Source organism: Collinsella aerofaciens (assembly GCF_001405375.1).
GTDB classification, from domain to species: Bacteria; Actinomycetota; Coriobacteriia; order Coriobacteriales; family Coriobacteriaceae; genus Collinsella; species Collinsella aerofaciens_F.
In genome coordinates, this window is the sequence record NZ_CYYP01000002.1 from 141,224 (window position 1) to 198,894 (window position 57,671).

Below are 57,671 nucleotides of genomic sequence, written 5' to 3' on the forward strand. Positions count from 1 at the left end.
ACAGCTCGGCCGCGATCTCGCGACGGCTTTTGCCCTCGCAGGCAAGGCGCAAAATCGATAGCTCGACATCGTCGAGCGCCGCCGTACCCGAAAAAATGCTCTCGGGCGGCTTGGGAAACGTGCAATAGCCCGCCAACGTGGAGCGCATCACGGCGAACAGCTCGTCGATACCGACATTCTTGTACACAAAGCTATCGACGCCCGCCTCGCGAGCCTGATCGACAAAGGTGATCTCGGGCATGCCGGTCATGATAATGATGCGACACTCGGGCAGCTGCTCCTTGATGCGCGCCGCCGCCACGATGCCGTTAGAATCATGCTCGGTGCATACGTCCATCAGTATCATGTCCGGACGCTCCTTGAGCGCGACACCCAAGGCCTCGGAGGCATCGGCGATCGCGGCGACAACGGTCATATCGGGCTGGTCACCAACGGAGCGTGCCAGGCTCTCGCGCAGAATGGCCTGGTCTTCGACTATAAGAACGCGGATCATGAGCTTCTCCTTTGGGACGTGTCGTTGGCGTTAAGCGGAATGGACACCGCAAGCGTAAAGGGCGGGGCGGCGTGGACCTCTAGGCTGCCACCCAGATCTTGTGCGACATGCCTCATACCTGGGATACCCGTTCCCTCGCGATACGATACGGGGGCCGGGGACCCATCGTTAGAAATCGTCATGCGCGCGACGGCTCCAGCATCCGCCCCCTCCTGCCACAGACGCACGTGGACCCGATGTGCCTGCGCATGCTTGGTGGCATTGGTCGAGGCCTCGCGGATAATCTGCAAAAATGCGGCGGCGACACGCGCGTCCTCGGGCAGCACACCCTCAACATCGATCTGCACACTCACCAGGCCAAAAGCATGGACGATATCACCCAGCTGCTCTGCAGGCTCGCTGGCACCGCCACTGCGCAAATCGGCGGCGATTGAGCGCAGCAACGGGTCAATCTGCTCGAGCGACTCATCGTCCAGACGTCCCTCCTCCAAATAGCGATGAAGAATGGACAGGCGCTGCCCGATCACGTCGTGCACGCGGGCACGCATACGTAGGTAGGCCGCATTGTCGGCAACCTTTTTAACTTCTTCGATCTGGGCCTGGAGCTCTTGGCCCGCAAGCTCAAGCAGGTGGTTGGCTTGCGCCAGGCGGTCGTAGGCGTGTGCGTATTCCGTCACGTCCAGGCCGACGACGCGCTCGAACGGACGGCCCGAGACCGTAACGGAGTCACGCACGAACAGACGAATCTCGGAAGGAGAGATCTCGACCACGGCGCGATCCCTACCGAAGCGATCAAGGTCGATATGGGCGCGATTAGTGCTGCTTTCGGGCATTTGCATGCTAAGTTTGCGCAGGTCGTTCCACGTGCTGCTCATGTCGCCCAGATCGGTGGGCATATGGAGCTCTACGAGGTTTTTGCGCATGCAGCGGTTCATGAGCAGCGGACGGCCCCTCGGGTCTAGATACAGGATGCCCACGGGAATCACGTTGATGGTCTCGATCGTCGAGAACATGGTGATATCCTCCTGGCGGTTACGGACGTCCATCAAGAGCGCCGCGATGGAGCGGAACAGGAAGAACGCCCCCTCCGTGATAAGGACAACGGTCCACGCCGAGCCCATGGCAAAACCACCGGTGGTGTAACGGCGACAACAAGCAACAGTTCGGCCAGCATGACGAGGCGACGATAGTGCACCATAAGTACCACGCCATAGGCAAAGATTGCGGCATTGAGCCACAACGCTCCGCCCATTGCCCTGGCGCAAACGTCAAGCGGCGCCACCAGATACGAGCCAGACGACGCGAATAAGATGAGCGCCGAAACCACCAGGTGAAGCACAAGGCTCGCCTCGTAGGCGCAAATCACCTTACGGTTATAGGGCGAGCGGCGCGATGCGATGAGCGGGACGTGGATCGTCTGCAGGCACGCAGCCAGGGCAAAGACAACATCGAGCGCAACGATTTGGGGAAGAACGAGCGAAATCTGCATCGTCACTCACCCGCCCTCGGCATCAAGACAATCATGTGCAGCTGGCCGGGCTCGCCCTCAAGGCGGTATGCCACGTTGCGCCCTTGCAGAGCGCTTTCGAGCTCTTGCGCAGCGAGCGTCTGCGAAAGATCTTCATCATCGTTGGAAAAAAGCGTGGCGCGCAGCTCGACACTGCATCGGTCATGGTCGCCCAAGTGATACATAAGCGCCGGATGGTCGGTGGTGTAGGCAAAAAACGCAAAGTCATACACGCAGTCGTACAGGGCGCTTACCGTACTGGCGTGCAACGGGCGCCGTATGGCGATAATCGAGGCGCAATCGACATCGATCGTGCGCAGGTCACTTGCGAGCTCGTTGGCGATGAGCTGAATGCGGTCGCGATCAAAACCGCTCTCCCCGTGCTGTGCCAACGTGAGCGACCCCTTGCGCTTGCAATAGGCGACGAGCATCTTGGCGCGCTGCAGCATGCGGTAACGCTCGTGCGAAAACGCTTCGTCGGTCAACGGTGGCAACGAGCCCAGCAGGTCGTACATCTCTTCGAGCGCGCGGGCAAGCGCCTGGTCCACGTCTTGGACCAGCAAGGTCTCGGCCTCTTGATCTGCCAAATGCGCCTTAAGGTCGTAGTCGGCGGCGAGCAGCTCGTTTTGACGCTGCAGCTCCATTCGACGATGTGCCAGTTCACGGTTAAGCTCGTTGAGCTCCGACACGTCTTGGGCAAGCAGCGCCGATCCACCCAGCAGCGGAAAGGCACGGTACATCACATTGGGATCGGACGCCACGGCAAAGGCATGGGCGCGGCCGTGCTCCTGGGTCCGCAACTCCTCGCGCACGCCTACCGGCATTGGCTTTGACACCGGCGTGGCATAGACCTCCTGCAGGTCGCGCGTTAGGACTTTGAGGTCGAGCGGCAAGGTGTCGAAGATGCCGGCGATGTCGTGATACGACGGAATGACACCGCAATCGAGACAGATTTCCATCGCCACCACGCACAGGACGCAATAGACGAGCGAAAAGTTGAGCCTCCATGCCCAGGGCACGCGCAACGCATACGAGACGGCAAAGAATGCGCCACCCAGCAGTACGAGCGCCGCCGTGCCCGAGAAACGCTGGATGCGAAAGGACGAGGACCGACCAACCAGGATAAAAAAGGCCACGAAGTCGAAGACCGTCCACACGAGAACGACAAAATAACCCCAGCCGTACGTGTAATCGTTACTCCAGGTGTCGCTTGTACGGTCAAAGCGGAAGACCTGCTGATGAAAATCGTTGGTGAGCACAAATCCGATAAGCAGGATGGCCGCAATCCACAGCGCAGCGCAGTAGCGGCGCCCCAGGCGGTGTTGCTCCAGGCCCGCAAGGCGCAGGCCGCAGAGCTGGTAGAGCAGCGGAATGAGCGTCATGGGCACGTAGTACAGGTACCACAGCACGGTGGCATAGAACGGCGTGAACGACTTGTACTTGAGAATGACTTCGATCATCCACAGGGCGCAGATGGTGGCGATGGCCACAAGGCGGCGACGCAACACATAGTCCAAACAGCGCAGATAGACCGATACGCCCCAGATCGAAAATACAATTGCGGCGACAAGCAGCGGGAGAGAGCTCGAATGGGCGAGCGCATCCACGACCTCTTCGGATACCTTGCTATAGGCGGGCACGGCGTTAGAAAGTTTGGGGTCGAAGGCGAACAGCGCCGGCAAGACCGCCAAAAGCATGAGGAACAGCGCGGTGATGGCGCCGGCGATAGCAAAGACGCGGTGACGGTACACCTGATGTGTTATGCCAACAAGGAATCGCGGCATGGCGAAGAGCCTGCCACCCCTGGGATCCGCAACCGGCGCGGTCCGGGCGGCCGCGTGGCCGATATGTCGCTCGCGGGTACCCATAGTGCTTTTAGTGTACCGACAGGCAGGCCGAAAAAGCGGGCCGCATGTCCCAAAATCCGCAGACGGCAAGGCGCCCGGCGAACATTACCTGCTCGCTGGGCGCCTTGGTTAGGAGGCTATGAAGTCGAGTGTCTCAGCTTCCTTAGGAAAGGTCCTCACCATTAGAAGCAATAACTTTCTTGTACCAGTCAAAGCTCTTCTTCTTGGAACGCTTGAGGGTGCCGTTGCCGGCGTCGTCGCGGTCCACATAGATAAAGCCATAGCGCTTGGACATCTCGCCCGTGCCGGCAGACACCAGGTCGATCGGGCCCCAGGTGGTGTAGCCCAGCAGGTCAACGCCGTCCTCGGTCACCGCATCGCGCATCGCGGCAATATGCTGGCGCAGGTAGTCGATACGGTAGTCGTCGTTGATGGAGCCGTCCTCCTCGACAACGTCCTTGGCGCCCAGGCCGTTCTCGACCACAAACAGCGGCTTCTGATAGCGGTCGTACAGGTCATTAAGGGTGATGCGGAAGCCCAACGGATCGATGGCCCAGCCCCACTGGCTCTCCTGCAGGTAGGGATTCTTGGCGCCGGCGAAGGCGTTGCCCTGGGTGCGCTCGACATCGGGGTTATCGGCACCGGCGGAGCAACGGGTGCTGTAATAGCTAAAGCTGATGAAATCGACGGTGTTGGCGGCCAGGATCTCGCGGTCCTCGTCCGTCATGCCCACATCGATGCCCAGACGCTCGAGCTTCTTGACGGCATAGGCCGGGTAGTAGCCGCGGCTCTGGACGTCGACGAAGAAATAGTTGCTCTGGTTGTCAAGCTGCGCCTGGCGCACATCGCCCGGACGGCAGCTGTAGGGGTAGTAGCTACCTGCGGCGAGCATGCAGCCGATCTTGACCTCGGGGTCGATCTCGTGGGCAATCTTGGTTGCCCAAGCGCTGGCGACGAGCTCGTTGTGGGCGGCCAGGTACTCGACGGCCTCCTTGTTCTCGCCCTCCTCAAAGACCAGTCCGGCACCCATAAACGGCAGGTGCAAGATCATATTGATCTCGTTGAAGGTAAGCCAGTACTTCACCAGACCCTTGTAGCGGGTGAAGATCGTGGTCGCGAGGTTCTTGTAGAAGTCGATGAGCTTGCGGTTGCGCCAGCCGCCGTACTCCTTGATGAGGTGAATCGGGCAGTCGAAGTGCGTGATGGTCACGAGCGGCTCGATGCCGTGCGCCTGACACTCGCGGAATACATCCTCGTAGAAGGCCAGGCCAGCCTCGTTGGGCTCGGTCTCATCACCGTTGGGGAAGATGCGGGTCCATGCCAGGCTCATGCGGAAGGTCTTAAAGCCCATCTCGGCAAAGAGAGCGATGTCCTCTTTGTAGTGGTGATAGAAATCGATGCCGGTCTGCGCGGGATAGTAATAGCCGTCCTCGAAGTCGAGCATCTTGCGCTGGCCGGAGACCACCGCGTAGCGCTCGGGGCCGTGCGGAGCCACGTCCACGTTGGCAAGGCCGCGGCCGTCCACGTTGTAGGCGCCCTCGCACTGGTTGGCAGCCGTCGCGCCGCCCCACAGGAAGTCTTTACGGAAAGCCATGTCGATCCTTTCATACGCTGCTTGTCGTGGTTTCAGTATCCCCGCAAACGGGGTGCCACCCAACGGCAACGGCGCAGGTCGATACTTCTTTTCGCACACGGTGGCCCGGCGACCGCCCACAGCTGACACTTTTTGATACCCGCCTGCCCAAACCACCACAAGGGGGACAGGCACCTTTGTGGTGGTTGGGGGCGGTTTGTCTTGATCTGTAACAGGTAGAAACGATTTAGCCCGCTAGATGTTACAGATCGAGACAGAAGATTCTAGTCGCAGGCGATGTCGAGGTTCTTGCCGATGAGGCCTACGTAGCCGCCTTCGCCGGCGGGATATTTGACTGAATAGGAAAAAAAGGAAAAAATAGGAAAAAAAGGAAAGGAGACTCATGACTGAAACCATCTTCTCCCCCTCATTTGGAAATCGCCCGTCCTATCTGGTGGGGCGCGGGAGCGTGATTTCGACATTCATCTCCGGCCTTGAGCAGGAGCCGGGCAATCGAGACCGAGCCATGCTCATGCTCGGCCAGCGAGGCAGCGGCAAAACGGTTCTGCTGTGGGAACTTGCCGATCGCGCACGCAAGCTCGGCTTTGTTGTCGCCACGCCCACCGTAGCCTCCGAGGATATGCTCGAGCGTATTGTTGAGAAGATCCAGGAAGCGGGCGAGCCCTACGCCAACAAGCATCGTCTCCCCAAACTTGCGGGCGGCAGCCTGAGCGTCTTCGGCTTCTCAGCCGGCCTTGAGTTCACGCGCGATGTGCAGGAAACCAAAAGCTTCCAGTTCAAGCTCACGCAGCTGGCGCGCAAGCTGACCGAGCAGGGACACGGCATCCTCATCCTCATCGATGAGCTCCAGGCCAATTCGCCCGAAATCAGACAGCTCGTCACCGCCTATCAAGAGCTGGTCGGCGAGGGGCTCAACGTCGCGCTCGTCATGGCGGGCCTCCCGGGAGCAGTCTCCGCGACACTCAACGACCGCGTACTGACATTTCTCAACCGCGCACGCAAGGTCACGCTCGAACCGCTTTCAGTTGGAGATGTGGATGCCTACTATCAGCGAGCTTTCGAAGAGCTCGACCTTGATATTCCAGGCAATCTTCGGCTGGACGCTGCTCGCGCAACTCAGGGCTCGCCCTACATGCTGCAGCTCATCGGCTACAACATCGCCAATCGTTGCCAGGCAGGAGAACACGTAACGCCAGAGCAAGTCGACGGAGCAATCGAAGCGTCAAAGGCCGATTTCGAAAACGATGTGTGCGAAACGACGCTCGCTGCGCTATCGGACCAAGATGTTGCGTTTCTCGCTGCAATGACCGATGACGAAGACGGCGTGTCGCGCATTTCCGATGTGGCCGAGCGCATGTCAGTCACACCCGACTATGCGCAAAAGTATCGCCGGCGCCTCATCGACGCCGGCGTAATCGAACAGGCGCGCCGCGGTTACGTGCGCTTCGCCGTACCATATATGGCTGACTACCTGCGCAGCCAACTCTAGGCAGCCACCACAATGGGGACAGGCACCTTTGTGGTGGATTGGGGGCGGTTTGTCTCGGTCTGTAACAGTTAGGCCGCCAAAACCGGGTCTGGTGTTACAGATCGAGATTTTTCGGGCGGCCCCTGCAGTTTGTTTAAATCTGTAACAGGTAGAGACGATTTGGCACGCTAGATGTTACAGATCGAGACAGAAGATTCTAGTCCACGGTGATGTCGAGGTTTTTACCGATGAGACCTACGTAGCCGCCCTCGGCAGCCTTGGGGCTGTCAGCGTGGCAGAGGACCCACTTGTCGGCCTTCCAGTAGCAGTAGCTGTCACCGGCGGCAGGCATGTCGGCTGCAGCCTCGGGGCGCGGGCCGTTGGTGCCGGCGGGCAGCGCCACCATCACCTGGAAGCCACCGTCGTCGACCATGCAGGGCGTGTAGTGGAGCGTGGTGTTGAAAACCTCAACAAGCGTGCCGGCCGGCACGCGGAACGCCTTGACGCACGCGGTGTCGAGCTTGCCGTCCTCGATCTCCCAGCGATGCGCCACAAGCAGGATAAAGTCGCGGGCGCCCAGGTTGAACTCGCTCGCGCGGTGGTACTCCAGGCAGTTGAGACGCGTGTTGTGGCCGTTGCACCAGCCCAGCTGGAAGGGACGACCGCCAAACATGAGAAAGCCCAGCTTATCGGCATCCATGACACCTTCGAGTTCGGGTGCGGAGGCCACATACTTGCTGCCCTCGGGGATGGGCGTGGAGGCAAGTGCCTCGAGCACGGGCGACGTGAGCTCGGACGGAACGTTGTCCCAAACGTTGCCATAGGACTTGAACTCGGGATCAGAGACAGAGTAGATATGCATGTTCGCTCCTGTTCGTTTGTGTGCAGTATGAACATTCTAGAACAATCTTGTTCTGTTTTGAGCACTCGGTATAAAAAAGCGCTCCGCAAAGAGCGGGAGCGCTTCTGGCACAAACGTTATTCCTGCAAGCAGCCTTACGCCTGCTGATAGTGCAGGTGATTCTCGTCGATATCGGCCAAGTCGCGGTCGAGGTAGCGGCGCGCGAGCCAGTTTGCCATGGGAAGGTTCTGGTCCAGGTAGTTACCGCACTCCTCGGGAGCGGCACCGGGGATATCGCCCTCAAAGCCAGCGACAAACTCGAACAGCTCACGCACGAGCGGCAGAATCTCCTCGCTCGTCACCTCGCCAAACACGACGAGGTAAAAGCCCGTACGGCAGCCCATGGGACCAAAGTAGACAATGCGGCTCGACCACTCGGCATGATTGCGAAGGAACGTCGCGCCCAAGTGCTCGATGGTGTGGCATTCGGCCGTGTTCATAACCGGCTCCTTATTGGGCGTGGTCAGGCGCAGGTCAAAAGTGGTGACGGCGGCGCCGGTCGCCGGATCGCGGTCGATGCGGCTCACATACACGCCGGGCTCAAGCAGCAGATGGTCAACGGAAAAACTCGCGATGCGCTCCATGGCAGATCCTCTCGGTAGTCAATTTGGGACGGGGTTCTTTTAGCTGGTTCGAATGGTCGCACCAATCATACCAGTCAAAAAAGCCCCGTCCCAAAAAGACAACTTAGCCCAGGACGCGGGCCATGCGCGTCTTGAACTCGGACAGGAAGCGTGGGGCATCCACAGTCAGCGCCACAAGCGCGCTCTTGTCCGGATCGGATAGGCGGCGCTCGTCGCAAATGGTGCGGCCGCGATACTCGCCCAGCAGATCAACACGCAGATTGCAGCCGAGCGCACCCACGAGCGTAGGGTCGATCGCCACGGCAACGGCCAGAGGATCGTGCAGCGCACAGCCACCCAGGTAGGGTGCGTTCATCTCGTACGAGCCAATGTAGTGCTCCACCATGCTCGCAAATGCGCAGCCCGCCATGGTGCCCGAGCCCGTCCAGCCGGCAATGTCGCGGCGTGTGAGCACCACGCGATGCGTCACGTCCAGACCCACCATGGTGAGCTTGCGGCCCGAACGCAGCACGGCATCGGCCGCCTCGGGATCACTTGCCATGTTGGCCTCGGCGCCCGCACTCACGTTTCCGGGCACGGTCAGGGCGCCGCCCATCACGACCACGCGACCGATAGACATCATCGCCGCCGCATCGCGCTCCAAGGCAAGTGCCAGGTTGGAGAGCGGACCGGTCGCCACGTAGATCAGATCGGGACCATAGGTGCGCGCGGCATCGATCAGATAATCGACCGCCGCGTTACCGTCGGCCGACGTCGCCCCCACCGGTTCGTACGGCGACGCGGGCACGCTCGCCCCGCCAATGCCGTTCTTGCCGTGGATGAGCGTGGTGGACGCCGGCGGTGTATAGGGCTCAGTCGCCTTAATGGGACGATCGGCGCCCAGGTACACCGGAATCTCGGGGCGACCCAGCAGATCGAGCACTGCCAGGCAGTTGTGCGCCGATTGCTCGACGCGCACGTTGCCAAAGCACGTGGTGATGCCCACGAGCTCCACCTCGGGGCTCGCGATGGCATAGGCAAGCGCCATCGCATCGTCCACGCCCATATCCAGATCAAGGATCAGCTTCTTGATTGCCATTGTTCTACTCCGCTTCTCCGTCTTGTACTAAATCGTCTAAATCAAACACGCGCTCAACTTCGGCACGCGTGGGAATCGACTGCTGAGCGCCCAGACGCGACACCGTCACCGCCGAGGCGCGTGCACCCGCCGTCATGCACTCAAAGAGCGGCAAGCCCTCCAGACGAGCCGCGGCAAGCGCACCGATAAACGTATCGCCGGCGGCCGTGGTATCGACTACCGTGCTCGAAAGCGCCGGCATGCGCAGCAGCTCACCGCCATCACCGAGCGTAACCGAGCCGGCGCCGCCCAGCGTGATGGCCGCGGCGCCGGCACCCTTGGCGAGCAAGGCATTGAGCGCCGCGAGGCAGCTCGCATCATCCGCGGGCAAGATGCCCGTCAGCACCTGGCACTCGGTCTCGTTGGGGCAGACCAGGTCGACCGCAGGCCAGGCCTCCGCAGGCAACTCGCAGGCAGGCGCTGGATTAAAGACCGTATAGAACCCCAGCTCGTGAGCGCAAAAAAGCGCCTCGGCAGTCGCTGCAAGGTCACATTCGCCCTGGGCGATAAAGACGCTTCCGGCAGCCGGGGCAATCTCGCTGGTGTCGCCGTCGAGCTCATCGGCCACCAAACGTCTCAGCGCGCAGGCAACGTCCTCGCCCGCAAGCGCATGGTTGGCGCCCGGTGACAGCACGATGCGGTTGTCGCCCTCGCAGCGAATGATAGTCGCCGTTCCCGTCTCCACGTCATCGCGACGCGCCACAAAGTCACAGTCCACGCCAGCATCTTGGAGCCCCGCCACGAGCGATGCACCGAACGCGTCGCGGCCGACCGCGCCAATCATGCACGTGCGCGCACCCATGCGCGCGGCGGCGACGGCCTGGTTAGCGCCCTTGCCACCGGCGTTGGTGATAAAACCGCTGCCGCCGACGGTCTCGCCCGCGCGCGGCATGCGCTCGCACGCCACCGAAAGGTCCATGTTCATGCTGCCGAACACCGCAACGATGCCGCGATCTGCCATGGAAACCTCCTCATCTGCGGGCCTTACGCCCACCGTCGGCCGTCGATCGTGCGCCCTCGCACCTCTATAACTTTAGTTCACTTTGATGTGAACGCGCCCTTGAGGTTGCGCCAGCAGCAAGCATTCACAGGAGCAGGCAGCTACAATGAATATGTGCTGATTATTCTCGTCATTGGATGATGTTTTATGGAACAATTCCCACCATCGAGCCCACGCGGTCCGCGCCGCGCGCCCGATAACCAGGCGCCGCACGAACGCCCACGCGCCGACCGCCGCGCCGGCGAGTCGCGACGCGGCCCGGTCCCGCATCGAACGCCCACCAACAAGGACGCCCACACTAACAGCGCCGCAAAAGAACAGGCGCCCGCTCGTCCCAAGTCCCGCTACATTCCTGCGCTCGACGGCCTGCGCACGCTTGCCGTCGTCGCGGTGGTGCTCTATCACCTCAACCTCACGTGGGCTCAGGGCGGCCTGCTCGGCGTTACGATCTTCTTTGTGCTTTCGGGCTATCTGATCACGCGCTTGCTGCTCAACGAAGTCGCTAAGACCGGCCGCATCGACCTTAAGAGCTTCTGGATTCGCCGCATCCGTCGCCTGGTCCCCGCCGTGGTAACGGTAGTGTTCGTGACCTGCGCGCTGTGCGCCATCTTTAACCACGTGATGCTCACCAAGATGCGCCCCGACATCTTGCCGTCGCTGCTGTTCTTCAACAACTGGTGGCAGATTGCCCAAAACGTCTCGTACTTCAATGCCCTGGGCGACCCCTCGCCGCTCACGCACTTTTGGTCGCTTGCCATCGAGGAACAGTTCTACCTGATTTGGCCGCCGCTGCTGTTTGCCATGGTATCCATGCATGTGAGCAAGCCCAACACGCGCCGCGTGGTTCTGGGCCTTGCCGCGGTTTCTGCCCTTGCCATAATGGTGCTTTACAACCCTGCCGCCGACCGCAGCCGCGTGTACTACGGCACCGACACCCGCGTGTTCTCGCTGCTGCTGGGTGCCTGGATGGCCTTTATCCCCGATCGCGACCTGGCGCCGGTGCGTCTCGCACATCGTTTGGGGCTCAATCGCCTGGCTGGCGCCGCCAAGCACGGCAAGAACGCCGAGGGCAAGCCTGGCGAGAAGGCCGACGAATCAGCCGAGACCGCCCCGGCACAGCCGAGCGCCCTCGTGCGCTTTTGGTCCTCGCCCGCATCCATCGATGTCTTGGGCGTCGTGGGTCTGGTTGGCCTTGCCGCCATGGTCGCGCTCACCAACGGCTACACCGCGTTCCAGTATCGCGGCGGCACGCTGTTATGCTCCATCCTCACGCTCATGGTCATCGCGGCCTGCGTGCAGCCCCAGGGAATGGTTGCCCGCGCGCTGTCCGCCAAGCCGCTCGTGTGGGTTGGCAAGCGCTCGTACAGCATCTACCTGTGGCACTATCCGCTGCTGCTGCTCATGAACCCGGTCGCCAACATCAACGATACGCCCTGGTGGCAGTACATCTTGCAGGTGCTGCTGGTGGTCGCCGTAGCCGAGTGCTCCTATCGCTTTATCGAAACGCCGTTTAGGAAGGGTGCCTTCGGCCGCACCGTCGCCGAATTCCGCGATGGCACCACCACGCCCGCCAACTGGGCACGCGCGCACGTCCCTGTCTGCGCAGCCTGCGCTGTCGTGTTGGTCGTTGCACTGGGCGGTCTGATCTTTGTGCCCGAGACGTCTGCGCTGAGCGGCAAGGGCGCCGAGGTTCTGAACAAGGAAGCCGAAAACACCGCGCCCACCGACCAGCAGGCGGCCGACGACACCGACAAGGACAACGACGGCTTCCCCGATGGCTCCTACGACCTGTTGATGATCGGCGACTCCGTGTCGCTGCGCGCCGTTGATTCCTTTGACGGCGTGTTTCCGCACAGCCATATCGATGCCGAAAAGGGCCGCCAGTTTGATGCGGGCCGCGCGACATTTGAGGGCTATATCCAGCAGAACCTTGCCGGCAAGATCGTGGTCTTTGCCCTGGGCACCAATGGTTTGGTAACGGACGCCCAGGTCGACGCGATCATGGCCGACGCCGGCGAGCAGCGTATTGTCGTGTTTGTAAACACACGTAGCCCGCAGCCGTGGGTCGGGTCCACGAACCAGGCCATCGCCAACGCCGCCACGCGCTACAAGAATGTACGCGTTATCGACTGGTACGGGCATAGCGCCAACCGCAACGACCTGTTCGATGGCGACGGCACGCACCTGTCGACTACCGGCGTGACCGAGTACCTCAACCTGATCCACGATGCAGTCAAGAAAGACCTGCCCGTGCACCCCGAGGACCACGTCAACGATCCGCAGCCGGCAGCCGTCAAGTCCGCCGGCGACGCACTTGTCAATGCCCTCGCCTACAAGCCGCACAAGCTCGGCGACGACAAGTAACGCGCAGCAAAATCTGCTTACACCCGCAGGGGGCGTCGGCCACGGCCGACGCCCCCTGCGGCAGTTAGGGACACTCCTTTTGCACCGGCACCCGGAAGCACTCCTGGCGCAGCCAATGAAGACCTCTACGGATGAATTCCAAGCCGCTCCGCCCCTCCAGACATCGTTTCCGCGCCTCGCGCCTGCCCCAAACAATCAAAACAAGCCCTTTTCGCCGCAACCTCAAAGGTCTGTGGGCAAAAAAGGCCAAATATGAGTACTGTTACAATTTTAGTAGCAGGCAAAACCACCCAAAATGACGTCCGAGCGACCCCTACAACCCCCTAAAGCAGCCAACCTGACTGGTTTAAGGCATATTGGAGCCAATTTTAATGAACATACTATAGGTTATGTTCATTATCTTTTTGGATGTAAATGCTATTCACTTAGCAACAGTACTCATATTTGGCATTTTTTGCCCGCTGCCATATAACTAACACCCTATAGCAGACAAAAACAGACCGCAGCCCATCGCTGCGGCCTGTTCGGAAGCAAAAGTGGGCGCTACGCGCTGTAGCCCATCGCTTGCAGCACAAACATGACGACCGTCAGCACCGTAATCACGCCAATGGTCGCCCAGGTGAGCACGTTCCATACGCGGCCGTTGCGGTTGGCGCCCATAATGTGGCGATCTGCCGCGATAACCACCTGGAATACCAAGACTACGGGCAGCAGCACGCCGTTGATGACCTGCGAGGTCATCATAATCTGGAACAAATCGACGCCAGGCATGAGCACCAACACGGCAGAAATGCCGATGATGGCCGTAATGATGCCGCGGTAAACCGGGGCCTCGTCCCAGCTGCGATCGGCACCGCGCTCCCAGCCAAATGCCTCGCAGATGGCACTCGACGTAACACCCGGCAGCACGCAGGCAGCCAAAAAGCTCGCTGCGACCAGGCCCGAGGCGAACAACACCGTGGACCACTGGCCCGCGATGGGCTCCAGCGCGCGGGCGGCATCGGCGGCATCGCTAATCTGAATACCCGCCGGGAACAGCACCGTACCGGTCGTGATGATAATGAAGCCCGCAATGATATCAGCGGCGATCGAGCCGCTCACGGTATCAATACGCTGCAGCACGATGTCGTCCTCGCCCGCATTCTTATCGACCACGTTGTTCTGAGCCAAGAAGATCATCCACGGTGCGATGGTGGTACCGATCGTTGCGACCACAAGCGACACGTAGCTGGGGTCGTTTTGAATATTGGGGACGACCAAGTCGACCGCGACCTCGCCCCAGTTGGGGCCGGCCATAAACGCGGCGACGATGTAGGTCACGAACACGCAGCTTACCAGCAGCAAAATCTTCTCGATGCGCTGGAAACTGCCCGACATGGTAAGCATCCACACCAGCAGCGCCACGAGCGGCACCGAGATGCTCGCCGGAACGCCAAACAGAGCAAGGCCACTCGCGATACCCGCGAACTCCGAGATGGTCACCGCCGTGTTGGCGATCAACAGCGCCGCCATGGCCAGCACGCTCTTGCGCACACCAAAGCGCTCGCGAATGAGCGACGCCAGGCCCTTACCCGTGACGCATCCGCAGCGCGCCGCGGTCTCCTGCGTCACGATAAGCAGCACGGTCATGACGGGAAGCATCCAGAGCATCTTATAGCCATAGCTGGCGCCCGCGCTGGAATACGTGGCGATGCCGCCGGCGTCATTGCCCGAAAGTGCCGCCAAAAGACCGGGGCCCATGGCGCCAAAGATGGCCGCGATGGTCAGCTTTTGCTTGGTGCTCGGCTTTTGCTTCGTATTTTGCACGCGACCACCTAACCCATGACTGACATGGTGAGCAGCACCGCGGCGATGCAGTACGCCACACACGAGATCATGACGGCGATGACGTTCATGGCGGTACCCGACGTATTGAGGTCGTGCTCGTCGCGCCAGAACAGCACCATCAGGTAAATCACGGCGCTCATGTTGCCAACCAGGCAGATGATGGCGGCAATGTTAAAGCAGCCGGTAAAGAGCTGCTCCTCAAACATAGTGGCATCGGGGAACGCAGCGGTGCGTACCAGCTGCGCGCACAGGTAGGTCACGAGCGAAAGGATCAGGCCCATGCCCGTGCTCTGGAAGAAGAATCCCAGGTACGGCTTGGGCTCGTCGTCGTGACCGTCGTACTCGAGGAAGTAGTTCTTGACGAACGACACCATGCGCGAGGCAGCCAGCAGCACGAGCGGCATGGCGCACATGGGGAACACCACCAGATGCGCGGAGCCCAGCGCCGTCCCCAGCGCCGTCGCCATAATGCACGAGGCGATGCCCCACACGACGACCCAGTACTGACGATGCACGAACCAGCTGAGCACGTTCGTCGAGTCGTCCGACGCGCTGTCGCCCGAGCCGACACCGGCGATCTGCAGGTCCTCCTGATGCTCCTCGGCGATAACGTCCATGGCGTCGTCGAAGGTCACGATACCCAGGATATGACGGTTCTCGTCGCAGACAGGGATGGCAACCAGGTCGTACTTGGTCATCTCGTCCGTCACGTCTTCCTGGTCCTCGTCGGGCGACACGTAGACCAGATCGCGATAGGCGAGCTGGCCCAGCGTGGCGTCGCGGTCGGCCACGATCAGCGTGCGCAGCGAAAGCACGCCCGTCAGCATGCCACTCGGATCCTCGGTATAGACGTAGTAGACGCTCTCAAAGTCCTCGTCGAGTTTGCGAATCGCCTCGATGGCGTCGCCGACCGTCGCCGTGGCGGGCAGCGAGACAAACTCCGAGGTCATGATGCGGCCGGCGGTGTTGTCCTCGTAGCCTAGCAGATTACGAATCGCCTTCTCCTCCTTGACGCCCATTAGGCGCAGAAGCTTCTCGGCCTTCTCGTAATCGAGCTCGTCGATCAGGTCGGCAGCGTCGTCCGGGTCCATCATGGCCAGCATCGACGATGCGTCGGTATCGGACAGGCCCTCGAGCATCTCGGTCATGAGCTCGTCGTCATCGAACTCCGAGATGGCCTCGGCGGCCTGTGCGGTATCGAGCTGCGCGAACACCTGCGCGCGCAGGCGCGGGTCGAGCTGCTCGATGATGTCAGCGATGTCGGCAGGATGCAGCTCGCCAAGCGTCTTGTGCGACACCGAGAGCTGGATGTTCTTAGTCGAGCGATCGAGCAGGTCCATATAAGACCAGGCGATAATGTCCTCACTGAGCGGTTTGCCCAGATGCTTCATAAAGCCCTCGACGACATGCTCAAGTGTGGGGCTGATCGCGCGCAGCAGACCGCGGGCGCCGACCTCGGCACCCAGCAGGCGCAGCTGATTTTCGCCCGACATGGAAAACTTGATGTCGTTGACGCGCACGACCTTCATGCCCTGCGTGTCGACAATCTGTTTGTTAAGCACGTCGCGGGCAAGCAAGAGTTCGGTCGGCTGCAAATACGAAAAACGGATTTCGGTGGCCGACGTCTTAAGGTGTACACCCGTCTCGTCGATACGGTCGACCCATTTGCGCCAGCTGATCATAAACGGCGTCTTGCCGGGACCACGGAACGCGAGCGACGTCACGTGCGGAAAAACTTCTCCGGTTGCAATGCCAAAATCGTTAACCACGCCGAGCTTTTCGCCGTCGACGTCCAAGACCGGCAGTTTGAGCATCTCACTCAGATAATTCAATGGTGCTCCCCATCATTATTCCCCCGGACGCGGCCGCGCGTGCGGCGTCCGGGGGCTTCTGGATATGTATACGCATGCGCGGGCGGCACGCCGCTCGACGCTCACACCCCGTGCACGCGCAGAAAGCACCTGCATGGGGTCATCGACTGTATGGTCGAGGTTTGGATTTCACCTGTAACCTTTCTCTTGACCCTCATTAACCGCAGTAACTATAGCATCAGCATCGCGCTGCGGCACCGAATTTATGCGCTGCACATTGCAGGCATACCAAACGCTGACGTATCCGTGGCATAGAGCCGGATGGGTATGGTGGGACAAAGCGATTAAGACCGTCCTAAACGACCAGTCGTTTAGGCACGTCCCCGATGACTACTCTGTGGTGTCGTCGTCCTCGGGGAATTGGGGGAACACGGCGTTTTTGGGCATGGAAACCTTGGTGAGCGAGGTGAGCTTTTTGCTCAATGCCGTGTCCGTCTTGACCAGGTCGCTGAGCGTCACGATCTTGTAGCCGTCGGCGACAAGGCCATCGATAATCTGCGGCAGCGCCTCGAGCGTCTGCTCGGCGCACTCATCGCTATCGGTGAGCAGCACAATATTGCCCGGCGTCATCGAGTCGAGCACGGTCGATACTTGCTCGTCGGCGCCGTTGAGCAGCCAGTCGCCCGAATCGATATTCCACGAAACCACAGCGGACACCAGGTCCATCGAGTCAATCCAGTTTTGCTCGTCAAACGCGGCGTAGGGGGCGCGCAGCAACATCGTCTCGACGCCGGTCGCCGACTTAATCGCCTCGGTACCCTTCGTGATCTGCTTGCGCACCGTCTCGCGTTCCTCGCCCTTGAGCGAATCATCGCTGTAGCTGTTGGAGCCGACCTCGCACCCGGCATCGACAATCGCTTTGGCGGCAGCGGGCGAGGCCTCGGCCGCATCGCCCGAAAGGAAGAACGTCGCCGTGGCGCCCTTTTCCTTGAGCACCTGCAAGATCTGCTTGGTCGCGCCGCTCGGACCCTCGTCAAATGTCAGGGCCACGTACTTTTCGTTGCCCTTGGGCGCTACGCTTGCGCACTCGACCACGCAGTCGGTGGCGGGCACGACCTCGCCGCGGTCCTGCGTCTTGCCCGACTGCTCGCCGACCCATACCTCGGAGCGGCCCTGAACGCCCCAGGTTTTGACATACTCAATGGCACCCGTGCCCTCGACCTTAAGCTTTGGCTCGATAGTCGTGGCCTGGACCTCGTGCTTTTCGTACACGTTGCGGCCATCCTTGACCGTCACCTTCTCGCCGCCCTCAAGTTCGCGGCTATCCCATTTGCCCTGTTTCACGCGCTTGCCGTCGACCTTCACCGACAGTTTTTCGCCCCCATGGCGCTTGAGCACGCTGTCATCGACGGCCAGCAGGTCGCCTGCGTCGTAGGCGTCAGTCAACTCCTGGTCGTCGATGAGATTCTGCAGCGTAGAGCCCACGCGCACCGCGGTCTTCTGGCCGTTGAGCTCCACGTCCACGCTGCGGTTGACGTAGCCCACGACGGCAGCGATAAACAGCACGAGCGCACAGCCCACGGCGATGAGTGCGTAGGGCAGGCGAGACGAACGACGGGGCGTACGGCTGTTGCCGATGCGCGCACTGCGGTCGCTAAACCCGCGGCTATGGTTGAGGTACATCGCGCCGGGCTTACGGTGACGCTTGCGCTGACCGCTGGGCAGCTGCCCCAGGTCGCGGCGCGCCGTCGGACGCGCACCCGAACGCCCGTTTAAGTTGGATCCGTTTTGGCGCATGTGCCCTCCCCCATAAACACAGCAAGCCGGAGCAACAGGTCTCCGGCTTGCCTCCCATCATTTGGTACGTCGCTATTTTGTAGCTTTTGACGAGCCTCCGCTCGCCTTTTGGTATTCGTCCTTAAACGCCTTGAACATGCCGCGCGTCTTGCCGAGCTGCTTGCCCAGTGCGCGACTGCCCTTGTCCACGGCAACCGATCCCTTGTCGTCGAGCACCTTGGCGCCCTTTTTGACCTTGTTGCCCACCACGACGCTGGCCTCGGCGGCCTTGGCAGCCGCACCGCCCGAATACCCGAGCGACTTGACCTCGTCCGAAACAATCATCGCGCCGTTCTCGTAGCCGCGCAGCATCGTCGGCGGTACCTGCGTGTCACCAACCAAAACACTCGAAGCAGCACCGGCGGTCACATAGAATGCCTGCACGATGCCCGAGCGTGGCTTGAACTCAACGTCCGAGCAATAGCCCACGACGTCGCCTGATTCCGTGCGCACGTCCATACCGACCCAGATGATGCAATCGTCCAGGTTGATGTCGAGGCGCTTGGCAGCGGCGGCATCGTACGTGTCCTTGACGTCATCGACCGCAATGGCGCCCTCGTAGACACCAATAGCGTCGAGCGCTACGAATCGGTCGGGACGCTCGATCATGCCCGCGATATCGGATTGGCGGACCATAAAGCCGACCACGCGCGTACCGCCCGGGGTAAAGACCGGAAAGTGAATCTTTCCGAGCTTTTTAGGGCTGCGCGGTGTGCCGTCCTTTTTGGTGCGCTTGTCCTCGGTAGGCTTGCGATAGATCTTGGCGCCGACAAAATCCCCGGCGCGCATTATGCCTCGGTCGAGGGCTCCGCAGCCTCGGTATCAGCCTCGACGGCGTTCTCGACCACGACGTCGGCGGCAGGCGTCACGTTGCCGCCCGAAATGGCGTCGTTGAGCTGCTCGCGCAGCTGGTCCATGCGCTCGCGGGCCAGGTCGACCTTGGCGCGCAGGTCGTCGGTCTTGGCGTCGACCATCGGGCCAAAGTCATTCACCGCAGCACGGGCCTCCTCGGCGCTGTGCTCGTAGGTGTCGCGCATATTGTCCCAGGCGTCGTTGGCGATATCGGCAGCCATGGCGCGGGTCTCGGCGCCCGAGCGCGGGGCCAGAGCAACGCCGACAATAGCGCCGGCAGCGGCACCAAAAAGTGCGCCGGAGACAAAGCTGAAAGTCTTACCCATGATCATTCCTCTCCTGCGGGCACGTCGGTGCCCACCGTTTGAATGCTGTCCATTATACCCGCAGTACATCACTTGCCACTCCGCTCATCTACATACGGCAAAGGCGCAGGTACGTGATGGTGATAAACGCGTAGGCCTACTCCTGAGGCATAGTCGGCATGGCCACCGTGGCACCCGGGTCCTCGCCGGCGCCGTCCACGAGCGGCAGGCTGCCCTCATGCGCAGGTCCTGCCGGAACCGTCGCCGCACCGCCAAAGACGGCAGCGGAAGCCTCATGGTTCTCGGCAACCGCGCCCTCGGTATCAATCGCCACCTGGGGCTCGTCGTCAAAGTTGGGGACACCCTGGGGCTCGGTGGGAACGGGCTCGGCGGTCGCATCGGCAACGGGCTCGGCGTCGGCCGGCACATCGCCCTCGTCAGCGCCCTCGCCCTCGGCAGCATCTTCGCCGTTCGCAGCGGCGACGGCCTCGTGAGGATCCTTGCCCTCGGCCTCGGCGCGCATGCCCAGCACCAGGTTGCGCAGGCCCGCGACCGTGCCTTCCACGTCGGGGGCAGGCTGGTCGGCGTGCAGGTACGCCCAGTCCATCATAAAGGTGGCCGAAGACAGCGCACCGATGGCCAGCGCGTCGTCGGGGCACGAAAGCTCAACCTCAAAGACGCGCTCGTCGTGCTCGCTTACGCGCGTGCGGCCGCACGAGATGCTGCCGGCAAGCCCGGTCTCGTTCATGAGCTCGACCGTCACGTGCTCCAGCAGATGGCAGAGCTCGGTCTGGCCCATGCAGTCCTGGAACTCGCGGCCGGAATCGCCCAGGCACAGGTGCTTGGCAATCGCGGGCACCAGGTAGTACACGCGCGCCGTGGCCTCGATGTCCTCCGAGGTCATGAGCGGCATGCCGGGGTTCACCAGCACATGCGCGCAGATCTTGTCCTCGCTGACGGTGACCTTAAGGATGTTGAACAGGCCTGCCATAACTCTCCCCTACTCTTCCTTGTCCTACTCGTCGCCGTCGTGCGGATTCGCGGAACCCGCACCCGACGTCGTCGGCTCGTCTACCGAAGACTCGGAATCCTTCTTATCGGTTTCGGCCGGAGCGATCACGCGAATGAGCGAGATGCGCTGGCCACGCATCGACTGCACTTTAAACTTGTACCCCGCAACCTCAAACACCTCTCCGATGTCGGGCACCGAGTCGCAAAGCTCCAAAATCCAGCCGGCGATGGTCTCATAATCATCGCTTTCCTCGAGCGGCCAACCAAGCTCAATCGCGTCATCGCACGAAAAACGCCCATCAACGAGCCACTCGCGGCGCGAAAGGCGCGTGAGATACTTGTTGTCGGGGTCGAACTCGTCCTCGATCTCGCCGACGATCTCCTCGACGATATCCTCGATGGTGATAATGCCGGCCGTGCCGCCGTACTCGTCCACGACCACCACGATCTGGTCGTGCGAGGTCTGCATCTCGGACAGTAGCGGCAGGATGTCCTTGGTGTCGGGCACAAAGGTGGCGTCGCGCAAAAAGCCGGCGATGGGCTGGTCACCCTTGCCGTCGAGCGCGGGTTGGATCAGGTCCTTGATGTGCGCGATGCCGGCGACGTTGTCGGGGTCCTCGTGATAGACGGGGATGCGGCTGAAGCCGGTCTGGCGCATGGTGGACAGCACGTCGGCGACCGTCTCGTCGTCCTCGCACATGGTGGTGTCCACGCGCGGCACCATGACCTCGCGGGCAACGGTGTCGCCTAGGTCGAAGATCTCGTGGATCATGCGCTTTTCCTCGTCGAGCAGGTCGTCCTGCTCCGAGACCATGTACTTGATCTCTTCTTCCGAGACATTTTGGCGGTCGTCGGCGCTCTTGATGCGCAGGATGCGGGCCAGGCCATCGGAGCAGGCGCCGGTCAGCCACACGAGCGGACGGGCGATCTTTTGGAAAAACGACAACGGTCCCACGACCTGCTTGGACACGCCCTCGGCGTTGGCCAGGCCGATGCGCTTGGGGACGAGCTCGCCGATCACGATGGACACGAAGGCGACCGCGACGGTGATGATGACCGGCGCCAGGCCGCGCGCGATGGCGGAGAGCGGCGCGATGCCAAAGCTCATGAGCCACGTGGCGAGCGGGTCGGACAGACTCGTCGAGGCGACGGCGGACGAGGCGAAGCCCACGAGCGTAATGGCAACCTGGATGGTGGCGAGCAGCTGGTCGGAGTCGGCAGCCAGCTTAATGGCACGCTCGGCGCGCTTGTCGCCTTCCTCGGCCTCGTGCTCCAACACGGCGCGCTTGGCCGTGGTGAGCGCCATCTCGGACATAGAGAAGTAGCCGTTGATGAGGGTCAAAACGAGGGTGGTGATAAGGGAGATGGTTATGTCCATCGGGAGTTTCTCGAACCTCCAAGATTCGGGACGTCAGGTTAAAACGTTGATGGCGGATACGGCAATTGCACCGGCGCCCAAACGAGAACGCGGGCGCGCAGGCGTGGTCGCTAGATTACGAAGAGGATCACCGCCATGAACTGGAAGATGCTGCCGGCGAGCACCCACAGGTGAAACACGCTGTGCAGATAGCGCACGTTTTTGGCAATATAGAACGGCACGCCCGCGGTGTAGCACACGCCGCCGACGGCGAGCAGGGCAAGTGCCACGGGGTTGAGCAGCGCAACAAGTTCGGGCAGCTTAAAGACAACGAGCCAGCCCATCAGCAGGTAGACCAGGCCGCTTACCCAATGCGGCTGGCGCTCGCGTAGGAAGCACTCGAGGGCGATGCCGATGATGGCGATGGCCCATACGGCAAAGAACAGCACAGCGCCGCCGTCGTTTGCGAGCGTGATGAGGCAAAACGGCGTATAGCTGCCGGCTATGAGCAGGTAGATGCAGCTGTGGTCGATGATGCGAAACACGCGCTTGGCGCGCGCGGGCTGAATCGCGTGGTAGAGCGTGGAGGCTAGGTATTCGAGGATAATGCTGACGCCATAGACAATCGCCGCGGCCATATGGGCCGGGCCTCCGCCGCGCAGGGCGGCGAATACGATCAGGAGCACCAGGCCCGCGATACCCAGCAGGCAGCCGACACCATGGGTGACGGAGTTCATGATCTCCTCGCCCACTGTGTAGTGTGGAACGGCCGCGGTCTTGGGTCGCGGCTTAGAACTGTCGCTCGAATCGGACATGCCGGTTACATCCTCCAACGTAAAGAGTTCTCAACACTATATCAAAGCGTCTAGGCACGTGCGAAATTTGCACCATACGTGACCCTTTGTTTACCCATTCTTTGCCTGTTGACGCATCAACGGCGAACGTCCATAATGCGCTTGCATTAAATGTTGATGTATTAACATCTTATAGGAGAATACCGCATGGCTCAAAACGCACGTTCCCATCGAAAGCTCAAGATAGCCGGCATCGTTGCACCGGTGGTTGTCGTTGCGCTGCTCGGATTTGCCGGCAACTTTCTGTTTGACTTCGCGCTGAATCCCCGCGCGCCATACACCATGAAGATGATGCAGGATAGCAAGAACGACAAAGAAGGTGAGCAGCCGGATGCCGAGGATACCGAGGCGCGGGCATGGTTTAAAGAGAACCGCAAGAGCAGCAACCTCACCGCGGACGACGGGACCGAGCTTGCCGCCTGGTATTTTGCTGCGTCGGAGAGCACGCACGACTACGCCGTCTGCCTGCATGGATATACCAACGAGCCCATCGGTATGGCCCGATACGCCAAACGCTTCCACGACCGTGGCATGAACGTACTCGCACCCGCCGCCCGCGCCCACGAGCGCTCCGGCGGCGACTATATCGGCATGGGTTGGCCCGAGCGCCTCGACATCGTCGCATGGATCGAGCGAATCGTTCAGGCTGACCCCAAGGCGCGCATCCTGGTCTTTGGCGAATCCATGGGCGCGGCGACCGCCATGAACGTCGCGGGGGAATCTCTGCCCGCAAACGTGAAATGCATTATCGAGGACTGTGGTTATACGAGTGTTTGGGACGAGTTTTCCCTGCAGCTCAAGGACGTGTTCGGCCTGCCCAGCTATCCCTTGCTCGATGTAGCAAACTTGGTGTGCAACGTGCGCGCGGGCTACGACTTTCATAAGGCGAGCAGTGTGGAGCAACTCAAACACGCGACGGTTCCCATGCTGTTTATCCACGGCGACCAGGACACCTTTGTACCGTACAGCATGCTCGACCAAAACTACGACGCGTGCGCCAGCAAGGTCAAGCAAAAGCTCACTATCCATGGCGCCACCCACGCCAAGAGTGCGCAAGTTGACCCCGAGCTCTACTGGAACACGGTCGACGACTTCCTCGACAAGAATTTTTAGGCAAAAAGCAACGTCTGGGGTTTTGTTGCCAAAAAACGGTTTGTGGTCGGCGGTATTCGATTTTTCACCGCACTTCTGAAAAACCGCCCGTGGGCGCTGTGCTCACGGGCGGTTTTTGCTCAACTAGCGCTACAAAGGCGCTTGTTTTGTCCAATAGCTAGGCGCTACTTGACCTCGATGAGCTCGTACTCGCTCGTGCCAAGGCCGATCTTCTCGGCATGCGCGATGCACGCGCGCCAATCGGTATCGGGATGCGTGATGCAGAAGGGGTCGCGCGCCTGCTCGCCCTCCAGATGCTCGTGGTTATGCTCCATCTTGGCGGCGCTGTCGGTGAGCTCGGTGTTGGGCAGCGGCTCGGATGCCATGACGGCATCGGCGCAGGCCTGATCGATAGCGACCGGGTCGAAGCTCGCGAACATGCCGATGTCGTTGACGATAGGCGTATCGTTTTCGGGATGGCAATCGCAGTTGGGGCTGATATCCATGGCAAGCGAGATATGGAAGCTCGGGCGGCCGTCGACGACGGCCTTGGTGTACTCGGCAATCTTGCAGTTGAGCACGTCGGCCGCGGCCTCATAGCCGGGCTTGATGGCGTCCTGGTTGCACACGCCGATGCAGCGGCCGCAGCCCACGCAGCGATCGTGGTCGATGGTGGCCACGTGCACCGTGCGAGTAGCGCCGCTGGCAAGCTCGCGCTCGCGGGTGTCGTTGAACGAGACGGCGTCGTGCGCGCAGATCTTTTCGCAGGCACGGCAGCCAACGCAGTGCTCGGTCGCGACATTCGGCTTACCGGCGGCATGCTGCTCCATCTTGCCGGCACGGCTGCCGCCTCCCATACCCAGGTTCTTCATGGCGCCGCCAAAGCCGGCCTGCTCATGGCCCTTAAAGTGGGTGAGGCTAATCACGATATCGGCATCCATGAGCGCCTGACCGATCTTAGCCTCGTGCACGTACTCTCCGCCCTCGACCGGGACGAGCGCCTCGTCGGTGCCCTTGAGGCCGTCGGCGATGATGATCTGGCAACCCGTGGCATACGGGGTAAAGCCGTTCTGGTAGGCGGTATCGATGTGCTCGAGCGCGTTTTTGCGGCTACCGACATAGAGCGTGTTGCAGTCGGTGAGAAAGGGCTTGCCACCCAATTCCTTCACGACGTCCGCGACGGCGCGGGCGTAGTTGGGGCGCAAAAAGCTCAGGTTGCCCAACTCGCCAAAGTGAATCTTGATGGCGACGAACTTGTTCTCAAAGTCGATCTGCTCAATACCGGCGTGACGGATGAGGCGCTTGAGCTTGTCGAGCTGGCTCTCGCGAGCATGCGTGCGCAAGTTGGTGAAGTACACCTTAGCGGGTGCTGCGGGTGTAGTTGCGGTCATAGATATATCCCCTCGGTCTATATGGCGTTACAGACATAAGAGGATGGTACCAGTTAAAGCAGAGTTAAAGTCAAGTACGGCACCTAGTCATTGGGGACGTTCTTAAACGACTACTCTTGGACTTTGAGCGCCTCGGCCAGGCCCACACGTTTGATGGAACGCATGTGCAGCAGCGCCACGACCAGGTAGGTCGCAAAGCCAATGCCCACGCACGCCGCCATGGACCAAGCGGGCACGTAGATCTCGATATTGCCGTTGTAGGCGAGCAGCATCGAACGGAAGATGGCCGTGAGCGAGCCAATAATGATCGGCAGGCTCAGCACGAGCGACGCCGCCACGCACAGCGTGATCGAACGGATGTACAGATGCGAGATCTCGCCATCGCGATAGCCAAAGACTTTCATGTAGCTGATCGAACGGGCGCTGTGGTCGATCACAGCCTTGGTCAGCAGGTACATAAACAGCAGGAAGATGAACACCGCGAGCCCGACCATCATTCCGATCATTTTGCTCATCATGCCGATGAACTGGTCGCCCACGGCCCGCATGTCGTCGGGCGTGGTGTCGCCGGCAAAGTAGCGAGCATCGAGGTCGAGCTTCTCGTCGCTCACATAGCCGTTAAAGTAGGCGGCGTCGTTGCCGAACAGCTCGTTAAAGTCGTCGATACTCATATAGATATTCATGTCCGACTTGGAGCCCCAGGCACAGTCCTTGCCCGCGTACTCAAGGGAATAATTCTTGCCCTCGTACTTGTCGCGAAGCTTAACCTTCTGCCCCTCGTTCCAGCCAAACTTGTCGAGTAGGCCGCCGCCAAAGACGACACGGCCGTCGCCGACGTTGAGGTCTTTCCAATAGCGCGAATCGGGCGAGATGCCGTAGACAGAAATCGTCTCCTCGCCATTACCATCGCCGCGGTCGTATTGCAGCTGGTAAACGGCATATTTCTCGGTCTGCGCAATCTTGTCTGCACCGTTATCGGTCGTGTTAACCGGGTGAATGTCGTCGTTGTCGGTGTCGATCTTAGAGGCCTTGTCGATCAGGTCGATAGCCTCGTCGCGGTCACAGCCGAGGGCATCGGCAAGGTCATCGAGGCGCGCGTAGAGCGCACCCTTCTTGTCCTGGACCTTGGCAAGCGCATCCTGCGCTGCGGTCAGGCTCTCGGCAGACGGAGATGCGGTCGCGGCATCGGCTGCCGCCTGCGCAGCATCGGCCGCGTCGTCAAGCTCGTCATCGGCATCCTGAGCGGCGGAAAGCAGCGCGCCGTCAACCGACTGCAAGCGCTCGAGTGCCGACCACTGCTCGCGCTCCTCGGCAGTGCCCTCGAGCTCCAGCGGCGCCTTGAGCGTGTACTGGTGTTCGGCGACCAGGCTTGTCTCGAGGTTGTCCGCATAGTGCGTCATCGTGGGCAGAATCGCCAAGCCAAAGAGCAACAGCAGCGAGGCAAACGCAATGCCCACGAAGAGCGTGGCGAAGTTGCCCAGGTTGCGCAGGAAGATACGCAGGCGGAAGCGGGAAACAAAACCCATGCGCTCCGGCAGCTGCAAGCCGCGCTTGGTGCCCGATTTGCCACTCGCCTCGTGACGAAGGAACTGCAACGGCGTCTTGCCCATCTTGCGAAGCAGGCCCACCAGCGTGATGAGGATGAGCGCGGCGGCGGGAACCACGGCGCACTTCACAAAGATCTCCCAGCTCCAGTACACCTGGAAGGGCGGCAGGCTATACGAACCGTAATAGAGGCTGCGCATGGGCTCGGTAAAGAATACAACGCCGAGCGCAGTGCCCAAAAGCGCCGCGATCACGCCCACGATGGCGGGAAGCGCAAGGTAGTGCAGCACAATCTCGCGTCGACGATAGCCGCTGGCGAGCAGCGTGCCGATGATGGCGCTCTCCTCCTCGATGGTGGCGTCGGTAAGGACCACAAAGACGAACGCCATAATCACGATGATGATGTCGAGCAGCGTCATCCACATCATGGAGTCGCCGTCCACGTCGTCGCGCGCATAACCAATGCCCTGGTTGGAATCGGCATCGATCAGATCGTCCACGCGCGCATCGGCTTCGGTCAGTGCCTCGACCATATCTTGCTCGGCGTCGATGCGGTCCGCGGTGGGGAGGTCGCGATCGGTAAAGGTGAAGGAGTAGGTGTAGGCGGGTGCGCCGCCGGCATCTTCGAGCGCGGCAAAGCCGCCATCGGTGACCTCGGCCACGCCGTACGTGATGGTGTTCACCGTAAAGTCCGAATTGTTGAGGAACAGCGCCTGGCTATCGGGCTGGGTCATGATGCCGCAGATGATGTAGGCGCGACCCTCAAGCTCAACCTTATCGCCCACGGCGAGGTCGTTGTTGGTGGCGAAGACACGGTCGATGGCTACCTCATCGTCCGTCTTGGGCTCCTTGCCCTCACAGTAGGACGCGATATCGACCTTGGTGCGGTGCGCATAGGTGCGCAGCGTGCGCTTGGTGCCGTCGTCGCCGGCGGTCTTTTTGATGATGGCGTCGATGGAGAAATTCTTGTAGAGCGTGACGCCGCCGACGTCGTCGGCCGCGTCCTCGGCGGCCTTGAGCTCGTCTTTGGTGGCCTCGAAGGAGGTGGTCACGCGGCCGTCCTCAATCGTGTACGCATCGCGCATGTCGTCGATAAGGCAACCGATGGAATGCGCCGCGAGCAAAAAGCCCGAGGTGAGAGCGATGCTTCCGCACATAAGCAAAAAGATGCCCAGGTACTTGCCGATATTGCGGCGCAGCTCGCGCGGGAGACGTTTTGCGAGAGGTGTCATGGCGCCGTCTACCAATCGAGCTCGGCGGCCGCAACGGGCGACTCGTTGAGCTCATCCTCGACGATGCGTCCGTCGCGCAGGCGCAGCACGCGGTTGGCCATGCGGGCGATGGCGGCGTTGTGCGTGACGATGATGATGGTGCAGCCGTAGGTGCGGTTGACATCCTCCATGAGCTGCAAGATTTCCTTGGACGTCTTATAGTCGAGCGCACCGGTGGGCTCGTCGCACAGCAGCAGGCCCGGGTTTTTGACGAGCGCACGGCCGATGGCGCAGCGCTGCTGCTGGCCGCCCGAAACCTGGCGCGGGAACTTGTTGCGGTGCTCGTAGAGACCCAGCGAACGCAGCAGGTCATCGATGTTGAGCGGCTTTTTGGACAGGTGTGCCGTGACCTCGATGTTTTCCTTGATGGTGAGATCGGGCACCAGGTTGTAGAACTGGAAGACAAAGCCCAGCTCACGGCGGCGATACTCGCCCAGGTCGGTAGGTTTGAGCACCGTGAGGTCGCAGCCGTCCACCAAAATAGAGCCAGCGTCGGCATCCTCCAGGCCGCCGATCAGGTTAAGAAACGTCGACTTGCCCGAGCCCGAGGGCCCCAGCATGACGCAGATCTCGCCTCGGTTGATGGACGTGTCGATGCCATCGAGTACCGTCAGGCGCGCATCACCGTCGCCGTAGTGCTTTTTGAGATCCTTAACCTGGACGTAGGCTTCCTGCGTTGCCATGGTATCCCCCATTGTTAGCCTAGTACTACTTTATGAACGTAATAGTAAACCTTGGCGAACTATTTTGGGGCGAGAGTGGGGATTTGTTTCAGACTAGTCATTGGGGACGTTCTTAAATGACCAGTCACAAGGGACGCTCTTTCGCCACCCGGCAGTTGGGGACGCTCCTTATCTGCCCCCGATGGCTAGTCATTTAAGTCTGTCCCCAATGAATACTTTTGGTCGTTTAAGTCTGTCCCCAATGAGTAGGTGTCTAGGCGTGGGATTTGTTGTGGGCGAGGGCTAGGCCTACGGCGGCGATGGCCGCGGCAAAGAGCACTGTGACGCCCAGATCGCAAGCGATGTCGCCCAGCACGGTGGACGTCAGGTCCGCGGCGAGCGCCTTGCCAATCGCGTCGTTCACCCAATACGTCGGCACAAAATGCGCCGCGGTCTGCACGGCTGGGCCCATCAGCGACAGCGGCATCCAGGCGCCGCCCAAAAACGTCATGAGCATGCCGAGCAGGTTGCCCACACCGTTGAGCAGCTCCTCACGCGCACCCAGGCTCGAAAGGGCAAAGCCAACGGCCAGAGGCGTGCACGCCAGGGCAAACGTCGCCGCCAGCGCCAGGCACACACGACCCACGCCGACCTCGGCAACCGCGCCGGCAAAGCCCACGACGCCCATCATGCTCGACACAAACCAGATGCAGACGGTGATCACAGTGGCGGCCGCAAACACGGCGAGCGAACGCCGGCGCTCGGAGATTGGGCCGGCATCCATACGACGCACGCGCTCGGGCTCGTTCATGCCCGAGAACACCAGCCCCACCGATACGATGACCGACGAGATGATCGCGTACGCGCCAAAGTTGAAATACGACTTGAGCATGGCGGCGGCAGTCGAACCAACCTTGACCTGCTCAATCTGGACCTCGGCGCGCTTGGCGGCGGCATGCTCGGCGGCCTTGGCGACGCTACCATTAGAGGCGGCGGGCTCTAGGGCCGCTGCAGCGCCCGCGAGCGAAATCCAGCGCGAGGCCTCAGCAGACGAAAGCGCCGCCGCCATGGTGCCGGCACCGTAGGTCACATCGAGCTTGGGCAGGGCCTCCCCCGCGCGGGCGGCCGCGACCAGGTCGTTCTCAAACCCCTCCGGGATAAAGAACACGCAGTCGGCGCTACCCTTGGCGCCGTTGCTCTTGGAGAGCGCGTCCGCAAGATCGTAGGTATCGTCGCCGACGCCCGTGACCAACTCAAAGCGCGACCCCAGGTGCTTGGTGAGCGCATGCGAAAGGTCGCTGTCGTCGCGGTCGACCACGATCACGTTGGCATCGTAGGGCTCGTACTCGGTGAGCTGCGACGAGTTCCAGCTCACCGATGCCGCGATGAATACGCCCATGAGCGAGATGAACACCGTATAGATGAGCAGGTAGAACGGGTGCGCCAGCGCCATGCGAAGCGCAGTCTTAAAGGTGCTCATAGCGGCTCCTTCCAAAGGTCAGCGTGGCGGCGGCAACGAACAGCAGCGCCATAAGGACCAGCGCGCCGGCGCGGACGGCGAAGGGCCCCAGGTCCTCAAAGAAATACAGGCGGTTGAACATGTCGCAGATGAGCTTGACGGGGTTGAGCCAGCACTCGGCCGGGCAGGCGCGGGCAACATCGTCGGCAAGCGCCATCGCCGGCTCGCCGTAGAGGCCGGCGAACAGGGCGCACGTGGTGGCAAAGCCCGTAAGGATGCCGGACTTGGACGCCTTGCCGCCCTTAACGGGAAGCGTGCCCACAAAGAGTCCCAAGCCCGTGGCGGCAAGCGCGGAAGCGGCGCCGCCCACCAAACACAGTCCCTCGCGCCCGCCAAAGTCGACGCCGACCACCAGGCGCACGTAGCCGATCGCGATCGTCATCGAGGCAAAGGAGACCAGCCACGAGCCGACAAAGATGCCGGCCAGCGACGCTGTCTTGGAAAGGCCGCCCACGCAGCGACGTGCGCCAAGGCCAGACAGATTGGGCTGCAAATCGACGACGCTCAAGGCGGCAAACTCGGCAGACATCATCGCGACCAGACCAAAGAGCGCATAGTAGTAGATGACCGTGCCATCGGGCGTGGTGCGCGTAAGGCTCACGCGGCGGGTGCCGCCCTCGAGCGACAGGGCGCGCGCAACCGCCTCCGGGTCGGCGAGCGCCGCCGGGTTGTCCTGGGCAATCTGGAACATGAGCTCGGCATTTTGCGTATACGAGCTTGCCACCGTCTCCAGAATGCTGCGGTCGGTGAGCACGGACGAGGCACGCGAGCCGTCGCAACTCGATAGCAGCGTGAGCTTGGGCGTGCCCGCAGCGTCGACCGTATAGATGCCCGAGACCTCGCCGGCCTTGAGTGCTTTGCGCGCGGCAGCCAAGTCTTCGTACTCGTGGATCTCAAGTAGCTGATCGTCGCCTTCCTTGGCAAGCGAAGTCGTCACGTCCTTAAAGGTCGAGGCGTCCCAGGCCTCATTCGCCACGACGGCCACCGGCACCGGGTCGACCGTGCCGTCAGAGCTCAGGTTCGCGAACATAAACATAAACATCGTTGAAAGCGCAATGGGAAAGACCGCGCCCCAGACCCACGTGCTCGGCCGGCGCAGCAGCGTCTTGACCGTGGTGATGATGGTGTTGAACATGGCTGCCCCCTAGTCGCGCAGCTCGCGGCCGGTGATCTCGAGGAACACATCGTTGAGGGTCGGCGGCTCGCTCCACACGCGGCCGAGTGCCACGTCGGCGGCGCGCAGCGTGTCGAGGATGTCGACCAGATTGTGCGGGCTCGCCTCGCAGGTGCAGACGAGTTCGCCGCCGGAAAGCTCAACCGAAAGCACGTGCTCGAGGGCGCGCAGGCGCTCGACCGTGGCGGTCTCGACGGCGCCGACCTCGACAGTCACGCGCTCGCCCATCTGAATCATGCGCTTGAGCTCGTCGTTGGTGCCCTGCGCCAGCACGCGCCCGCCGTCCATGATCATGATGCGGCTGCAAATCTGCTCGACTTCCTCCATGTAATGGCTGGTATACACCACCGTAGCGCCCTCGTCGCGCAGGCGGCAGATGCCCTCCAGGATGGCATTGCGGCTCTGTGGGTCGACCGCCACCGTGGGCTCGTCAAAGAAGATGAGCTCGGGCTTGTGCGCGATGCCGCAGGCGATGTTGAGGCGACGCGCCAGGCCGCCCGAGAGCTTGCCGGGGCGAAACTTGGCAAAGTCGCCCAGGCCGACAAAGTCGATTGCCTCGTCCACGAGCGCGCGGCGGCGCTTGCGGTCGTTAACGTAAAGGCTGCAGAAATAGTCAATGTTCTCGCGCACCGTAAGCTCGTCGAACACCGCCACCTGCTGCGGCACCACGCCGATGCGGCGCTTGAGGTCGTAGCGGGCGGGCGTCATGGGCTCGCCGAACAGCTCGATGGTGCCCTTGTCGTAGGCGAGCAGCTGCAGGATGCAGTTGATGGACGTGGTCTTGCCCGAGCCGTTGGGGCCCAACAGGCCAAAGATCTCGCCGGGGGCGATGCTGAGGTTAAAGTGGTCGAGCGCGATAAGGTCGTCGTAGCGCTTGACGAGGTTTTCGACGTGAACGATGTCTGTCATGAGGCGGCCCTTCCGTTGATTGCGGCCCGGTACGATTGCATCATCGCAGGAGCCGCCGGCGCGCACCAGTGAGCTTTGTCACGAGTGCGAGGCTTGGCCGCGTGGCCTGCCGACGCCCCCGATTTGCCGCGTGGGAGGAATGTCACAGTTGCGCAGGCGGCCCCTCCACCACGCGCGGCTTCGCGTACAATACCCGTATGAACAGGCTTTTCGACAAATCGATCGTGCTGGCGTGCTGTATTGTGGCCGCCATGGGTCTTGCTGTGGACGCTCGCCTAGTCGCGGCGTTTTGCCTTGGCGTTATTGCCACCTCGCTGGCCGAGGTGGCACAGGATGAACGCACGCGCCGTGCAAGCGAGGCCGCGAGCTACGTTTACATCATCGCGGCCGTCTTTATACCGCCGTTTGTGCCGTTTGCGCCCCTCGCCCTCTATGACATCGCGCGACGCGTGCGCCGTGAACGCATCTGGCCCGCGCTGGCGATTGGCGCCGTGTTTGTCTGCGCGCTTGTCGCGGACCTTCGCGGCGGCGCGCTCACCACCCGAACGCTCCTGCTGACCGCCATCCTTTCGGTTGCCGCCACCTTGCTATCGCTACGTACCGCCCAGCTGGAGCGCGAGCAACAGCGCATGCGCCGTACCCGCGACGGACTGCAAGAACGAGCCCTCGCGCTCGAAGCGCGCAACCGCGACCTTGCCGACCGCCAGGACTACGAAGTCGAGCTCGCGACGCTCGCCGAACGCGCCCGCATCGCGCGCGAGATCCACGATAACGTCGGGCACCAGCTCACGCGCGCCTCGCTGCAGGCCGAAGCCCTACGCGTGGTCCACGCCGACGAGTCTGGCGTCGCCGCCGATTTCGCCGACGTTAAACGCACGGTTGACGAGGCGCTCCAGCTTGTGCGCATCAGCGTCCACGCGCTCAACGACAACGCCGTCGACCTTTCCGTGCAGCTCGAACGCATTGTTGAAGGCGCGCGCTCGGACGGCGGCCCGCAGATTGAGCTTGAAGTTTTGGCCGAGCATGCGTCCGCAAATGTCGCCAACTGCTTTGCAGCGGTCCTGCGCGAGGCACTCTCCAATACCATGCGCCACGCTTGCGCCCAGACCGTCACCGTACGATGCATGGAACATCCGTCGTTTTACCAGCTTGTCGTTACCGACGATGGCGCGGGCGGGGTCCAAGCAAGCGGCCGCGGCGCTGCGGAGGGCATGGGGCTCGCCTCCATGCGCGAGCGCATCGAGGCGCTTGGCGGCACCTTCACCGCCGGCCCGCGTGCCAGCGCCGGCGGCTGGCGCGTGTTTGCCACCGTTCCCAAACAGCAAGGAGATGAGGACCGATGAGGCTCATCGTTGTCGACGACGACCGCTTAGTGGTCGATTCGCTCAAGATTATCCTGGGCGCCCAGCCGCAGATCGAAGTGGTGGGCACCGGCGCCAATGGCGACGAGGCGGTCGCGCTCTACAGCGAGCACGCGCCCGACATCGCGCTGCTCGACATTCAGATGCCGGGACGCGACGGCCTTTCGGCGGCACGCGAAATCCTTGAGCGCGACCCCACGGCGCGCGTGGTGTTTCTGACGACATTCTCGGATGACGAGTACATTGTGTCGGCGCTTAAACTGGGCGCCCGCGGCTACCTGATCAAGACCGATGTCGCCGCCATTCCGCCGGCGTTGGCACAGGTCATGGATGGCAAACGCGTGCTCGAGGGCAAGGCGATCGAGGATATCGATTTTAATGGGGCGGGCACCGAAGCCGACGCGCCCCGCCGGCCCACAGCCTTTGCCGGCCTAACCGACCGCGAGTTCGAAGTCGCCGAGCTCATCGCCCGCGGCCTCGACAACAAGGAGATCGCCGCCACCGCCTACATGGGCGAAGGCACCGTGCGCAACCACATCAGCTCGATCCTTGCAAAGATGGGCCTGCGCAACCGCACGCAGATCGCCATCGCCTACCTGCGAGGGTAGTTGCCCAACGACTGACCGCCCCGGCATAGCAAAATGGCTGCCACCGATTTAATACCATTTCAAAACTATGCCGGTTTACGGGGCTAAACTCAGGACCCCCATCCATACCCGCGTTTTCTGCAAAATGACGGCTCGTCTACCTGCGATTTTATTTTCACGAATATCGGCATGGTTGGGGACTCGTGACTCAGCCCCGTAAACCGGCATAGTTTTGTTCGGGCGGCCCTGCACGAGTGCCTCCGCCAGCCTCACGGGACCAAAATGATCCGTTTTCCTCCGCCCCCAAGGGATCAGCCGGAACCGCGCGCCACGAAACCGGCCCATCTACTACGTTTGACTCGACGCCCCTGACCATACCTTCGTTTTGAGCATAACCGCAGGCGTTCTACCTGCGGTTATGTTTTGGCGTTTTTTGGCATGGTTGGAGGTAAGGGGCCAAACGTAGTAGATGGGTCGATTTCGTGGCGCACCCACCTCCCCCACGCACAAAAATGCCGCCACGGAGGAGGGAGATGCCTCCGTGGCGGCTGGGGGTGGGGTGGGGGCTACATTTCTGGCTCCCCGCCGGCCGCCCGGGGCCTTTTGGCCCCGGGCGCTACCAGCGTGCCTAACGCTTACGGATACCCCAGACCAGGGCACCGACACCGGCCATGGCGATGACAAATGCCATAAGCAGAGCGGCAGCCTGCTGGTCGCCTGTGGTGGGCAGGAAACCCTTGACCGTCTTGACGATGTTCGTCACGGTCTTGGGCGTGCCGGGATCGGGCGTCGGCACGGGCGTCTCGGGCTTCTTGTACGTGTTGTTGAACACGATACCCTCGACGCTCTTATCGCCCTTGGCAAAGACGACATTCGCCTTGAGGTTACCCTCGCCGTCATCGGCCACGTTGACGGTCGCGGTAAAGACGGACTTGTCGTAGGTCATACCGGCCTCGTCGCCCTTGACCTCGCTGATGGTGTAGACGTACGTACCGGGCTCGTCGTACTCGAACTTGTCGAAGTTGATCTTGCCGTCGGCATCGTTGGTGACGGTGGACTCGATGCCCTCGCCAACGAGCTTAAAGCTAAACTCGTCCTTCTTGAGCTCGCGCCCCTCGAGCACCTTGATGGCGCCGATGGAGACCTGCGTAGGCATGGCGTGATACTTGTTGGTAAAGCCAGCCGCCTCGGTAGTTCCCTCGAGCTTGTGCGTCACGGTCAGCGTGCCATCGCCGTTGTCGGAGACGGTGGTCACGACGGTGTAGGTCGTACCGTCATAGGTGACGCCCTTGTACAGGCCGAGCGCGTTGGGGCAAGCCTCGCGCAGCGTGTACGTGTGCGTGCCGGGTGCCTCGTAGTGGATCGGGCTCAGCGTAACGTTGCCGTTGACGTCGTTGGTGCCGCTTGCAACAACCACGCCGTCCTCGAGCAGCTCAAACGTGAACTCGCCGGCTGAAAGGTCGCGTCCGGTCAGACGCTTAACCGTCTTGACCTGATCGGTCGCGGAAGAATCGGTGGGCGCCACGCCGTAGGTGTTGGTAAACGTGAAGGCCGCACCGTCGTCGCCTTCGTGCACGACGCTCAGATGTCCAGCGCCGTCGTCGGTCACGGTGTAGGAAACCTTGCGCGTGGCGTTGGCATCGTTAGTCACGCCAGGGGCGCTACCGGACTCGGTCACCGTATAGGTAAAGGTGTGCGAGCGCGGAGCGGTGGGGGTTGCGGGATCGGACTCGTCGCTGGGCTCGTCGGCGTTGGCATCAGCGTCGGCGTCGGCCTCTTCGGCCTCTGCCTCGTCAGCATCGACGTTGTCAGCTTCGTCTGCCTCGGCCTTATCGGTCGCATCGTCCGTCACGCCCAGAGCGCGGTTGAGGTCCTCGAGCGTAAAGTGGATCTTGCCAAAGTCCACGTTACCGACTGCGTCGTTGGTTACGGTCGTGCGCTCGGGCATCGGGGCACCTGCCTCGTCGGCGGTCACGGTAAAGGTGAACTTACCCGTGATGTCGGCCGGGGTCAGGCCCTCGGCAACCTGGAGCTTCTTAGTACCGGTGAGCGCAGCATCCACGGCGTCGGCGCCGTAGACGTTCTCGAACAAGGGCTCGACGCCGCCGTAGTCGACCGTCGCCGTCAGGGTACCGTCACCGTTGTCGACGACGATAACCTTAAAGCCAAAGCTCCACGTTGTAGCGGAAACGCCATTCGGCAGCCCGAATAAATCTTCGTAGGCCGTGTAGTTAATGGTCCAGGCAAGCTTGCCGTCCTTATCGGTACGATAAGCAAGCCCAGCAGCCTCAAGATTAGCAAGCATCTTGGTGTCGTAGTGCAGCGTATCAAAGCTCACGTGCCCGCCGATATTGGGCTTGAGGTTTTCGTATGCCACAAGCTCACCCTGATAGGCGATGCCGAACCAGAACTCGCCGTCGGCCATCGGGCGACCGGTCAGAGTCTTGGTGGCAACGACCTGAGCAGCGGTACCACCAGGCGTATTGGTCGTAGCGCTGTAGCTGTTGTGGAACGGAACCAGGGCACTCTCGACCTTGTTCTCACCGCTCTTGTGGACCGTCGTATGCGTACCCTCGGGACCGCCGGAGACGGTCGTCGTGGCGGTAAGCGTACCGGCACCGTCATCGGCGACGGCGATCGTCACGGTACGCACGGCGTCGTCGTAGGTGTAACCGGGCTTGCCGTCATTCTTCTCGGCTACGGTGTACGTGAAGGTCTTGCCGGCGTCAGCCTGCGTAAACTTGACCTCATGGCCAGCCAGGATGTCGATCAGGCCGACCGTTGCCTCTGCCGTCGCAGGGGACTTGAAGTTGTTGGCTCCGGGCAGCAGGCCAAGCGCGTTGGCCGAGGCCTCGTCGGCAGGCGTCACGGTAAACGTGAACTGACCCTCGGTCATAGGACGTCCGGAGAGGCTCTTGCTGAGCTTGAGGCCGCCGGCCGCGGTGTAGTTAAGCTCAGTGCGGTACGTGTTGGTGAAGCGTCCGTTTTCCTTCTTGGTGACATTGGCGGTCAGCTTGCCCTCGCCGTCCTCAGTCACGGTCACTTCGGCGGTCGCGACATGCCCGTCATACGCCATGCCGGCCGCGTTACCCGCGTTCTCGCGGATCTCGTACGTGTAGGTTCCGGCAGCCGTGTAGCGGATCTTGCCGAACTTGACGGCAGCGATGCCATCCTTCGCATCGTGCTTGTTCACGGTCACGGTTGCAGGATCGGGCAGCGGGGTGCCCTCGGCGGCGGTGATGGTAAAGCTGAACTCGTCGGAGTCCGTCCAGTCGCGACCGTCGATAGCCTTACTCAGATCAAAGTCGAGCTCTGCGTCGAGCGGGGTCACGCTGTAGGTGTTCTTGAAGGTCGCAGCCGTGGCGTCCTTCAGGACATGCTCAGCCTTGAGCGTGCCATCGCCCTTGTCGGTAATGGTGGTCTCGATGGTGTACTTGGCGTCGCCGTACGTGATGCCCTTGCTGGTGGTTCCGCCGTTGACCTCGCGCAGCGTGTAGGTATGCTTGCCGGCCTCGGTGTACTTCACGGCGCTCATCGTGATGTTGCCCTCGGCGTCGTTGATGCCGGTGGCAACGACCTTGTTGCCCTCGACGAGCTCGAAGGAGAACTCGCCGGCGGCAAGCGCGCGCCCGGTCAGGAACTTGGTCGCCTTGACCTGGTCGGTGACGCTGGACTCAGTGGGGGTCAGATTGTAGGAATTCTTGAACTCGGCAGCCTTGGCATCCTTCAGGACATGCTCGGCCTTGAGCGTGCCGTCGCCCTTATCGGTGATGGTGGTCACGATGGTGTAAGTCTTGCCGTCGTAGGCGATGCCCTTGCTGGTGGTTCCGCCGTTGACTTCGCGCAGTGTGTAGGTATGCGTTCCGGCCTTGTCATACTTGACGGTGCCCATCGTGATGTTACCGCTGGCGTCGTTGGTGCCGGTGGCGACGACCTTGTCGCCCTTGACGAGCTCGAAGGAGAACTCGCCGGCAGCAAGCTTGCGCCCGGTCAGGGACTTGGTCGCGGTGATCTGGTCGGTGACGCTGGAGCTCTTGGGCGTCACGGTGTAGGAGTTCTTGAACTCAATCTTCTTGACGTCCTCGGCGCCCTTCAGCTTATGCGTGGCCACAAGCTGGCCCTTGCCATTGTCGGCGATGGTCGTCACGACGGTATAGACGGTTTTGTCGTAGGCGATGCCGCCGGCATTGCCCTTGACCTCGCGCAGCGTATAGATGTGCTGACCGATCTCGGTGTACTTGATGGCGCTGAACGCAACGTTGCCGTTGGCATCATTCTTAACGGTTTCGACAACCGACGCGTCCTCGCCCTCACCCTCAACGAGCTCAAAGGAGAACTCATTGTCCTGGAGCTTATGGCCGGTCAGGACCTTGGTAACTGTAATCTGATCGGTGACGCTCGACTCAGCGGGATTGGCGGTATAGGTGTTCTTGAACTCGACCTCGCCCGAGGTCTTCTTCACAGAAGCCTCGAGCTTTCCCTTTGCGTTGGGTGTCACCGTTACGGTGAACTCTGCAACGTTCTTGCTGTAGGCGATGCCGTCGACCGTGGTCCCGGCATGATTCTCACTAACCTTGTAGACATACGTGCCCGGCTTGTCATAGGCAATCTCGCCAAAGCTAATGTCCGCATGGCCCTTGGTTGCAAACGCAGTCGTGGACCTGGGCATCGGGGCGTTGTCCTCGGACGTCAGGCCAAACTCAAACTTGTCCTCATCCGTCCAGTCGCGGCCCTCGAGCACCTTGGTCAGGCCAAAGTCGGCAGTTGTCAACGTTGTCGGCGTGGTATTGAGCGTAAAGCTAATCTTGCCGTTATTGCCCAGGTAGACATTGACCTTCGTCGCACCAGAAACAACCTTCGTGTTGTTCCACTGGGGATTGATCACGTCGCGTGCGGTGTCCGTCGGGTTTCCGCCCACACGCTCCTTGGTGGTGTGAAGCTGGTTGATAAAGGCGAGGCGCGCGGTGCCAGCCTTAATCGACCAGTGATCGCCATCCTTTACCAAAGCACCTTCAAAGTTTTCGAGCTCGCTTCCCTTAACCGGGATCGAAACGGAATCATCGTACGGCGCGCCCAACGAGTTCTGCGCCATAAACTCATCTTTGTACCAATAGGTCTTAGAGCCCGAAGGCTTTTCCGTTGCGAGCTTGGTGCAAGCCGCGTCTGTGTAGACGGGCGTTAGCTTTTGGAAGTAGTAGTAGCTGTTTATAGCAGCAGGCTCAAAGCTTGCGACCGTATCGCCCGCATCGTCGCCGGTCCACTTGTTGGCGTAGAAGCTAACGGTATTGGAATCGGCGTCCTTGTGCTCATTGATGTAATCCTGCAGTCCCGGTACGTTATTGGGAGTAAACAGGTTTTTGCGTGCAATAGCCTTTACGCTCGATGCATACGCAACGCGGATAGGCGAGATGGCATCCGTGGAGTCAACCACAAACGTGCCCGCAGACTCGTCAACGGTAAAACGGCGCAGCGGAATGAGCGATGCGGGGACCTTGACCGTCACGATGTCGCCGCGCTGCGGATTGTTCTCGTCCGCGCGATCAACCGTAATTACAAGATGGGCGAGCTCGCCATCAAACGTATAGGTATCGATATTGCCATCGGTCGACTTGGTGGCGGCCCCATAGGTCTTGCCGTTGTACTCGGCACCGGTAAAGCTATCGACCTGCATAAAGGCGCCCAGCTCGTCCTCGAATGTGATGTAGCCGGAACCGCTGGGATTGTTGCCCTCGACCTTGGTCGGGAAACCCTTGCCCGACGTAATGGCACTCGAGATGTCCTTAAAGACCTGATCAAGCTCGGCGGCGTTGGTCGCCGACTTGTAGTAGCTAGCACCGGCAACGGGGTTGCCGAAATTGACATTCCACTCCTCAGTTCCAAAAAAGCCATGGCTTACGGACGATGTGGCATCCGGATAGTTACTCGACACGGCATGCATGAATTTATTCTCGTTGCTCGTGCGGCTGCTTGTTGGATCGTCGCCCGGCTTCGCACCGTTGAAGATACCGATGGTATAAATGGTCGCCCCGCCACTCTTTATGGCTTGGCGATATTGATGGCATCCTTAGCAACCTCGGCCTCAAAACCATTAGAACTCGTAGGAGAGCCATCGGTGAAGAACACAACGATCTTCTGGGCGTCTTCACGACCAGCGATGCCCTTGGCCAGGTCCATGCCATAGTCGGCACGAGTAGAGCCAGCGGGCTCGATTAAATTAACCGTGTTCTTGAGGCTCTTTGCGCCCCCATCCTTGCAGACCGTGAGGCCCAACATGGTCTGGGAGTAGTTGTAGGTGTTGCCGTCGTCGCGATAGGTATCATTACCAACCTTATCGCTCTTCTTGCCCGCAAACTTTACGATGGCAACCTGGTGCTGCTTGCTCGCGTCCTTAACGTTCTTGTTTTGCTCGGCAATGGTGTCGATAAAGTGGTTGGCAGCATTCTTGAGCGCAACGATACGCTTGGTAGAATCTCCACCACCCATAGAATCATCCATTGAGCCAGAGGCATCGAGCACCATTACGATGTCGAGCGGCTTGGAAACCAGCGACGTTGTATCGGATGTCGAAGACATCGCCGAAAGCGTGGTCAAAAAGTCCGATTTCCCGTCATCGATTGCTTGGACCGTCTTATCCGTCCAAATTCGGCCGACGTTTTGCGTCGTGACCTTACTGCCGTCATAGCCGCCCGCCCAGAACTTCCAATGGTTACTGGTGTCGTGGTCGACTACCTTTGTCGCTTCCGGTCCGTCCATTCCGGTGCTGGACCTGGCGTTGGCCTCGGGCAGCATGGCAAATGCTGCAGCCGGCAACACCAGCACTACGGCCAGTATCACCGCCAAGAGACCCCTCGTGTACTTACCCATCGCGTCTCCCTTCTCGCGGTCTCAGACCTTGCATCAGCCTAAAGTTACGGAATGAGACACAATTTGAGCAGGTGACACATGCTCCAGATTCGATTTTGAACGTGAGACAAATGTCTCACCAAAGTTGAGACACGGCGTTTTCGCAGGAAAATAGGTGCGACTCAGAGCCATCGGGCCAAAATGATCCGTTTTCCTCCGTCCCCGGGGGCTCAAGGGCTGTCACCGATATGGTGCTATTTCAAAACTATGCCGGATTACGGGGCTAAAGTCGGGATCCTCATCCATACCTTCATTTTTTGAAAAACGGTAGGCTATCTACCTGCGGTTTTGTTTTTGGGATTTTCCGTATGGTCGGAGGTTCGCTATCCAGCCCCGTAATCCGGCATAGTTTTGTTCGCGGCGGCACAACCGCGCGCTCACGCGCGGGGCCGGCGGGGCATTTTTGCCCCGCCGGCCCCATCCCAGCGCTATTCCAGCCCCATTTCAGAGCTATTCCGGCTTGGTTTCCACCGTGGGAGTCTTGTCCGCTGCGACTGGGGTACGGGCGGTGTCCATAGTCAGGCAATGTTTGGGGCAGCTTTCGATGCACTCGCCGCACACCACGCAGGCATACGGGTCAATCGACCACGTTCCGCCCTTGCGATCGACCGCGAGCGCGCCCGCCGGGCAACGCCGCGCGCACATGCCACAGCAGATGCACACATCCATGTCGTTAACGATATGCCCGCGCAGGCGCTCGGGCGCCGTCAGCTTCTCCTGCGGATAGCACACCGTGACCGGCTGCTTGACCATAGAGCCCAAGGCCGTCTTGGCAAATGTCAGAAAACTCATGCCGCGCCTACCTTTCCGTGCAGCTAATGCAGGGGTCGATGGTCAGGATAATCATGGGCACGTTGGCAAGGAGCACGCCCTGCAGCGCATGCGTCAGACCCGCCAGGTTTTGCGACGTCGGCGTGCGCACGCGGAAACGGTCCAGGTTCTTGGTGCCGTTGCCGCGCACATAGTAATACGCCTCGCCGCGCGGTTGCTCAATCACAACCTCGCCACGCGCGCCGTCGGCCGGCGTGAGCTTGGTGCGCCCGCCGATACCGTCGTGCGGAATCTTGCCCGCAAGCTCCTTGATGATGTCCATGGCCTGCGTGACCTCGGCACAACGCACCTGGCAGCGGGCATAGCAATCGCCATCGGTAGCAACGATGGGCTCAAATGCAGCCAAGTCCGCATAGGCACCGTCGCCAAACATGCGCACGTCGTAGTCCACGCCCGAAGCGCGCCCAAACGGGCCGACCATCGAAAGCCCCAGCGCGTCCTTCTTGCTGATCACGCCCACGCCATGCAGGCGCTCGCCGCAGCTATTGTCGTCCAAAAACGTATGCACCAGGGCCTCGTAGTCGGGACGCATGGCGTCGAGCGTCTGGACAATACCCGCCAGCTCGGAGTCCTCGATGTCGTGCTTAAGGCCGCCGATTTCGTTGATCGACAGAATCACGCGGCCGCCGCAGGTGCTCTCAAAGATCTTGAGAATCTGCTCGCGCAGCGTCCACGAACGATAGAACAGCGCCTCGAAGCCAAAGGCATCGGCGAGCAGGCCCAGCCACAGCAGGTGCGAGTGAATGCGCGAAAGCTCGTGCAGAATGGTGCGGATATACTGCACGCGGCCGGGCACCTCGATGTCGAGCATGCGCTCGCAGGCGCTGGCATAGCCGCAGCTGTGGCCCACGGCGCAGATGCCGCAGATGCGCTCGGCGATGTAGCCAAACTGGTGCATGTCGCGCTTTTCGGTGAGCTTCTCGAGTCCGCGGTGCACAAAGCCGATCTGCGGAATTGCCTCGAGAACGCGGTCGTCCTCAATCACCAGGTCCAGATGAAGCGGCTCGGGCAGCACCGGGTGCTGCGGGCCAAACGGAATAACGGAGCGATGTGCCATGGACCTTACGCCTCCTTTTTCTGCTTGTCGCGGGCGACCTTGGCGGCAAGCGCCGCGCGGACCTTGGCCGCTTTCTCGGGATCCATGGCGGCGAGCTTTGCCTCCATCTCAGCGGCCTTGAGCGCGGCCTTCGCAGCAGTTTCATCGTGCTGAGCATCGGAGCCGGCAGCCGCAGCGGACTGGGCGCTCGCCGCAGCCGAAGCATCGCCGGCACTCGCAGCGCTCTCCCCTGCAGCAGCCGCAGCCGCGGCGGCCTTCTCGGCAGCGGCCTTGCGCGCCTTGGCCTCGGCGGCGGCACGCACCTTCATGGCTTTCTCGCGCGCGGCCTTCACCTCGGGCGTGATAACGCTCATGGGCTCGGCAGTCGAGACCTGGTAGAAAAAGCCCTTAAAGTCAATCTGCATATCGGTGATGGCAAGACCAAACAGGTCGTGCGCCTCGTTTTCAAACGGGAATACCGCCGGATAGTACGAGCTGATGGACGGAATCTCCTGGTACTGGTCGATGCCCTCAACCACCAGGTTCTCGATCGCATAGCTGCCGTCCTGCGCAATATGCTCCTGAGCAGCACGAACGTCGATAAACGTATAGACCAAGCGATACGATCCGTCGTCCACACAGCGCTCGGCATGCATCTGCACAAAGCGCGCGCCGGTACCTTTGAGCGCCTGCACATGCGGCAACAGTTCATCGATCCCGACGGTGGTATAGATAGCCTTTTGCATTACTCGGCCTCCTTTGCAGTGGCGGGCGTCCCATCAGGCGCGTCGCCGGCCCCCGCAGCCACAAACCCGTCCTCGCCCAGCTCAACGCCGCCGTCCCAGGTAGCGGCACCGCCCACGGTGAGCGGATCGCCGCCGGCGCGCATCACGGCCTCCTTCTTGTCCAGGATGCCGCATGCCTCCACGATGGCATCGATCACGGTCTCGGGACGAATGGCGCACCCGGGCGCGTACACGTCCACGGGAATCGCGCGGTCCACGCCGCCGATCACGTTGTAGGCATCGCGGAACACGCCACCCGAACACGCGCAGATACCGCAGGCCACCACGCACTTGGGCTCGAGCATCTGGTTGTAGATCTGGCGCACGACGGGCAGGTTCTGGGCATTGACCGACCCCGTCACCAAAAAGATATCCGCATGCTTGGGGTTGCCGGTGTTGACCACGCCAAAGCGCTCCGCATCGAACAGCGGCGTGAGCGAGGCCAGCACCTCGATATCGCATCCGTTGCAGCTCGAGCCGTCGTAATGAATAACCCACGGCGAGCGCGACATTTTATGATCCATGGATGCCGCCTCCTAAATAAATACGTCGACGAGGATGGGCATAAGGTTGAGCAGGCCAAACACCAGCGCCACGCCCCATCCGAGCCTAAAGCAGCTGCGCCAGGTGCTGCGTGCGAAGGTGTTGTCGATCAGGACCTCGACAAAATACGTCGCGGCCATCACGACCAGGGCTACGACCCAGCTCACCGGGTTGTTCCAAACAAAGAACATGCCCACCCACATCAAAAACAGCACGGTCTCGCACCAGTGCATAAGGGTCATCTTGGCCAGCGTGCCGCCGCTCATCTCGGTGGCGACGCCCTGGACGATCTCCTGATGCGCGTGATGCGAGTACGAAAGGTCAAACGGCGACTTGCGCAGCTTGATGGTAAGCACCGCGAGCAGTGCGAGGAAAATGGGCGCGCTGTACACGATGATGGGGGCCGACTGTCCCGTCACGGCAATGGAATCGAAGCTATCGGTGACAAGGTACAGGCCCACGCTCATCAGCAGAACGGCGGGCTCGTAACTCATAACCTGCAGCAGCTCGCGGTCGGCGCCAACCTGGGCAAACGGGCTTTGCGTCGAGGCGGACGCCAGCACCACAAAGATCGCGGCGAGGGTAACCATAAACGCGCACAGAAGCGTGTTGGAGCCCGACACAAAGATGCCGCCGCCCACCACGGTAAAGATGAGCGCGCACGCCATATAGGTATCGTCCATGGTGTTTACGCTGGCAGGGGCCTTGCGCAGCAGCTTGGCAACGTCGTAGAAGGGCTGCAGCAGACGCGGACCCACACGGCCCTGCATGCGGGCCGAAAGCTTACGGTCAAGGCCGTCAATCAAACCGCCCACAAGCGGCGCAACCAAGGCAAACGCCACGGTGCCTATAAAGATGCCCACGACGCCCGAACCTTCGAAATACTTACCGCGCAGCACCGAGGGCGCACTCATGGCAAGTCGCTCGGGCCCAATCCACGCGCAACACAGCAGCGCAAACAAGATAATGCTGCAGCACACGACGCTGCCCGCGGGGCCAATACGCTTCTCGCCAAGGGCGTCCTCCGAGTACCAATTGCGCTTTTCGGCCTTCACCTCGTGTCCCATCGAGCCGCGGAAATGGCGATATTTGTCGGTTCCCACACCCGAAAGGTACACGTTGACGTGTGGCTTGTTGCTCACGCGGAATGAAGTCAGCAGCACCACGGCGATAAACGCCACGATAACCACCATCAGATACATGGCGTCCTTGCCAATAACGTACGGCACGCGGCCAAACACCATAGCCAAGTAAGGCGACACCAGGCCGCTCGAGATAACCGGGAACGCCACGCAGCACAGAATCAGTAGCGCGGCGATGGTGTTGAGCGCCATCCATTCGGTCTTATGGACATTGACCTCAACGTTTTGAGCTGTGGGGTCGACGCCCGAAAGCTTGGCAAGCCACTTGCCCCAGAAGTAAAACGTCGCGGCAGAGCCAAAGGCCAGCACCATGATCATGAGCACGTTGCCGGTCTGCGCAAACGCCACCAGGGCGCCCCACTTGGACACGAGCATGCCAAACGGCGCCACGAACATGCCCATGATGCCCAGCATCATCAGGCGCGTCAGATGCGGCATGCGGCTGAACATGCCGTCCATGTCCTCGATATTGCGGCTGCCGATATGATGCTCGGCCGTGCCCACGCACAGGAACAGCAACGACTTTGCCACCGTGTGGAACAGGATTAGGAAGATGGCGGCCCATACGGCCTCGGGCGCGCCGACACCCAAGCAGGCACTAATGAGACCCAAGTTGGAAATGGTGGAGTACGCGAGCACACGTTTGGCGTTGCTCTGCGAGATGGCCATGAGGGCAGCAAGCAAAAACGTGATGGCACCCACACTCGTGACCATAAAGCCGGTCACGGGATAGATGGCATAGAGCGGGCTCAGCTTGACCATCAGGAACACGCCGGCCTTGACCATGGTGGACGAGTGCAGCAGGGCGCTCGTGGGCGTGGGGGCAACCATAGCACCGAGCAGCCAAGTATGGAACGGCATCTGCGCGGCCTTGGTGAGCGCGGCGAGCGACAACAGGATGACCGGCATCACCAGCAACGCGGATTGCGCGGTTCCGGCGCCGGAAAGTTTGATCATGCCCGAGATGGTCAGCGGCATGCCGTTAACGTGCAGGTACATGAGTCCGACCAAAAACGCGATACCGCCCAGCATGTTAAGGATGATCTGGGTGAAGGCGTTTTTGATGGCCTCGGGCGTGCGAGTGTAGCCAATCATAAGGAACGAGCACACGGTGGTGATTTCCCAGCCGCAGAACAGCCACTCAAGGTTATCGCTCGTCACGATGACGAACATGGCCGAGAGGAACAGGAACATAAGCGCCAGGAACTGCGGGCGGCGGTCGGGCGCGGTCTGCCCGCGCAGCGCGGCCTCGTGCTCGTCATGGGCCTGGAAGTCCTTCATGTAACCCAGGGCATACACGCAGATCAGGCTGCCGACGATACCGACGGCGAGGACCATGATCACGCTCATGTAGTCCAGGTAGAGCGGCGTCGCCGTGACGGCTTCGGCCGCGGGCAGCGTCATGGCTGCAAAGGCGAGCGAGCCCACCAGCTGGACTATGCCGAACACCGTGGTGAGCGCGTTCCTATATTTGTACGCGTTGTACAGGATGACGGCGCACAGGATGACATCGATGGCGGAGCTGATGATCGAGAGCACATGCGAGGTGCCGGGGGCAACCTCAAAGCTCTGCGGACCCGTGCCAAAAAACATGACGGCGACTACAACTGTCACCGCCATAATAATGCCGGAACCTATGAGCCCCACCGCATCGCGGGCGCGGTCACCGCGCGCGAGCAGCATGCCCAGCGCCGGTACCAGCGGAAACAGGGTAAGGAAATACAGTAGCGTCATACCATCACTCCCCCATGCAAAAACGCTGCAATTGTTTAACGTTATAGCTCAATTGAGGAGTAGCGGCGGCAGGTTTTCGGTCAACTGGGGAGTTTTAGGCGTACGGGGCAAGGAGTCTGTCCGCTTTGGAGCAGAGGGGCGGCAAGAAAAATGCGCCCCTGTGGGCGCACCATCCCGTTTGCTATTCCGCCTTTTTAACGCGCGGCTTGCGACCGCGCGGCTTATCGACCAGTGCGGCCTCACCGCTCTCGCGGTACTGACGGCACCAAGCCTTGACCGAAGACTCGCTAGGAATCTTGTGCTTGATCATGGCCTCGCGAACCGTCAAGCCGTTTTCCAAGCGGTCCTTGACCACGGCGAGCTTAACTTCGTACGAATAGGTGTGATGATGCGAACCGGCGTTGAGAACGGCGTCGGCACCGCCCACGGCATACGCGCGGGCCCACTGACGAGCCGTGGCCTGGGGAATGCCAAGCTCCGCGGCGAGGGCGCGATGACCGACCCCCTCTTGGAGGATCTCGACGGCGCGCTGCCTAACCTCGGGCGCATGCGTGCGAGTCCTAGTTGCTTCCGACATACCTGCCACTTCTTAGCCTTAACCGTTAATCTGCTTTCTTACGTGCATGTTAGATAGTAGCATTTTGCTGTTTGCTCAAAGCAGTTAATTAAAATAGACGCGGCGTTATCTGGGCATTTGGCACCAAATTACGACATATCTTTATCGATTATTTACGCTGGTAGCTGACTCACAGCTAATCGTCATTCGCTTGTCAACAAAATTGGCATCTCTTTATGCCCTTTGGTATAGAGGATATAGTTATTAACCCCTCCCCCAATAATTTTGAGTGATCTGCAAGGCAGTAGACGTCCTCATTCCTCATGATTACCGCGCATTGCCATCCACCGGAGCAAAACAAAAAGGGCGGGACCTGCTGCGCTTGCAGGCCCCGCACCGGTTGACACCCGACGGGACACAGCCGGGCGAGACGAATCCGTGCTACCGCCCCGCCTGGCCGCGATGTTCAACTACAGCTCGTTGGCCGCGTGATATGCCGTGCGGATGGCGCTCGCGATGTCGGCGGTGCGCTCGCCCGAGCAGTCGCCCACGCAGGTCACGGGCACCGTTACGCCGTCCAGGTCAAACGCGTTGGCCTTGGAGCCCACGGCCATCACCACGTAATCGCAGGAGATCTTTACCGGCTCCTCGGCGCCGTCCTCGGTGGTGCGAACAGCCTCCACGCCCTCATCGGTAATGGCGGTCAGGCGGGTCTTCACGTGCTGCTCCACGTTGTGCTCTGCAAAGTCGCTCATGATCAGTGGCAGAATGGTCTCGGACTCGCCCGCGGCAATCTTGTCGAGCATCTCCACGATCGCCACCTCGCAGCCGTGCTGCAGCAGGTACTCGGCAGTCTCGGTGCCCACCAGGCCACCGCCAATGACGGCGACGCGCCCGCTGAGCTCCACCTTGCCGGCCAGCACGTCCCAGCTCGAGACGACCTTCTCCGAGTCGGCACCCGGAACGGGGATGACCACGTCGTGCGCGCCCACGGCAACAATCGCGGCGTCGGCGGCGTTGAGGTCCTCAGCGGTAGCGGCATGGCTGAGCTCAACCTTCACGCCCAGGCCAGGCAGAATCTTCTCGTAGTACTCGACCGAGCGCATGATCTCGTCCTTGCGCGGAGGCGCAGCCGCCAGCACAATCTGGCCGCCCAGATGATCGCTCGCCTCGTAGATGGTCACGTCGTAGCCGCGCTTGGCCGCCACGCGTGCGGCCTCCAGGCCGGCGATGCCACCGCCCACCACGGCGATCTTCTTGTCGCCCTCGCCCGGCTTGATGGCGATGGTCGCCTCGTCACCGTTCTCGGCATTGAGCACGCACGAGATGTACTTGCGGCTTTGAATCGCGTCGACGCAGCCCTTGTTGCAGTTGAGGCACTCGCGAATGGGCTCGCCCGTGGCGGCCTTCAGCGCAATGTCGGGGTCGCACATGAGCGAGCGGCCATAGGCGATGATGTCGGCCGCGCCGTCTTCCAGAATCTTCTCTCCGGCCTCGACCGAGACAACACGGCCCACGGTTGCCACCGGCACGGAGACCAGGGCCTTGACGCGCTCGGCCACGGGCAGCGTCCAGTTGTAGGGCATGGCGCCCATGGGCGGAATGGTGTCGCCCATGTTGCCGGTGTGGTTGGCCTGTGCGACCTGGATCATATCGATGCCCGCGCCCTCGAGCAGCTTGGCGAACTCGCAGGCCTCGTCGGGCTGCAGACCGCCCTTGCCGCGCGGCGTGCCGTCGGGGTTCTCCATGATCACGGGGAGCTTGTACTCCACCATCAGCTGCGGCGCGGCTTCCTTAATGGCAGCGACGACCTCGAGCGCGTAGCGAACGCGGTTCTCGAACGAGCCGCCGTACTCGTCGGTGCGCTGGTTGAGGATGGCCGAGCACAGCGAACCCACCAAGCGGTCGCCGTGGACCTCGATGGCGTCGATGCCGGCCTGCTGCGCGCGAGCGGCCGAGGCAGCGATGGCCTCCTTGATCTGGGTGAGCTGCTCTACGCTCGCCTCGTTCACAAAGTGCTGCATGTCGTGGTGCAGCTTGGCGTAGGCCTGGTTGCGGATCTCGTTGGACTCGGCCATCTTGGCGGCAAAGGTCTCCTCGTCGCCGGCGGCCTTGGCCTCCTGCGCGGCCTTGGCGGCGGCCATGGATCCCATGACCATGCGGCCGACACCGGGCACATCGTACTCGGGGTGGAACAGCTGCAGCGCGACCTTGGCGCCGTGCTTGTGGACGGCATCAGCCAGCGCCTTAAACGTGGGGATCTGGGCGTCGGTTGCCAGCTTGGGCGTGGGGCTTGCGGTCATAACGGGAGCGACGTCGCCGATGACGATGTAGCTCACGCCGCCACGGGCCAAGCGCTCGTAAAAAGCCAGGCTGCGCTCGCCGATGGAACCGTCACGCTCCTCGTAGCCGGTGGTCAGCGGCGGAAACATAATGCGGTTCTTGAGCTCAAGGGGGCCAACCGTAATGGGCTGGAGCAGCTTGGATGCAGGTGTGGTCATGGACATTCCTCTCTTGTAGGCGCGGCGGCGATGATGCCGCGTAGTTATCTAGAGGATATGGCATGGGAATACAGCAGCGCAACGGAAATCGGCGGACAGCAGGTAGCGGCAGGTGGATGGGGATGGGCGGGGCGGCCCGTCGGTTTATCTCAATCTGTAACAGTTACGCGACAAAACCGGGTCTTACTGTTACAGATCGAGACATTCCTCTCGGCCCATCCTCAACAATCTAGATCTGTAACAGCTAGGCCCACTTTTGACCCCTACCTGTTACAGATCGAGACAAACCAAACCCGCCTGCTAGAAAATCTCAATCTGTAACGGTTACTCGGCAAAAACCGTCCCTCGTGTTACAGATTTAGACAAACACGACCAAGCCCACCGGTATATCTCGATCTGTAACACCTAGCCGCCCAAATCGGGTCTAGATGTTACAGATCGAGATTTTGTTTGAGAGGCCGAGAATTGGATCGAAAACACGGTCCCGAAATAACAAAAAAGCTCGCCGGCTAGGCCGACGAGCTGCAAGTTCTTGGTCGCGGGGGCAGGATTTGAACCTACGACCTCCGGGTTATGGATATGGCGGGCCGTCAAACAGCGATTGGACTAAAGCCGTGCCTTCCACAGTATTTAGTCCTATAAACAGTCCAACATCTTTATTTCTAGTCGTTAGATTGGACTAAAATGACTTTAATTTCGATATTTAGTCGTATCTTACGACTAAATATCAGCCACGAGACCGTTAGGAGCGATCTTGTACTACAGCGATCACGACGTCCTTGAACTCATCGCCCGTATCGAGAAGCCCTATGAGAGCGAGGTTATCGAGCTCAAGGAAGCGAAAAACGACTTCAGTTTCAAGAACCTCGGGAAGTACTTCTCCGCCCTGAGTAACGAAGCGGTCCTGCGCGGGAAACAAGACGCCTGGCTCATCTTCGGTATGGACAACGACAAGGTCGCATGCGGAACCGCTTACCGAGAAGGAAATCCGGCCAACCTTCGATCCCTTAAAAAGGAGATTGCGGACCGCGCGAACAACCACCTCACCCTGAGAGAGATCCATGAACTCAGGATTGACGGCAAACGCGTCCTCGCGTTTCAAATCCCCGCCGCAACGCCAGGCATGCCGACGGCGTTCAACAATGCGGCATGGGCGCGCGAGGGCGAATCACTCGGGCCACTCCCCATCGATAAGTACGAGCAGATACGCCAAATGCGGAGGCCGGACTGGAGTGCCCTCGAAATCGAAGAAGCAACCTTCGAGGACCTCGACCCCAAAGCCGTGAAGAAAGCGGTGGAGCTCTTTCTCTCCAAGCACCGGCGGCATTCCGGGGCGTTCGCGGACATGGATGACCGCACGATTCTCGACATGGCAAACCTAACCAGAAACGGCAAGATCACCCCGACGACACTCATCCTGCTCGGAAGGCCAGAATCCACCCGTCTGCTCGATGGGATGAGCCCGCGCATCACCTGGACTCTCTATGCCTCCAATGGATCGGTAACCTCTTACGAGCACTTCAAACCACCCTTCCTTCTCGCGATTGACCAGGTACTCGGGAAAATCCGCAACGAGAAGTACCGGTTCAACGCAAATGGCGCGAGTCTGTTTCCCTTTGAGGCTGACCAGTACGAACCCGAGATCATCAGAGAGCTCCTGAACAACTGTATCGCCCATCAGGACTATTCCATGCAGGGGCGAATCAATGTCGAGGAATTCGAGGATCACCTCGTGTTCCTAAACGAAGGGTCCTTCATTCCGGAGACAATCGAAAATGCGATGCGGCCGGGTTTTAAGCCAAGCTACTACCGCAACCCCTTCCTTTCCGAGGCGATGGTGCAGATGGACATGATTGACACCATCGCCATGGGAATCCCCAAAGTATTCCAGATGCAGAGAAAGCGATACTTCCCCCTACCCACCTACGACCTTTCGGATCCAACCCGCGTGCGCGTAAGCGTCTACGGTAAGACCATCAATGAGAGCTACAGCAGGCTACTCTATGCTAAACCGGACCTTCCGATGGACGTCGTCTACCTTTTGGACAAGGTTCAAAAAGGCGAGGAAATCACGAACGAGGAGGCCGCAGAGCTGCATCGACTCAAGCTTATCGAAGGCAGGTACCCCCATATCTCCATCACGAACGCCCTTGCCTCGAAGACGGGGCAGGAGGTGTCTTACACGCGCAGCAAAGGCCTCAATGAAGAGGCCTGCAAGGCGTTTGTCATTCAGATGCTCTCAGAAACGGGGCCCGCACCACGTGCGAAAATCACCGCCCTCATCAACGATCTTCTCCCCTCGGGCCTTACCGACGCGCAAAAGGCCAAGAAGGTGTCGAACCTGTTAGCGAAGATGAAGAAGGTAGACAAGACCATCGATAGCGACGGAACGGGAAAGACCGCAAGATGGCATGCCCTGTAACATCGTGATGGATCTCACCGTCAGACGCACGGCTTCCAACAGACCGACCGCGATGCGTCTGGGTACCTTACCGGGCGCATCATCTAATATTGGACTCTCTACTTGCATTGGACTCTCTACTTGCGGCATCCATCCCTACCCGACTCTGGATACCGCAAGTGTCCTTTTCGATGGCATCCCCGCGTTTTGTAGTCGGAAAACAGTCGACTCATAGTTGAAAGCTACAAAAAGTGTGTCCTATAAGCCAGTAAATTGCCGAAGCGTTTTTAAAACCCGATCTCCGCAACGATCTTTTTCATCTCGATAGCCCATCCAAGCCGCCCCTCGATGTACCGCAGCCATGCGTCCTGATGGCTCTTAATTGGGTGGCCGGCCTTATAGAAACGCAGGCCCGATGCCTTTTAGCATCAAAGGGCGCCGCCGTCAGCTCGAAGCGTTTTTCGAAGATCCTTGTCCAGTACGCTAGCTTGACCATTCGGACCACTTTTAAGTAAACATCAGCAAGGGCGGCCCGACGTATCGGGAGCTCAAGACCGCCCAGTGTAATCAATCCGCAACGAAAGCGAGCCCTCGGCGCTGTGCCGGGGGCTCGACCCTTCTAGGTTTATATCGTTGAATTGGCTAGCAATATTGCTCGTCGTTAAACGGCGGCTTCGACACCTAGTCCTTCATCCCGAATACTCTGCTCGTCTTCATCGGCTGCGCCCGTGGCCCCCTCCGCTTGGATGGCATCGTAGGCTTCGATGTTCGACTCAAGGATTTCGGCGCTCTCGTTGGCAAGCGCCAGCTTCTTCTGGTGCCTGTTATACAGGCACAAACCCATACTCCCTATGGCAAGCGTTACAGCAGATCCAACAATGCAACCCTGCCACCTTCCTGTGGCAATTCCCCCATTTCTGATGTTTGCGATAAGCGCCCTTGGTCCGCCCGACTCCTTTGCAATATGTGACAGCTGCGCGTAGTCCCAATCCGTCATCGTGTCCTCCTAACTCGACCGCCCGCTGGCTACTTGATTACTTGGGTCAATAATGCAACTGCACAAGTAAACAGTAAATGTCTAAGATATGTCTGCTGCGCTATTTAGAAAGGGTATTCAGACAATGTATGTCCGCCGTTATAAGCCAGAAGATGTGCTTCCAGAACGACTTGCAAGCTTAATGCGGAGTTTCGTCAATACGGACGGTAGAGTTGGCCTCTCGCAAATCGAGCTCGCGAGGCTCATGTACGAAAGGCGTTACGGAGGAGAAAACCAATCGAGCATCGATGCTCAATGCGTAAAGAAGACGGACCAGGCGTGCAAGGCCATAGCGCGAAGGATTAGCCACTTCCTCAAGGGAGACCATTTCCCGAATTGGACTGATTTGGTCGAACTTGCCGATTTCTTCGGAAAACCAATCGGCTATCTAATCGGCGAAACGGACTGCGATTCGTACGAGCTCCAAGATGTCGCCGACATCGTTGGATTGGAGAGCGGGGCAGTCACCGCACTTAAAAGCATCACGGGGAAGGCAAGCGTAGAGTGGCCGCTTGGAAAGACCACGCTGGAGAATGAGAAGCCATCTGCAGGGAGTGCCTTCATTGCCCAGGATATGGTCGAAAAAGCCAACGCAGAACTTAATGCTTGCAGGGCAGCTCTAAATCGCATGCTCACTGCCAGAACTTTCAAAGACTTGCTGATCAGCCTCTCAAATGTTGGTGAGAGTGAATACGAGTTATTGATGACGCGCCTTGATGCGGAGGTGGCGAAACTGCAGAGAGGTGATGATTCCAAAGGCGGTGACGAACCAGTCATGCAGCAGATGGCAAGAAAAGCGCAAGCGAGAGATGCTGGGCTGCGTTTGAGGGAAGCCGAAGGCGCTCTGAAAGCATCTCGCTACGAAGCCTACGAGTTCTACGTTCGGCTCGTCGACGAAATGTTCTCAGATATGGCCAATACCGATATAGTGGCCAAGGCCAAACTCATTGCTGAGAAGCCATGATGTACCCAAGCGTACCAGCCACCTCGGCGCACAGGTACGAGCAGGCCGTCTTACTACTTGCCCACACGGTCCCGTTGCCGCCGACGAGCGACGTGGAGCAGGAATAGAACCACTGCGAACCCGTGATGCCGCTCGTTGGCAGTGCCCATGTCGCGTCCGCGTAAATCATCGTCAGGTATGAATACCCCAAGAACGTGCAGAACAGATTCGTGAGCCTGGACGGGTCGATGCCCCGGAAGTCGATGGTTGCGAAGGTGCACGACGAGAACGCGTAGCCCATCGACCGCACGCCCAAGAGGTTCCCTAGGCCGGAAATGCCTGCAAGGTTCGTGCACGAGTAGGGCAGGTAGTTCGGGTTTAAATACGAGAACGTGACCATGTCCGCCGCAAAGCTCGCGCTCGGCGGGCGCGACTTCCACGCGCAGTAGCCCGAAGACGTCCTGCCGTTGCGCTTGGTCCGACCGCCGCAGTAGGGGCAATAAACGGCCTTCATGGGTACCTCTTCCGAAAGGGTTTTACGGTTCCGGAAAAGGTTATCTACCCGCGAGAACGATAGGCAACCGGACACACATTCTGTCCGAGCGGTAAAAAGCGGGCGCGGATTTTAAACGGCTGAAAAAGGGGCATCGACCTGCGCCGATGCCCCCAAAGCGGACACACTTTTTGTCCTATAAGCCGAAGCCGTTAAGCTTCCTGGCTACAAAAGTCTTGGTCGCGGGGGCAGGATCTGAACCTACGACCTTCGGGTCATGAGAACAGAATATCGATGTTTATCGACACCTTTTGAAGCTCTTTGATACCGTTATATGCGCAGGTAGATTAACATATTTTGATAAAATGCTTGAATCAATGCCATGCCAATTTCGACCAAAATTCGACCAACGATTGCTTGACTTCAACAGTTGCATCGCAAGCGATGCAATATCAGTCCCGCGGTCGCAGGGAGCCGAAAGGCAGCCCCTGCGCCTCGATGAAGCGAAAAAGCTGCTTGAAACCCTGCTGTCACAGGAAATGGACGCGCACAGGATCGGAATGCTTCTTCCGCTCCTCCTCCTTTCTTCCGGGACGCCCGGGCGGCAAGAGCCTATTAAAAAGAGATGGATGGATTTCAAACTTGGCAAATCAAGGCGTAGCTAGTCACTCGCGTCCAAAGCCATTTGCCTAAAAATGAATACCGCTGACCGAAATGGAAAGATGGTAACAACGAAATAGATTAGTCGCACTTGTTTTTAAGAACCGTTTGTTCCAGCCCGCCCTGTTTGCAAACACCCCAACTATCATGAAATCCGTAAACAGAGGCGACATCAACACCTGACGCCGGCAAGTATGCGAGTGTCGTCTCTGCCTAAGGGGCAAGCCCCCGAGATTAGTTAGGAGAGGGGAAGAGATGGATAAAGTCAAAACGGCCTTCCAGAACTTTGGCCGCGTTATCGTCGACCCTATTTTGTACCTTTCGGTAACGGGCATCATTTTGGCCATCGCCACGGTATGCTCGCTCGGCAGCGGAGTTGTCGCAGATCTGGGCACGCTGCTCTCCGCGGCAACCAACTCCGCGGTGATCGGCAACCTGCCGGTGATTTTCGCAGTCGGCCTAACGGCAGGCTTCGCAAAGAAGCAAAAATCCAACGCGGCAGTGTTTGGACTTATTAGTTACCTCATGTTCCTGTATGTCAACAACGCCTACCTGACGCTCACCGATCAGCTGGCAAAAGCTGGCGCGATGGGTCTGTATGGCACTGGCCAGGCAACGGTACTGGGTCTTCAAGTTACCGATGTCAACGTCTTCGGCGGCGTACTCATCGGATGCTTCTGCGGTTGGCTCTATAACAAACTGATCGACGTAAAGGTATCGGAGTATATCCGGATTTACGGCGGACCCCGCCTGGCCCTTCTGGCGATGGTTCCGCTGAGCATTGTCTTCGGCATCGGAGCGACTATCGTGTGGCCCCCTATCGCCAACGCCATCAGCAACGCTTCTTCATTCATCGCAGCCTCGGGTGGTCTGGGCGTTTTCATTTACGGCTTCCTGAACCGCGTCCTCGTACCTCTCGGCATGCACCACTTTATGTGGATGCCGTTTGACTACTCCGCGATTGGCGGCACGGCGGTCGTCGCCGGCCAGAGTGTTTCCGGCGCAGCAAACATCTTCTATGCCGAGCTTCCCCATATCGCCGACGGATCCCTCACCACAGTCGACCCCTCTGTCCGCTTTGCCATGTTCGGCTTTGGCAAGGAATTCGTAACCCTCGGCACCGTGCTCGCAATGATTGCGACTTCCCGTCCGGAGAATCGAAAAGCTGTCGCAGCCATGCTGGTGCCCATTTACATCACCGCCATGCTCTCCGGCATCACTGAGCCGCTCGACTTCATGATCCTGTTCGCGTCTCCGATTCTCTGGGTTGCCTACAGCCTGTTCTACGGACTGGGCGAGATGCTCCTGTTTGTCCTGGGAGTCCGCTTGCTTAACATGTACGGTGGCATCGAGCTGCTCACGCTCGGCCTGCCTTTGCCAATGGGCGTCACCAAGTTCCCGATTTACATCGTCTTGGGCATCGTGTTTGCCGCCGTTTCGTTCATCGTTCTGGCGATGGTGATCAAGAAACTCAACCTCATGACGCCCGGCCGTTCCGCAGAGTGGTCTGCAGAGGTCTCCGGAGGCAACAATGCTCTCGAGTCCTCCGGAACTCCGGAAGTCGACGCAAAACAGCAGGAAATGGTGCAGAACATCATCAACGGCCTTGGCGGCAAGGACAATATCAACACCATGGGCTGCTGCATGACTCGTCTCCGTGTCGAAGTCAAAGATCCCGACAAGGTCAACGAAGAGACCATCAAGAAGGCTATCGACAAGGGCCTGTTTAAGAACGGCACCAATGTCCAAATTGTCGTGGGAACCAACGTGCACTCCGTCTACGACCTGCTGCGTCCCATCCTTAATCTGGAAGATTAACAGTCGCGTAATCGATAAGCGATAAGCGAGGAGACCTCATGTTGACCAAA

The 57,671-nt window shown here is 60.2% G+C and carries 43 protein-coding genes (1 of these 43 cut by a window edge); 9 read left to right on the plus strand and 34 right to left on the minus strand.

The window, feature by feature from the left end:
• The 5 genes from ARB25_RS01700 to ARB25_RS01715 form a co-directional block, all read right to left on the minus strand.
• Positions 1 to 493 (minus strand): response regulator transcription factor (locus ARB25_RS01700; protein WP_055285333.1); only part of this gene is annotated, 493 nt, incomplete at its 3' end.
• Positions 490 to 1,539 carry a sensor histidine kinase gene (locus tag ARB25_RS01705; protein WP_156327649.1) on the minus strand — a complete coding sequence of 350 codons (1,050 nt, stop codon included), beginning with the start codon at positions 1,537 to 1,539 and terminating at the stop codon, positions 490 to 492. The genes ARB25_RS01700 and ARB25_RS01705, both read right to left, overlap by 4 nt.
• On the minus strand, positions 1,539 to 1,988 hold the full coding sequence (locus tag ARB25_RS09910; RefSeq protein WP_156327650.1) for a hypothetical protein: 450 nt from the start codon (positions 1,986 to 1,988) through the stop codon (positions 1,539 to 1,541). The genes ARB25_RS01705 and ARB25_RS09910 overlap by 1 nt, the downstream gene beginning before the upstream one ends.
• Positions 1,985 to 3,784, minus strand: a complete 1,800-nt coding sequence (locus tag ARB25_RS01710) for a histidine kinase N-terminal 7TM domain-containing protein (protein WP_070100714.1) — start codon at positions 3,782 to 3,784, stop codon at positions 1,985 to 1,987. Before ARB25_RS01710 ends, ARB25_RS09910 begins: the two co-directional genes overlap by 4 nt.
• A 226-nt stretch (positions 3,785 to 4,010) precedes the next feature.
• Positions 4,011 to 5,441: a 6-phospho-beta-glucosidase gene (locus tag ARB25_RS01715; protein ID WP_055285336.1), complete on the minus strand. Its 1,431-nt coding sequence runs from the start codon at positions 5,439 to 5,441 to the stop codon at positions 4,011 to 4,013.
• A 382-nt stretch (positions 5,442 to 5,823) separates the two neighbouring features.
• Between ARB25_RS01715 and ARB25_RS01720 the strand changes: the two genes are divergently transcribed.
• Positions 5,824 to 6,930, plus strand: coding sequence for an ATP-binding protein (locus ARB25_RS01720; protein ID WP_055285337.1), 1,107 nt, complete (start codon positions 5,824 to 5,826; stop codon positions 6,928 to 6,930).
• A 196-nt stretch (positions 6,931 to 7,126) separates the two neighbouring features.
• Here the strand turns inward: ARB25_RS01720 and ARB25_RS01725 are convergent, their stop codons facing one another.
• The 4 genes from ARB25_RS01725 to ARB25_RS01740 form a co-directional block, all read right to left on the minus strand.
• Positions 7,127 to 7,771, minus strand: coding sequence for a DUF4867 family protein (locus ARB25_RS01725; RefSeq protein ID WP_055285338.1), 645 nt, complete (start codon positions 7,769 to 7,771; stop codon positions 7,127 to 7,129).
• Positions 7,772 to 7,905: 134 nt separating this feature from the next.
• On the minus strand, positions 7,906 to 8,394 hold the full coding sequence (locus tag ARB25_RS01730) for an S-ribosylhomocysteine lyase (RefSeq protein WP_006236297.1): 489 nt from the start codon (positions 8,392 to 8,394) through the stop codon (positions 7,906 to 7,908).
• A gap of 103 nt (positions 8,395 to 8,497) precedes the next feature.
• Entirely contained in the window at positions 8,498 to 9,472 is a 975-nt protein-coding gene (locus tag ARB25_RS01735) for a nucleoside hydrolase (protein WP_082421812.1), read from the minus strand.
• A gap of 4 nt (positions 9,473 to 9,476) precedes the next feature.
• Positions 9,477 to 10,472 carry a ribokinase gene (locus ARB25_RS01740; protein ID WP_055285339.1) on the minus strand — a complete coding sequence of 332 codons (996 nt, stop codon included), beginning with the start codon at positions 10,470 to 10,472 and terminating at the stop codon, positions 9,477 to 9,479.
• A 186-nt stretch (positions 10,473 to 10,658) separates the two neighbouring features.
• Between ARB25_RS01740 and ARB25_RS01745 the strand changes: the two genes are divergently transcribed.
• A complete protein-coding gene (locus ARB25_RS01745) occupies positions 10,659 to 12,875 on the plus strand; it encodes an acyltransferase family protein (RefSeq protein ID WP_055285340.1) in 2,217 nt (738 codons plus the stop codon).
• A gap of 543 nt (positions 12,876 to 13,418) precedes the next feature.
• Here the strand turns inward: ARB25_RS01745 and ARB25_RS01750 are convergent.
• From ARB25_RS01750 to trhA, 8 genes are all read right to left on the minus strand, one after another.
• Positions 13,419 to 14,615: an Nramp family divalent metal transporter gene (locus ARB25_RS01750; protein ID WP_055252163.1), complete on the minus strand. Its 1,197-nt coding sequence runs from the start codon at positions 14,613 to 14,615 to the stop codon at positions 13,419 to 13,421.
• Between the two features lie 74 nt (positions 14,616 to 14,689).
• Positions 14,690 to 16,516, minus strand: a complete 1,827-nt coding sequence (locus tag ARB25_RS01755; protein WP_436197772.1) for a magnesium transporter — start codon at positions 16,514 to 16,516, stop codon at positions 14,690 to 14,692.
• A gap of 387 nt (positions 16,517 to 16,903) precedes the next feature.
• Entirely contained in the window at positions 16,904 to 18,310 is a 1,407-nt protein-coding gene (locus ARB25_RS01760; RefSeq protein WP_253276025.1) for a polysaccharide deacetylase family protein, read from the minus strand.
• A 72-nt stretch (positions 18,311 to 18,382) separates the two neighbouring features.
• Positions 18,383 to 19,138, minus strand: coding sequence for a PRC-barrel domain-containing protein (locus tag ARB25_RS01765; RefSeq protein ID WP_055285342.1), 756 nt, complete (start codon positions 19,136 to 19,138; stop codon positions 18,383 to 18,385).
• Positions 19,138 to 19,527 carry a YtxH domain-containing protein gene (locus tag ARB25_RS01770; RefSeq protein WP_035136593.1) on the minus strand — a complete coding sequence of 130 codons (390 nt, stop codon included), beginning with the start codon at positions 19,525 to 19,527 and terminating at the stop codon, positions 19,138 to 19,140. The genes ARB25_RS01765 and ARB25_RS01770 overlap by 1 nt, the downstream gene beginning before the upstream one ends.
• 136 nt (positions 19,528 to 19,663) lie before the next feature.
• Positions 19,664 to 20,497 carry a cyanophycin synthetase family protein gene (locus ARB25_RS10275; protein ID WP_070100715.1) on the minus strand — a complete coding sequence of 278 codons (834 nt, stop codon included), beginning with the start codon at positions 20,495 to 20,497 and terminating at the stop codon, positions 19,664 to 19,666.
• A 24-nt stretch (positions 20,498 to 20,521) separates the two neighbouring features.
• Positions 20,522 to 21,895: a hemolysin family protein gene (locus ARB25_RS01780; RefSeq protein ID WP_055285343.1), complete on the minus strand. Its 1,374-nt coding sequence runs from the start codon at positions 21,893 to 21,895 to the stop codon at positions 20,522 to 20,524.
• A 110-nt stretch (positions 21,896 to 22,005) separates the two neighbouring features.
• The gene (gene trhA / locus ARB25_RS01785) at positions 22,006 to 22,689 is read right to left on the minus strand and encodes a PAQR family membrane homeostasis protein TrhA (RefSeq protein ID WP_172676303.1); all 684 of its coding nucleotides are present in this window, start codon (positions 22,687 to 22,689) and stop codon (positions 22,006 to 22,008) included.
• Between the two features lie 186 nt (positions 22,690 to 22,875).
• Here trhA and ARB25_RS01790 point away from each other — a divergent pair, with 186 nt between their 5' ends.
• Positions 22,876 to 23,841: an alpha/beta hydrolase gene (locus tag ARB25_RS01790; RefSeq protein ID WP_055285344.1), complete on the plus strand. Its 966-nt coding sequence runs from the start codon at positions 22,876 to 22,878 to the stop codon at positions 23,839 to 23,841.
• A 164-nt stretch (positions 23,842 to 24,005) separates the two neighbouring features.
• Here the strand turns inward: ARB25_RS01790 and ARB25_RS01795 are convergent, their stop codons facing one another.
• The 6 genes from ARB25_RS01795 to ARB25_RS01820 form a co-directional block, all read right to left on the minus strand.
• Positions 24,006 to 25,211 carry a DUF362 domain-containing protein gene (locus ARB25_RS01795; protein WP_055285345.1) on the minus strand — a complete coding sequence of 402 codons (1,206 nt, stop codon included), beginning with the start codon at positions 25,209 to 25,211 and terminating at the stop codon, positions 24,006 to 24,008.
• Positions 25,212 to 25,321: 110 nt separating this feature from the next.
• Complete coding sequence (locus ARB25_RS01800; protein ID WP_156327651.1) at positions 25,322 to 27,988, minus strand: ABC transporter permease; 2,667 nt, start codon at positions 27,986 to 27,988, stop codon at positions 25,322 to 25,324.
• A gap of 8 nt (positions 27,989 to 27,996) precedes the next feature.
• Positions 27,997 to 28,710, minus strand: coding sequence for an ABC transporter ATP-binding protein (locus tag ARB25_RS01805; RefSeq protein ID WP_040359674.1), 714 nt, complete (start codon positions 28,708 to 28,710; stop codon positions 27,997 to 27,999).
• Between the two features lie 253 nt (positions 28,711 to 28,963).
• Complete coding sequence (locus tag ARB25_RS01810) at positions 28,964 to 30,169, minus strand: ABC transporter permease (RefSeq protein WP_055285347.1); 1,206 nt, start codon at positions 30,167 to 30,169, stop codon at positions 28,964 to 28,966.
• Entirely contained in the window at positions 30,156 to 31,343 is a 1,188-nt protein-coding gene (locus ARB25_RS01815; protein WP_055285348.1) for an ABC transporter permease, read from the minus strand. Before ARB25_RS01815 ends, ARB25_RS01810 begins: the two co-directional genes overlap by 14 nt.
• A gap of 9 nt (positions 31,344 to 31,352) precedes the next feature.
• Positions 31,353 to 32,291: an ABC transporter ATP-binding protein gene (locus tag ARB25_RS01820; protein ID WP_055285349.1), complete on the minus strand. Its 939-nt coding sequence runs from the start codon at positions 32,289 to 32,291 to the stop codon at positions 31,353 to 31,355.
• Positions 32,292 to 32,488: 197 nt separating this feature from the next.
• Here ARB25_RS01820 and ARB25_RS01825 point away from each other — a divergent pair, with 197 nt between their 5' ends.
• Both ARB25_RS01825 and ARB25_RS01830 read left to right on the plus strand, forming a co-directional pair.
• Positions 32,489 to 33,634 carry a histidine kinase gene (locus ARB25_RS01825; protein ID WP_055285350.1) on the plus strand — a complete coding sequence of 382 codons (1,146 nt, stop codon included), beginning with the start codon at positions 32,489 to 32,491 and terminating at the stop codon, positions 33,632 to 33,634.
• Entirely contained in the window at positions 33,631 to 34,260 is a 630-nt protein-coding gene (locus ARB25_RS01830; RefSeq protein ID WP_055285351.1) for a response regulator, read from the plus strand. Before ARB25_RS01825 ends, ARB25_RS01830 begins: the two co-directional genes overlap by 4 nt.
• A gap of 607 nt (positions 34,261 to 34,867) precedes the next feature.
• On the opposite strand, the gene ARB25_RS01835 is transcribed toward ARB25_RS01830, so the two are convergent.
• The 9 genes from ARB25_RS01835 to bilR all read right to left on the minus strand — a co-directional run bounded on the left by ARB25_RS01835 (position 34,868) and on the right by bilR (position 50,270).
• Positions 34,868 to 40,177, minus strand: coding sequence for a Spy0128 family protein (locus ARB25_RS01835; protein WP_055285352.1), 5,310 nt, complete (start codon positions 40,175 to 40,177; stop codon positions 34,868 to 34,870).
• 98 nt (positions 40,178 to 40,275) lie between these two features.
• The gene (locus ARB25_RS01840) at positions 40,276 to 41,103 is read right to left on the minus strand and encodes a VWA domain-containing protein (protein WP_055285353.1); all 828 of its coding nucleotides are present in this window, start codon (positions 41,101 to 41,103) and stop codon (positions 40,276 to 40,278) included.
• 489 nt (positions 41,104 to 41,592) lie between these two features.
• Complete coding sequence (locus ARB25_RS01845; RefSeq protein ID WP_055285354.1) at positions 41,593 to 41,934, minus strand: 4Fe-4S dicluster domain-containing protein; 342 nt, start codon at positions 41,932 to 41,934, stop codon at positions 41,593 to 41,595.
• Between the two features lie 7 nt (positions 41,935 to 41,941).
• Positions 41,942 to 43,030, minus strand: coding sequence for a hydrogenase large subunit (locus tag ARB25_RS01850; protein ID WP_055285355.1), 1,089 nt, complete (start codon positions 43,028 to 43,030; stop codon positions 41,942 to 41,944).
• A 5-nt stretch (positions 43,031 to 43,035) separates the two neighbouring features.
• Entirely contained in the window at positions 43,036 to 43,755 is a 720-nt protein-coding gene (locus ARB25_RS01855) for an NADH-quinone oxidoreductase subunit C (RefSeq protein WP_055285356.1), read from the minus strand.
• Positions 43,755 to 44,318, minus strand: a complete 564-nt coding sequence (locus ARB25_RS01860) for an NADH-quinone oxidoreductase subunit B family protein (RefSeq protein ID WP_055285357.1) — start codon at positions 44,316 to 44,318, stop codon at positions 43,755 to 43,757. The genes ARB25_RS01855 and ARB25_RS01860 overlap by 1 nt, the downstream gene beginning before the upstream one ends.
• A gap of 12 nt (positions 44,319 to 44,330) precedes the next feature.
• A complete protein-coding gene (locus tag ARB25_RS01865; RefSeq protein WP_055285358.1) occupies positions 44,331 to 47,213 on the minus strand; it encodes a proton-conducting transporter transmembrane domain-containing protein in 2,883 nt (960 codons plus the stop codon).
• Positions 47,214 to 47,394: 181 nt separating this feature from the next.
• Positions 47,395 to 47,790: a helix-turn-helix domain-containing protein gene (locus ARB25_RS01870; protein WP_055285359.1), complete on the minus strand. Its 396-nt coding sequence runs from the start codon at positions 47,788 to 47,790 to the stop codon at positions 47,395 to 47,397.
• 449 nt (positions 47,791 to 48,239) lie between these two features.
• A complete protein-coding gene (gene bilR, locus ARB25_RS01875; protein ID WP_055285360.1) occupies positions 48,240 to 50,270 on the minus strand; it encodes a bilirubin reductase, long form in 2,031 nt (676 codons plus the stop codon).
• A gap of 754 nt (positions 50,271 to 51,024) precedes the next feature.
• Here bilR and ARB25_RS01880 point away from each other — a divergent pair.
• Positions 51,025 to 52,692: an RNA-binding domain-containing protein gene (locus ARB25_RS01880; protein WP_055285361.1), complete on the plus strand. Its 1,668-nt coding sequence runs from the start codon at positions 51,025 to 51,027 to the stop codon at positions 52,690 to 52,692.
• A gap of 640 nt (positions 52,693 to 53,332) precedes the next feature.
• On the opposite strand, the gene ARB25_RS01885 is transcribed toward ARB25_RS01880, so the two are convergent.
• The gene (locus tag ARB25_RS01885) at positions 53,333 to 53,668 is read right to left on the minus strand and encodes a hypothetical protein (protein ID WP_055285362.1); all 336 of its coding nucleotides are present in this window, start codon (positions 53,666 to 53,668) and stop codon (positions 53,333 to 53,335) included.
• 88 nt (positions 53,669 to 53,756) lie between these two features.
• Between ARB25_RS01885 and ARB25_RS01890 the strand changes: the two genes are divergently transcribed.
• Positions 53,757 to 54,671 (plus strand): hypothetical protein, encoded by a 915-nt coding sequence (locus tag ARB25_RS01890; protein ID WP_156327652.1) that lies wholly within the window; start codon positions 53,757 to 53,759, stop codon positions 54,669 to 54,671.
• On the opposite strand, the gene ARB25_RS01895 is transcribed toward ARB25_RS01890, so the two are convergent.
• Positions 54,652 to 55,164, minus strand: coding sequence for a hypothetical protein (locus ARB25_RS01895; protein ID WP_055285364.1), 513 nt, complete (start codon positions 55,162 to 55,164; stop codon positions 54,652 to 54,654). The genes ARB25_RS01890 and ARB25_RS01895 overlap by 20 nt on opposite strands.
• Positions 55,165 to 56,058: 894 nt before the next feature.
• On the opposite strand from ARB25_RS01895, the gene ARB25_RS01900 reads away from it, so the two are divergent.
• Together ARB25_RS01900 and ARB25_RS01905 are read left to right on the plus strand one after the other, a co-directional pair.
• On the plus strand, positions 56,059 to 57,621 hold the full coding sequence (locus ARB25_RS01900; protein WP_055285365.1) for a PTS transporter subunit EIIC: 1,563 nt from the start codon (positions 56,059 to 56,061) through the stop codon (positions 57,619 to 57,621).
• A 38-nt stretch (positions 57,622 to 57,659) separates the two neighbouring features.
• A protein-coding gene (locus tag ARB25_RS01905; RefSeq protein WP_055285366.1) for a hypothetical protein crosses the window boundary here: on the plus strand, positions 57,660 to 57,671 show its 5' portion. 258 nt of this gene lie beyond the right edge of the window; only the first 12 of its 270 coding nucleotides appear in the window; the start codon lies at positions 57,660 to 57,662; its stop codon lies off the right edge, out of view.

Bases quoted from the DNA above. Each gene is read 5' to 3' on its own strand.
- ARB25_RS01820 (WP_055285349.1), bottom strand. From the start codon at position 32,291: ATGACAGACATCGTTCACGTCGAAAACCTCGTCAAGCGCTACGACGAC.
- ARB25_RS01730 (WP_006236297.1), bottom strand. From the start codon at position 8,394: ATGGAGCGCATCGCGAGTTTTTCCGTTGACCATCTGCTGCTTGAGCCC.
- ARB25_RS01735 (WP_082421812.1), bottom strand. From the start codon at position 9,472: ATGGCAATCAAGAAGCTGATCCTTGATCTGGATATGGGCGTGGACGAT.
- ARB25_RS01745 (WP_055285340.1), top strand. From the start codon at position 10,659: ATGGAACAATTCCCACCATCGAGCCCACGCGGTCCGCGCCGCGCGCCC.
- ARB25_RS01840 (WP_055285353.1), bottom strand. From the start codon at position 41,103: ATGGGTAAGTACACGAGGGGTCTCTTGGCGGTGATACTGGCCGTAGTG.
- ARB25_RS01825 (WP_055285350.1), top strand. From the start codon at position 32,489: ATGAACAGGCTTTTCGACAAATCGATCGTGCTGGCGTGCTGTATTGTG.
- ARB25_RS01835 (WP_055285352.1), bottom strand. From the start codon at position 40,177: ATGCATGCCGTGTCGAGTAACTATCCGGATGCCACATCGTCCGTAAGC.
- ARB25_RS01900 (WP_055285365.1), top strand. From the start codon at position 56,059: ATGGATAAAGTCAAAACGGCCTTCCAGAACTTTGGCCGCGTTATCGTC.
- ARB25_RS01755 (WP_436197772.1), bottom strand. From the start codon at position 16,516: ATGCTCAAACTGCCGGTCTTGGACGTCGACGGCGAAAAGCTCGGCGTG.
- ARB25_RS01780 (WP_055285343.1), bottom strand. From the start codon at position 21,895: ATGGACATAACCATCTCCCTTATCACCACCCTCGTTTTGACCCTCATC.
- ARB25_RS01865 (WP_055285358.1), bottom strand. From the start codon at position 47,213: ATGACGCTACTGTATTTCCTTACCCTGTTTCCGCTGGTACCGGCGCTG.
- ARB25_RS01740 (WP_055285339.1), bottom strand. From the start codon at position 10,472: ATGGCAGATCGCGGCATCGTTGCGGTGTTCGGCAGCATGAACATGGAC.
- ARB25_RS01710 (WP_070100714.1), bottom strand. From the start codon at position 3,784: ATGCCGCGATTCCTTGTTGGCATAACACATCAGGTGTACCGTCACCGC.
- trhA (WP_172676303.1), bottom strand. From the start codon at position 22,689: ATGTCCGATTCGAGCGACAGTTCTAAGCCGCGACCCAAGACCGCGGCC.
- ARB25_RS01845 (WP_055285354.1), bottom strand. From the start codon at position 41,934: ATGAGTTTTCTGACATTTGCCAAGACGGCCTTGGGCTCTATGGTCAAG.
- ARB25_RS01885 (WP_055285362.1), bottom strand. From the start codon at position 53,668: ATGACGGATTGGGACTACGCGCAGCTGTCACATATTGCAAAGGAGTCG.
- ARB25_RS01850 (WP_055285355.1), bottom strand. From the start codon at position 43,030: ATGGCACATCGCTCCGTTATTCCGTTTGGCCCGCAGCACCCGGTGCTG.
- ARB25_RS01720 (WP_055285337.1), top strand. From the start codon at position 5,824: ATGACTGAAACCATCTTCTCCCCCTCATTTGGAAATCGCCCGTCCTAT.
- ARB25_RS01765 (WP_055285342.1), bottom strand. From the start codon at position 19,138: ATGCGCGCCGGGGATTTTGTCGGCGCCAAGATCTATCGCAAGCCTACC.
- ARB25_RS01805 (WP_040359674.1), bottom strand. From the start codon at position 28,710: ATGGCAACGCAGGAAGCCTACGTCCAGGTTAAGGATCTCAAAAAGCAC.
- ARB25_RS01725 (WP_055285338.1), bottom strand. From the start codon at position 7,771: ATGCATATCTACTCTGTCTCTGATCCCGAGTTCAAGTCCTATGGCAAC.
- ARB25_RS01760 (WP_253276025.1), bottom strand. From the start codon at position 18,310: ATGCGCCAAAACGGATCCAACTTAAACGGGCGTTCGGGTGCGCGTCCG.
- ARB25_RS01750 (WP_055252163.1), bottom strand. From the start codon at position 14,615: ATGGGCCCCGGTCTTTTGGCGGCACTTTCGGGCAATGACGCCGGCGGC.
- ARB25_RS01860 (WP_055285357.1), bottom strand. From the start codon at position 44,318: ATGGATCATAAAATGTCGCGCTCGCCGTGGGTTATTCATTACGACGGC.
- bilR (WP_055285360.1), bottom strand. From the start codon at position 50,270: ATGACCACACCTGCATCCAAGCTGCTCCAGCCCATTACGGTTGGCCCC.
- ARB25_RS01890 (WP_156327652.1), top strand. From the start codon at position 53,757: ATGTCTGCTGCGCTATTTAGAAAGGGTATTCAGACAATGTATGTCCGC.
- ARB25_RS01815 (WP_055285348.1), bottom strand. From the start codon at position 31,343: ATGTTCAACACCATCATCACCACGGTCAAGACGCTGCTGCGCCGGCCG.
- ARB25_RS01810 (WP_055285347.1), bottom strand. From the start codon at position 30,169: ATGAGCACCTTTAAGACTGCGCTTCGCATGGCGCTGGCGCACCCGTTC.
- ARB25_RS01895 (WP_055285364.1), bottom strand. From the start codon at position 55,164: ATGAAGGCCGTTTATTGCCCCTACTGCGGCGGTCGGACCAAGCGCAAC.
- ARB25_RS01715 (WP_055285336.1), bottom strand. From the start codon at position 5,441: ATGGCTTTCCGTAAAGACTTCCTGTGGGGCGGCGCGACGGCTGCCAAC.
- ARB25_RS01790 (WP_055285344.1), top strand. From the start codon at position 22,876: ATGGCTCAAAACGCACGTTCCCATCGAAAGCTCAAGATAGCCGGCATC.
- ARB25_RS10275 (WP_070100715.1), bottom strand. From the start codon at position 20,497: ATGGCAGGCCTGTTCAACATCCTTAAGGTCACCGTCAGCGAGGACAAG.
- ARB25_RS01795 (WP_055285345.1), bottom strand. From the start codon at position 25,211: ATGACCGCAACTACACCCGCAGCACCCGCTAAGGTGTACTTCACCAAC.
- ARB25_RS01830 (WP_055285351.1), top strand. From the start codon at position 33,631: ATGAGGCTCATCGTTGTCGACGACGACCGCTTAGTGGTCGATTCGCTC.
- ARB25_RS01705 (WP_156327649.1), bottom strand. From the start codon at position 1,539: ATGGACGTCCGTAACCGCCAGGAGGATATCACCATGTTCTCGACGATC.
- ARB25_RS01770 (WP_035136593.1), bottom strand. From the start codon at position 19,527: ATGGGTAAGACTTTCAGCTTTGTCTCCGGCGCACTTTTTGGTGCCGCT.
- ARB25_RS01870 (WP_055285359.1), bottom strand. From the start codon at position 47,790: ATGTCGGAAGCAACTAGGACTCGCACGCATGCGCCCGAGGTTAGGCAG.
- ARB25_RS01800 (WP_156327651.1), bottom strand. From the start codon at position 27,988: ATGACACCTCTCGCAAAACGTCTCCCGCGCGAGCTGCGCCGCAATATC.
- ARB25_RS01855 (WP_055285356.1), bottom strand. From the start codon at position 43,755: ATGCAAAAGGCTATCTATACCACCGTCGGGATCGATGAACTGTTGCCG.